Source organism: Chryseobacterium sp. JAH, from assembly GCF_001507335.1.
Taxonomy (GTDB): Bacteria; Bacteroidota; Bacteroidia; order Flavobacteriales; family Weeksellaceae; genus Chryseobacterium.
Window position 1 is genome coordinate 1 of record NZ_LMAH01000011.1, and the last position, 57,671, is coordinate 57,671.

Annotated in this window: 47 protein-coding genes and 1 pseudogene (1 of these 48 running past the window's edge); 18 read left to right on the plus strand and 30 right to left on the minus strand. The window is 35.4% G+C overall.

The genetic code is table 11. The annotated features are described in order from the left end of the window. Positions 1-146 precede the first annotated feature (146 nt). Positions 147-344, plus strand: coding sequence for a hypothetical protein (locus AR685_RS18035; RefSeq protein ID WP_131777649.1), 198 nt, complete (start codon positions 147-149; stop codon positions 342-344). Here the strand turns inward: AR685_RS18035 and AR685_RS16990 are convergent. The 5 genes from AR685_RS16990 to AR685_RS18185 form a co-directional block, all read right to left on the minus strand. After that, positions 332-532 carry an RHS repeat-associated core domain-containing protein gene (locus AR685_RS16990; RefSeq protein WP_059125326.1) on the minus strand — a complete coding sequence of 67 codons (201 nt, stop codon included), beginning with the start codon at positions 530-532 and terminating at the stop codon, positions 332-334. The two genes, AR685_RS18035 and AR685_RS16990, sit on opposite strands and share 13 nt — an antisense overlap. A 792-nt stretch (positions 533-1,324) precedes the next feature. Next, positions 1,325-1,612: a hypothetical protein gene (locus AR685_RS16995; RefSeq protein WP_059125327.1), complete on the minus strand. Its 288-nt coding sequence runs from the start codon at positions 1,610-1,612 to the stop codon at positions 1,325-1,327. Positions 1,613-2,010: 398 nt separating this feature from the next. After that, positions 2,011-2,964, minus strand: a complete 954-nt coding sequence (locus AR685_RS17000) for a DUF6624 domain-containing protein (RefSeq protein ID WP_059125328.1) — start codon at positions 2,962-2,964, stop codon at positions 2,011-2,013. Positions 2,965-3,257: 293 nt separating this feature from the next. Next, on the minus strand, positions 3,258-3,827 hold the full coding sequence (locus tag AR685_RS17005) for a hypothetical protein (protein ID WP_131777650.1): 570 nt from the start codon (positions 3,825-3,827) through the stop codon (positions 3,258-3,260). A gap of 8 nt (positions 3,828-3,835) precedes the next feature. Next, positions 3,836-3,973 (minus strand): hypothetical protein, encoded by a 138-nt coding sequence (locus AR685_RS18185; protein WP_165592834.1) that lies wholly within the window; start codon positions 3,971-3,973, stop codon positions 3,836-3,838. A gap of 656 nt (positions 3,974-4,629) precedes the next feature. On the opposite strand from AR685_RS18185, the pseudogene AR685_RS18305 reads away from it, so the two are divergent. Then, positions 4,630-4,865 (plus strand): annotated as a pseudogene (locus AR685_RS18305) (XRE family transcriptional regulator); the annotation flags it as partial. Between the two features lie 366 nt (positions 4,866-5,231). Here AR685_RS18305 and AR685_RS17025 read toward each other — a convergent pair. The 3 genes from AR685_RS17025 to dnaK form a co-directional block, all read right to left on the minus strand. After that, on the minus strand, positions 5,232-5,708 hold the full coding sequence (locus AR685_RS17025) for a hypothetical protein (RefSeq protein ID WP_059125333.1): 477 nt from the start codon (positions 5,706-5,708) through the stop codon (positions 5,232-5,234). Continuing rightward, positions 5,668-6,021: a hypothetical protein gene (locus AR685_RS17030; RefSeq protein ID WP_059125334.1), complete on the minus strand. Its 354-nt coding sequence runs from the start codon at positions 6,019-6,021 to the stop codon at positions 5,668-5,670. Before AR685_RS17030 ends, AR685_RS17025 begins: the two co-directional genes overlap by 41 nt. A gap of 535 nt (positions 6,022-6,556) precedes the next feature. Beyond that, positions 6,557-8,446, minus strand: a complete 1,890-nt coding sequence (gene dnaK / locus AR685_RS17035; RefSeq protein WP_047445430.1) for a molecular chaperone DnaK — start codon at positions 8,444-8,446, stop codon at positions 6,557-6,559. A 482-nt stretch (positions 8,447-8,928) separates the two neighbouring features. Between dnaK and ppk1 the strand changes: the two genes are divergently transcribed. The 4 genes from ppk1 (at position 8,929) to AR685_RS17055 (ending at position 16,087) form a co-directional block, all read left to right on the plus strand. Next, positions 8,929-11,001 carry a polyphosphate kinase 1 gene (ppk1, locus tag AR685_RS17040; RefSeq protein WP_059125335.1) on the plus strand — a complete coding sequence of 691 codons (2,073 nt, stop codon included), beginning with the start codon at positions 8,929-8,931 and terminating at the stop codon, positions 10,999-11,001. Between the two features lie 115 nt (positions 11,002-11,116). After that, entirely contained in the window at positions 11,117-12,001 is an 885-nt protein-coding gene (locus tag AR685_RS17045; RefSeq protein ID WP_059125336.1) for an exopolyphosphatase, read from the plus strand. Positions 12,002-12,100: 99 nt separating this feature from the next. Continuing rightward, entirely contained in the window at positions 12,101-12,919 is an 819-nt protein-coding gene (locus AR685_RS17050) for a hypothetical protein (protein WP_059125337.1), read from the plus strand. A gap of 114 nt (positions 12,920-13,033) precedes the next feature. Further along, entirely contained in the window at positions 13,034-16,087 is a 3,054-nt protein-coding gene (locus AR685_RS17055) for a choice-of-anchor I family protein (protein ID WP_059125338.1), read from the plus strand. 150 nt (positions 16,088-16,237) lie between these two features. Here AR685_RS17055 and AR685_RS17060 read toward each other — a convergent pair whose 3' ends face one another. Then, positions 16,238-16,486: a NifU family protein gene (locus tag AR685_RS17060; protein ID WP_052188000.1), complete on the minus strand. Its 249-nt coding sequence runs from the start codon at positions 16,484-16,486 to the stop codon at positions 16,238-16,240. A 41-nt stretch (positions 16,487-16,527) separates the two neighbouring features. Next, entirely contained in the window at positions 16,528-17,631 is a 1,104-nt protein-coding gene (locus tag AR685_RS17065; protein ID WP_047445419.1) for an Mrp/NBP35 family ATP-binding protein, read from the minus strand. Positions 17,632-17,757: 126 nt separating this feature from the next. On the opposite strand from AR685_RS17065, the gene AR685_RS17070 reads away from it, so the two are divergent. Next, entirely contained in the window at positions 17,758-20,571 is a 2,814-nt protein-coding gene (locus AR685_RS17070; protein WP_059125339.1) for a GH92 family glycosyl hydrolase, read from the plus strand. 70 nt (positions 20,572-20,641) lie between these two features. Here AR685_RS17070 and AR685_RS17075 read toward each other — a convergent pair whose 3' ends face one another. From AR685_RS17075 to AR685_RS17085, 3 genes are all read right to left on the minus strand, one after another. Next, positions 20,642-21,151, minus strand: coding sequence for a hypothetical protein (locus tag AR685_RS17075; RefSeq protein ID WP_131777651.1), 510 nt, complete (start codon positions 21,149-21,151; stop codon positions 20,642-20,644). Between the two features lie 100 nt (positions 21,152-21,251). Beyond that, complete coding sequence (locus AR685_RS17080) at positions 21,252-21,968, minus strand: phytanoyl-CoA dioxygenase family protein (RefSeq protein ID WP_059125341.1); 717 nt, start codon at positions 21,966-21,968, stop codon at positions 21,252-21,254. A 57-nt stretch (positions 21,969-22,025) separates the two neighbouring features. After that, positions 22,026-23,276, minus strand: coding sequence for a dicarboxylate/amino acid:cation symporter (locus AR685_RS17085; protein ID WP_059125342.1), 1,251 nt, complete (start codon positions 23,274-23,276; stop codon positions 22,026-22,028). A gap of 199 nt (positions 23,277-23,475) precedes the next feature. On the opposite strand from AR685_RS17085, the gene AR685_RS17090 reads away from it, so the two are divergent. The 4 genes from AR685_RS17090 (at position 23,476) to AR685_RS17105 (ending at position 29,243) form a co-directional block, all read left to right on the plus strand. Beyond that, complete coding sequence (locus AR685_RS17090) at positions 23,476-23,967, plus strand: BON domain-containing protein (protein WP_047445409.1); 492 nt, start codon at positions 23,476-23,478, stop codon at positions 23,965-23,967. 6 nt (positions 23,968-23,973) lie between these two features. Then, positions 23,974-24,393 (plus strand): SH3 domain-containing protein, encoded by a 420-nt coding sequence (locus tag AR685_RS17095; protein WP_047445408.1) that lies wholly within the window; start codon positions 23,974-23,976, stop codon positions 24,391-24,393. A gap of 97 nt (positions 24,394-24,490) precedes the next feature. Next, positions 24,491-27,265, plus strand: a complete 2,775-nt coding sequence (locus AR685_RS17100; RefSeq protein WP_059125343.1) for an outer membrane beta-barrel protein — start codon at positions 24,491-24,493, stop codon at positions 27,263-27,265. Between the two features lie 118 nt (positions 27,266-27,383). Next, positions 27,384-29,243 carry a CocE/NonD family hydrolase gene (locus AR685_RS17105; RefSeq protein WP_059125344.1) on the plus strand — a complete coding sequence of 620 codons (1,860 nt, stop codon included), beginning with the start codon at positions 27,384-27,386 and terminating at the stop codon, positions 29,241-29,243. A gap of 152 nt (positions 29,244-29,395) precedes the next feature. On the opposite strand, the gene AR685_RS17110 is transcribed toward AR685_RS17105, so the two are convergent. The 11 genes from AR685_RS17110 to AR685_RS17160 form a co-directional block, all read right to left on the minus strand. Continuing rightward, positions 29,396-30,004 (minus strand): alpha-ketoglutarate-dependent dioxygenase AlkB family protein, encoded by a 609-nt coding sequence (locus AR685_RS17110; protein ID WP_059125345.1) that lies wholly within the window; start codon positions 30,002-30,004, stop codon positions 29,396-29,398. Positions 30,005-30,053: 49 nt separating this feature from the next. Further along, positions 30,054-30,563, minus strand: coding sequence for a hypothetical protein (locus AR685_RS17115; RefSeq protein WP_059125346.1), 510 nt, complete (start codon positions 30,561-30,563; stop codon positions 30,054-30,056). 64 nt (positions 30,564-30,627) lie between these two features. Next, positions 30,628-31,035 (minus strand): hypothetical protein, encoded by a 408-nt coding sequence (locus AR685_RS17120; protein WP_059125347.1) that lies wholly within the window; start codon positions 31,033-31,035, stop codon positions 30,628-30,630. Between the two features lie 8 nt (positions 31,036-31,043). Next, the gene (locus AR685_RS17125; protein ID WP_047445396.1) at positions 31,044-31,880 is read right to left on the minus strand and encodes an SH3 domain-containing protein; all 837 of its coding nucleotides are present in this window, start codon (positions 31,878-31,880) and stop codon (positions 31,044-31,046) included. Then, positions 31,877-32,722 carry a 50S ribosomal protein L11 methyltransferase gene (gene prmA, locus AR685_RS17130; protein ID WP_059125348.1) on the minus strand — a complete coding sequence of 282 codons (846 nt, stop codon included), beginning with the start codon at positions 32,720-32,722 and terminating at the stop codon, positions 31,877-31,879. Before prmA ends, AR685_RS17125 begins: the two co-directional genes overlap by 4 nt. 382 nt (positions 32,723-33,104) lie before the next feature. Further along, positions 33,105-33,818, minus strand: a complete 714-nt coding sequence (locus AR685_RS17135; protein ID WP_047445392.1) for a 3-ketoacyl-ACP reductase — start codon at positions 33,816-33,818, stop codon at positions 33,105-33,107. Positions 33,819-33,965: 147 nt separating this feature from the next. Beyond that, entirely contained in the window at positions 33,966-35,549 is a 1,584-nt protein-coding gene (locus AR685_RS17140) for a calcineurin-like phosphoesterase C-terminal domain-containing protein (RefSeq protein ID WP_059125349.1), read from the minus strand. Between the two features lie 19 nt (positions 35,550-35,568). Beyond that, positions 35,569-37,020, minus strand: a complete 1,452-nt coding sequence (locus AR685_RS17145; RefSeq protein ID WP_059125350.1) for a SusD/RagB family nutrient-binding outer membrane lipoprotein — start codon at positions 37,018-37,020, stop codon at positions 35,569-35,571. A gap of 11 nt (positions 37,021-37,031) precedes the next feature. Next, positions 37,032-40,010 carry a SusC/RagA family TonB-linked outer membrane protein gene (locus tag AR685_RS17150; RefSeq protein WP_059125351.1) on the minus strand — a complete coding sequence of 993 codons (2,979 nt, stop codon included), beginning with the start codon at positions 40,008-40,010 and terminating at the stop codon, positions 37,032-37,034. Between the two features lie 277 nt (positions 40,011-40,287). Continuing rightward, a complete protein-coding gene (locus tag AR685_RS17155) occupies positions 40,288-41,037 on the minus strand; it encodes a glycerophosphodiester phosphodiesterase family protein (RefSeq protein WP_047445385.1) in 750 nt (249 codons plus the stop codon). 64 nt (positions 41,038-41,101) lie between these two features. Beyond that, positions 41,102-44,191, minus strand: coding sequence for a TonB-dependent receptor (locus tag AR685_RS17160; protein ID WP_047445383.1), 3,090 nt, complete (start codon positions 44,189-44,191; stop codon positions 41,102-41,104). A gap of 242 nt (positions 44,192-44,433) precedes the next feature. Between AR685_RS17160 and ligA the strand changes: the two genes are divergently transcribed. Beyond that, positions 44,434-46,434, plus strand: a complete 2,001-nt coding sequence (gene ligA, locus AR685_RS17165; RefSeq protein ID WP_047445381.1) for an NAD-dependent DNA ligase LigA — start codon at positions 44,434-44,436, stop codon at positions 46,432-46,434. 74 nt (positions 46,435-46,508) lie between these two features. Here the strand turns inward: ligA and AR685_RS17170 are convergent, their stop codons facing one another. Further along, positions 46,509-47,159: a DUF1349 domain-containing protein gene (locus AR685_RS17170; protein ID WP_047445856.1), complete on the minus strand. Its 651-nt coding sequence runs from the start codon at positions 47,157-47,159 to the stop codon at positions 46,509-46,511. A 13-nt stretch (positions 47,160-47,172) separates the two neighbouring features. Beyond that, entirely contained in the window at positions 47,173-47,733 is a 561-nt protein-coding gene (locus tag AR685_RS17175; protein ID WP_047445379.1) for a sugar O-acetyltransferase, read from the minus strand. Between the two features lie 405 nt (positions 47,734-48,138). Between AR685_RS17175 and AR685_RS17180 the strand changes: the two genes are divergently transcribed. The 6 genes from AR685_RS17180 (at position 48,139) to AR685_RS17205 (ending at position 54,915) form a co-directional block, all read left to right on the plus strand. Then, positions 48,139-48,897, plus strand: coding sequence for a response regulator transcription factor (locus tag AR685_RS17180; protein WP_047445853.1), 759 nt, complete (start codon positions 48,139-48,141; stop codon positions 48,895-48,897). A 115-nt stretch (positions 48,898-49,012) separates the two neighbouring features. Next, on the plus strand, positions 49,013-49,657 hold the full coding sequence (locus tag AR685_RS17185; RefSeq protein WP_059125352.1) for an MgtC/SapB family protein: 645 nt from the start codon (positions 49,013-49,015) through the stop codon (positions 49,655-49,657). A gap of 120 nt (positions 49,658-49,777) precedes the next feature. Continuing rightward, entirely contained in the window at positions 49,778-50,359 is a 582-nt protein-coding gene (locus tag AR685_RS17190; RefSeq protein ID WP_047445375.1) for a Crp/Fnr family transcriptional regulator, read from the plus strand. A 205-nt stretch (positions 50,360-50,564) separates the two neighbouring features. After that, complete coding sequence (locus AR685_RS17195) at positions 50,565-52,706, plus strand: S46 family peptidase (RefSeq protein WP_047445372.1); 2,142 nt, start codon at positions 50,565-50,567, stop codon at positions 52,704-52,706. Between the two features lie 173 nt (positions 52,707-52,879). Next, the gene (locus AR685_RS17200) at positions 52,880-53,839 is read left to right on the plus strand and encodes a polysaccharide deacetylase family protein (RefSeq protein WP_059125353.1); all 960 of its coding nucleotides are present in this window, start codon (positions 52,880-52,882) and stop codon (positions 53,837-53,839) included. Beyond that, positions 53,836-54,915: a GNAT family N-acetyltransferase gene (locus tag AR685_RS17205; RefSeq protein ID WP_047445368.1), complete on the plus strand. Its 1,080-nt coding sequence runs from the start codon at positions 53,836-53,838 to the stop codon at positions 54,913-54,915. Before AR685_RS17200 ends, AR685_RS17205 begins: the two co-directional genes overlap by 4 nt. Before the next feature lie 104 nt (positions 54,916-55,019). Here the strand turns inward: AR685_RS17205 and AR685_RS17210 are convergent, their stop codons facing one another. From AR685_RS17210 to lpxA, 4 genes are all read right to left on the minus strand, one after another. Next, positions 55,020-55,922 (minus strand): LpxD N-terminal domain-containing protein, encoded by a 903-nt coding sequence (locus AR685_RS17210; protein WP_059125354.1) that lies wholly within the window; start codon positions 55,920-55,922, stop codon positions 55,020-55,022. Between the two features lie 184 nt (positions 55,923-56,106). Beyond that, positions 56,107-56,670, minus strand: a complete 564-nt coding sequence (gene efp, locus AR685_RS17215) for an elongation factor P (RefSeq protein WP_047445364.1) — start codon at positions 56,668-56,670, stop codon at positions 56,107-56,109. Positions 56,671-56,691: 21 nt separating this feature from the next. Continuing rightward, positions 56,692-57,039 carry a hypothetical protein gene (locus AR685_RS17220; protein WP_059125355.1) on the minus strand — a complete coding sequence of 116 codons (348 nt, stop codon included), beginning with the start codon at positions 57,037-57,039 and terminating at the stop codon, positions 56,692-56,694. Positions 57,040-57,055: 16 nt separating this feature from the next. Next, positions 57,056-57,671 carry the 3' portion of an acyl-ACP--UDP-N-acetylglucosamine O-acyltransferase gene (gene lpxA / locus AR685_RS17225; protein ID WP_047445360.1) on the minus strand. Its footprint extends 173 nt past the window's final position, so the window shows 616 of its 789 coding nt (coding positions 174-789); its start codon lies off the right edge, out of view; the stop codon is at positions 57,056-57,058.

Genomic DNA, 57,671 nt, shown 5'->3' on the forward strand with positions numbered 1-57,671 from the left:
AAGTTGCGGCAAAAGGAAAAGCAAAATTAATTTATAAAATAATCAAAGTGGTTGTAAGAATTTTGGTAGCACTTTGCGATTGGTTCTGCTAAAATTAATAATCTAAAAGCACATGTGTAAAAGCATGTGCTTTAAACAAATATTTTATGAATATTTCTATAATTCTCCTTGCTATAATTACAATTGTTGCCTTAACATACTATTTTCTTAAAGATATTATCAGAGTTATTTTCAAAAGAAAAAATTCACACCTGCTGGATAAAATGTCTCTACTGAATCCATTAGAGCCATTGCTTTCCTTCCATCAGGATCTACAAACATCGCAGGATTATTATAAAGAATAATTAAAAGGGGTTATATCAGCTGTGGTTTCCACTAAAGGATCAATTACGCCCCATATTCCAATATCAGGCATATAGAAACGTGCTCCATAATCATACATTCCCGTCTCTTGTAGTTCCTTCCCAGTGTACTTGTAGTTTTGATATTTTCCCGCTCCAAAATAAGCAGTCCCTGTTTTCAAATGATTCATCCCGAAAGGATAATAATCATTAGCATCCGTTATTTCAAGAACTCCTGTGCTGTTTCTCCCGAAACTTACCCTCGCATTACCATGGTGATCTTTATACTGGAAAATATAATGATCTTTTTATTGTAAATTCAGCAAGTTGTTTATTTGAAAATGCTAATCACTAACTCTGGAACATTACCTGACTTTTTTATCAATTTAGTCATTTGAAAAATCTTGCACTTGAAAGGATTAGAAGAAAAAGAGCAATACTAGATAATAAAATTAAAATCGCAAAAATAAAAAATATTATTCTTTTCCACCGAGGAGTGTTTCTATATCGTAACTCTAATTCTTGTAGAGATATAATTGTCATAATATTTTTTTTTATTAAAGGTCTTGTAATTAAAAATTCAATCGGCACCCCTATTAGAAGAAAATAAAATAAGCTTCTAAAACCTAATAAACCATAAATAAGTACAATAATTCCATAAATAATAAATGAAATATTAGAAGTAGTTACATTAAGTAAGGTTTCCTTTAAGTTAGCACCTTTAAATTGCCCAATCTTCTGCCCGCAATAATTTATAAAAAGCCATTTCTTTATTATTGATTTAATTATAAATATGTGTTAAAGACTACCAAATTTTGATACTAATTATTACGAAAAAAAGAGCAACACTTGAAAATATTATTATAAGAGATAATGTGAAAAATAAAATTCTCTTTCATCTTGGGGTTACGCTGTATAGTTTATATTTTAAAAATTGACTTCTATGTCCATAAAATCCCATAGAACGAATTTATGACAAAAGGTTACAGATTTGTAGTTGATTCTTCAAAATCAAGAATAAATTTTTCTCCAGTAGGTTTTACTACTTTCATTTGCAATGAAGCCCTAGGTTTTATTAATGAATCTCCTTTGAAAACTCGTTCTCCCCAGTCCATACCAAATAATTTAATACTATCATTTTGATATATTTCATACGCAGCACCATGATTGTCCCTGTCAAAATAAATACGCTCACAAAAAACGCGCATCGGCACCTGTTCCAACTTCAATGTTATTTGTTCTGTATGGTCTTTGATTATTTCCGCATTCACTCGAATCAAAATTACACCAATTATATAAAATTTCTCTTTATCAATAGTTTCTTTATATCCACCTCCTACAGGTCGACTCCTACATTATAAGAATTACTCCAACCCTCCCAATCTTTTAGCTTAAAGCTATGATTTTTAGTAGGTTGCATATCAATTACATCAACAGGTTAGGCTTCTTTTTGTATTAAAAGCTTGATTAAAATAGAAAGAATGATTTTATATTGTGTAAAATTGCAAATTGATATATAAAATTGTAGATAACGACTTGTATCTTGCAGAACTTATCGGTTAGGGAATTCTAACTTAGTTTAAGCACTGAACTTTGCAGATACAAAACCATCTTTAAATCAAACCCCAAACCTGCCATTTTTGCAAACTATTGTTAGCAGAAGTTTTTTCTATTTGTTTAGTTTTTCTAATTCGGGTAATTCACTTTTATATTTTTCAACGTCCCAAATTAAATTCCAATTTTTAACATAGTCAGAGATTGAACCTAAACCAACTTCTGTTCTTCTTTTATCAACATTATCAGGATCAATTAAAGGTAAAACATATTGAGTTTTATTATTTGGATTGGTTCCTATCTGACTTCCGTATATTTGTTTTCTACCTTCTCGAATTTCGATTCTGTCAATTAACAAAGCTAAAGAACCTGGATCTGCATTTCCTTTTGCTACCGCTTCTTTCATCATTGGTAAATATTTTTTTTGTGTTTCCAAATCTGAATGTTGAATTACGAGAAATAATGCACTATTGGCTTTTGCGCCTACTTTGTCTTTACCAACCCAACCTTTTTCATCTAATATTTTTTTTACTTTTAATAAGTTAATTGAGTCTTTCTGAAGTGTTATTTTCCAAAGATCCTGCATTTCTTTAGAATCATCACTGAAATTTTTTAGAGTTTCATGGATTTGCATTCTATATTTTTGGTCTTCTTCAAGAATTGTCAATAATTCAGCCTGTAATGGTTTGTCATAATTTGCTTCTACTAACTTTAATTTTTTTTCTAATTTCTCAACTGTTTTACCCCATTCTTTTTTTAAATGTAAATTTTCTAAATCAGTATCAGAATTTAAGTGCTTTAGATTTGTCCAGCCTTTTTCTATTGATAAGTTCAACCATTTAAATGCTTTTTTTGTATCTCCTGCTAAAGAAGATGCGCATGCGCCATTATATAAGTGACTTGGATTTTCGCTTTCAATTTTAAAAGCTTTATCATATAAATCAGTAGACATTTTATAATCTTTTACTTCATACAATCTATTAGCTTCACTTATTAATTTTGAATATTCTTGAGCATTAACACTCGTGAATAAAAATAATAATAACAAAATATAAATATTGTTTCTCATTTTTTTCCTGTATTAAATTCTAGATGTTTTTGTTCCGTTTTTTTTTACTGTGCTCTAACTTTCAAATTTATCCATTGCATCAATCTGGTAAAGTTATTTCTACTGCTAATATAAAATTTATTTTATTGATTTTATTATCAGATAATTCTATTTTAATTTTTATTAGGATGGGCGAATTTAATTTATAAAATCAAACAATCCATCAAAATTGCTTGCTTGACTGGCTGCTTTCCTGACATCTTGCTTTCTTGATTGCTGTCAATCAAAAAAGATTGCTCTGCAATACCTTGCGGTTATAAGAGTCTTCTTCTCTTTCTTTTATTTTGAATTGGAATATCCTCAGCCTCATAATTTGTACTGTTATTAGCGAATTGCAACAGAGAGAAAAGCTGATTTGTGGTCTCAGTATCTTTAAAGATCTCATTGAAGGCTGAAAATGGAACCGTATTTTCTTGTGAAATTTTCTGTGCTATTTTTTCCATTTCCGATATGAGCTTTTGCTTATCTGTTCTGTCTAGGTGTGGATTTCTAAATCTTGAAAATTTGATTTCCCTCTCAACAATGTTAATAACCGAATCCAGATATTTTTTCTTTTCAGAAGCAAAAACGGTCGGGTTAGTCAATAAAACAGCATTTTTGTTTTTGAATAGATGTACTTGCTTTTGTAAATCAATAATCTTCGTGTTGAGCTCAGTAATTTGTTTTAATTTGAATTCCAACTCCGTTTTATTTTTTAGAAGTGTGCTTTTGTACGTTCGAAATGCTTTTTCATAATTCTCAATGGTCTTGTCAGTCTTAATTTTTTTAAAACCTAAAAAATCATTTTCCTTTACGATCAGCTCCTCCGATTTCTTCGAACCCATTTCAGATTTCATTGTGTCATACCTTTCTTCCAAAACTTTGAGATATTCTTCTTTCTGTGAATCTTAAACTCAATCGCTTCCAATCTTCCTTTGGAACCGGAAATCCTTCTTTCCATATTCAGGCATTCAGCTGTGAGATCCTGCATTTTTGAATAATGAAAGGATTGGTGTTTAAGCGTTTTTCCTGTTTTCAGATCCTTCATCTCTGCGAAAACCCCTATAAACTGTCTGTTTATAGGGGTTTTATTTTTTAGGTGCTAAAATGGGTGCTAATAGATTTTTTAGTAAAAACTACATTAACATTACCGAAATTGTGATAGGTCAAAAGATTTAGAAAAATTTACTTTTGAGTCAAAAATACTTTTTTACTTAAAAGTAAATTGGGATAGAAGTTGTTACTTTACTAATACTTTTATACCCAAATTTTATTAAATTGATTCAAATAGTGATCATGAGCTGGTCCGGAATTAAATGAAGTATCAAAATACTTCTTTATACCTACTCGGTTGATAATGTCATTCTTAAGATTTGTCAATGAGTGTCTTTTTCTCAAATAATGCTGTATCAATTGGCAACAGTAGTCAGCAAGAAAATGTCCGAAACAAAACTTTAGAGCATCTATTTTATTTTTATTGCCACACAATAAAGCTTTCCGCTTTGTAATTCCCTTTTCCATATTTTTTTTTCTATCGCTTCTGAGTTAATTATTGGCAAATCGACTGGATTACTACAGTCTAATATTGGAAACTAAAAACTTTTTCCGGTGTATATAACGGCGTGGGTTTCTTTTTTTGTTTAAAGTATCGAGCAGAAAATACATGAGGGACGCAATGCAAAACGTTTCAGAGAGATGCTTGGAATCGAGCAAGAAGCTTTAGCCCTAGACTTGGGAATGGGATCAAAAGAAAATTTCTTTACTGGAACAAAAGGATGTGATTGGTTATTCGTTGTTACAAAAAATCTGAAGTATTAAAACTCCCTGTGGAAGCTTTCCAGAATTTTAATGATGAACAGATTATCAATATTATATCCAATACTTTATAAGATAGCTTTATAACACACTCTATTTCGTAAACATTCAGTTGTAGCTGCCACACGATACAATCGGGTGAGAGGTTGGATTCGTGATTCTTTTTTCTGAATAATATTGCCTCCTTTTTCAATTGGTACAATTTTAAAACTGAAAGTTTTTTAAGAATTTTTTTTAACTTTAGGATGTGCCATTTCTGTTTCAATAATTCAAATACTTTCTTCAACACTAATTTATCAAGAGTATTAATAGTGTTTATTAAGAAGTTGTTTTTGGGTATAGCAGTCCTGATCCGTCGACATATTTCTCTTTTTTTACCCTTATGCATATAGTAAATAATATTTCTCGTCCATCTGGAGACGTATATTTAGATATTAGTATCTGAAAAAATTATCAACTGTCATAAAGTTCTGAACAAAAAGCGTATCAACATTTTTCCGATTTTTATCATACTTATAGAAATTGCTCACTCCCTTTTTCTTAATAATCCACTGTGACAACTCACCATTTGCATATATTGTATCATTACAATTATTTACAAATGCATAATCGTACGAAAAATCATCAAGAGACTCAACTTTATTAAATGTACTGATGGAACTGTAGAATTTGTCAATTGGAGTTTTGATAATTCTAAAAGAAAATTCGTTATAAACATGTCCCAGTCCCCAAAAAGATTTTTCGTTAAGTAAGGAATCATTACCATTTTGAAGAAATTTGTAACATACAAATCTATCACATCCTATAACAATATTGTCTATTTTTGTAATATCATTCTTTTTTACCTTTTTAGAGGAAATATTACAGGAGTTAAATATAATTAATGGGATTAAAAAAAGTACTTTTTTCATAATTATTTGTCTTTTTTATTAATTTTTGGATCTGACATTTTGCATTTTTACCACCACGACTAGATTTTGTTTCTTCATCTAAAATACTATTTATAATATTTGTATCGTCAACAGCAGCTTTTTCTTCAAGAGCTTTTTTTAGAAGGAGGAACAGGAAGACCTGAATTGTAAACATATTTTTGTTCTCACCGTTTCGCATATAATATATAATGATTTCTCTCTCATCTGGATCTTTGTATATAATTGGATTATTTGCAGCATATGCATAAGGTGATACCGAAGATAATTTTGTAGTAGCTGGATCCACCGACATTCAAAAACTTCTATTCCAATCATAATAACTCGCAACATCATAATAAAGTCCCGTTTGTAAATCCGTTTCTTTACCCTCGTGACCATTAGCAATTTCTATAATATAACATCCTTAGAAATACCAAAAAGAATGGTGGCTTCAGTAACAGTAATATAAGGGCGTATTTGTATATCTGTAATTTTTAATGCAAACTGCTTTAATACTTCATTTTGCTTATCAATTTTTGTTTTGCTTTAGAAAATTTGTCATTACAGAATTTCGTGCAAAATCTAATTAGAATCGTTTTAACTTCAAAAGGCCTTTAACAGTGTTCGCAAATTTGCGGAATTTTCAGTTTACTAAATCAATAATTATAATAATTTAGAAGCCAAATTTTCACATAATACTTTTAAGATATACCTTCTCACCAAATAAAAAGCAGTACAATTAGGTTACAAAAACATGCTAAAACACCAGCTGTACAGAAACAAAAAAGCCGCCTTAGAATGAAATCTAAGGCGGCTTTATGATATTTAGCTATTTTTGCTAATCAAATTTACTTCACTTCTTCAAAGTCAGCATCCTGAACATCTTCTGCTCCGCTTGCATTTCCTTGACCTTGTTGAGCGCCTGCATCAGCACCTTGACCCTGAGCATACATTTCTTCTGAAGCTGCCATCCAAGCTGCATCTAGAGCTTCGGTTTTAGCTTTCACCTCTTCTCCGTTTTTAGCTTCGAAAGCTGCTTTCAATTCTGTATGAGCGGTTTCGATGGCTGCTTTTTTGTCAGCAGACAATTTTTCACCAAATTCTTTCAATTGCTTTTCAGTTTGGAAGATCAATCCGTCAGCTTTGTTGAACACTTCAACTTCTTCTTTTCTCTTAGCGTCATCTGCAGAGTTTTCCTGAGCTTCTCTCTTCATTCTTTCGATTTCCTCGTCAGAAAGACCAGAAGATGCCTGAATTTTGATAGACTGCTCTTTTCCTGTTCCTTTATCTTTTGCGGAAACGCTCAAGATACCATTCGCATCAATATCGAAAGTTACTTCGATCTGAGGAACTCCTCTTTGTGCCGGTGGAATATCTGTTAAGTCGAATCTACCGATCTCTTTGTTATCGTTGAACATTGGTCTTTCACCCTGTCCTACTCTGATGCTTACAGCCGGCTGGTTGTCAGAAGCTGTAGAGAATACTTCAGATTTCTTTGTAGGGATTGTAGTGTTCGATTCGATCAATTTAGTGAAAACAGAACCCATTGTTTCAATACCTAAAGAAAGTGGTGTAACGTCTAATAAAAGTACGTCTGTCACATCTCCTGTAAGAACTCCACCCTGAATAGCTGCACCAATTGCTACAACCTCATCCGGATTAACACCTTTTGAAGGTTTTTTACCGAAGAATTTCTCAACTTCCTCCTGAATGATTGGGATTCTTGTAGAACCTCCTACCAAAATTACTTCGTCGATATCTGAGATAGAAAGACCTGCATCAGAAAGCGCTTTTTTACAAGGCTCCATAGATCTTCTTACTAAGTCTGCAGATAACTGCTCAAATTTAGCTTTAGTTAAAGTCTTCACTAAGTGTTTAGGACCTGTAGCTGTAGCTGTAATATATGGAAGGTTAATTTCAGTTTGAGGAGAAGAAGACAATTCGATTTTTGCTTTTTCAGCTGCTTCTTTCAATCTTTGTAATGCAATGGCATCAGATTTTAAGTCAACACCTTCTTCAGCTTTAAATTCGTCTGCCATCCAGTTGATAATAACATCATCAAAGTCATCACCTCCTAAGTGTGTATCACCATTTGTAGACAATACTTCGAAAACTCCGTCTCCTAAATCAAGGATAGAAACGTCAAAAGTACCACCACCAAGGTCATAAACAGCAATTTTCTGATCTTTGTGAGCTTTATCCATACCATAAGCCAAAGCTGCTGCTGTAGGCTCATTGATAATTCTTTCTACCGTAAGACCAGCGATTTCACCAGCTTCTTTAGTAGCTTGTCTCTGAGCATCATTGAAATAAGCAGGAACAGTGATTACTGCTCTTGTAACTTCTTGCCCAAGGTAATCTTCAGCAGTTTTCTTCATTTTCTGAAGAATCATTGCTGAAATCTCTTGTGGAGTATATTCTCTGTCGTCGATTTTTACTTTTACAGTATCGTTTGGTCCGCTTACTACTGCGTAAGGTACTCTTGAAACTTCAGAAGCATCATCTTTGAAATGTGTTCCTATGAATCTTTTGATAGAGTATACTGTCTTTGTAGGGTTTGTTACAGCCTGTCTTTTTGCAGGGTCACCTACTTTTCTTTCTCCATCTTCTGTAAATGCTACGATAGATGGCGTTGTTCTTTTACCTTCTGCATTAGGGATAACTACAGCATCTTTACCTTCCATTACTGCAACGCAAGAGTTGGTAGTACCTAAGTCAATTCCAATTATTTTACTCATAATATGTATATATTTTTAATTTTAAAATTTAATTACACTCTCACTTTCTCAATATCTGTACCATTAGAATATTTATGACAAATTGACAGTTTCGGTTATTTTTAAATAAAATTAAGACAAGTTTTAAACAAAAAACGTTCTAAGATGACAGTACTAATCTTGTTTTTTCACTACAAAAGAAACAGAAATTTTCAATATTTTTATTAGATATTCTATAGCTTACAAAATCCTGCGATATGCTCGGGATAACATTATTAGAAAAAAATTTAATTATCGACCGTCTCAGGCTGAGCCTCTTTCACGACTAATGAATCCTGTTGCTTTCAAACAATTTTCTGTAAATCTGCTGTGACTGATGTCTTTACAAGATGATGACTCTTTTTCGGACATTTCCTTCAACTAAAAATTTAATTAAGAATTAACTTTAGAATCAAATAAAAGAGGAGTTTTATTATTATTTTTGATAAATTTTACTAATATCTATGTCCGTACATTTTAATCCCAGAGATATTACCTGGTTGGCGTTTAATGAGAGAGTTTTACAGGAAGCAATGGACGAAAATGTGCCTCTTCATCTTAGAATTCGCTTTTTAGGTATTTTCTCCAATAACTTAGATGAGTTTTTCAGAGTACGTGTTGCGGGACTCAAACGTGCCATGGACTTTAAAGAAAAAGTGATTGCAGAATCATTTTATCAGCCACCTTCAAAAATTCTTCAGAGAATCAACGAAATTGTCATCACGCAACAGTCAGATTTTGATAAAACCTGGAAAAAAATTCAGGTTGAAATGGCAGAACAGAAAGTGTTCATTAAAACAGCAAAAAATCTTACGGCGAGACAAAAGGAATTTGTACGACAATATTTTGATGAAGTGGTAGAATCTAATGTAATCCCTATTCTTCTTCATGAAAATACGCCAATGCCTTATTACAGAGACAAAAGTTTGTATTTGGGTGTGGCCATGAGAAAAAAAGACTGGCAATACCATAGTAATTATGCAATTATTGAGATTCCTTCACGTTTTGTAGGAAGATTTGTGCTTTTACCTACGGAAGATCTGGAAGAGAAAAATGTTATGCTTTTAGAAGATGTTATTACATTCAATCTGCCACATATTTTTTCTTATTTCGGATATGATGAATTTTCTGCCAACTCTTTTAAAGTGACAAAAGATGCAGAAATGGATATCGACAATGACATCAAAACCAATTTTGCGGAGAAGATAGAAAAAGGTCTTAAAAACAGACGAAAAGGAAAACCTACTCGTTTTGTTTTTGATAAAGATATGGACAAAGCAATGCTGGAATTGCTGATCCGAAAATTGAACTTAAGCAAAAAAGACAGCATCATTCCTGGTGGAAAGATTCATAATTTCAAACATTTTATGGATTTTCCTGATGTTTTTGAATATTACAAAAAGCCTGTTGAACGTACTTCATTTACCCATCAGGCATTTGAACATGGTGAAAGAGTGACCGATGTCATTATGAAACAAGATGTTTTATTGAGCTTCCCATACCATACATATACTCCAGTAATCGATCTTCTGCGGGAAGCAGCAATGGATCCTGACGTAAAATCTATTCAGATTACTGCATACCGTTTAGCGAGCAGTTCAAAAATCATTAACGCATTAATTTATGCTGCCAGAAATGGAAAAGATGTGACGGTAATGCTTGAACTTCAGGCGAGATTTGATGAAGAATCAAACTTGATGTGGAAAGAAATGCTGGAACCGGAAGGAATCACCGTTCTCATAGGAATTCCTGACAAAAAAGTTCATGCTAAATTATGTGTTATCAAAAAACGTGTTCATAATAAAACTCTTCAATACGGATTTATCAGCACCGGAAATTTCAATGAAAAAACGGCCAGAATCTATGGTGACCATCTGATTATGACTTCAGACAGAGGTATAATGGCAGATATTAATAAAGTATTTACCGTACTTAAGAAACCGAAGGAAGACTATGTGTCAGTTTTAAAGACGTGTAAAAATCTCCTGGTTTGCCCACAGTTTATGCGAGAAAAAATTGTTCAGCATATTGATAAGGAAATTGACGAAGCAAAGGCAGGCAGAAAAGCAGAAATGATCATTAAGGCCAATTCTGTAAGCGACCGTGGTCTTATCCTGAAAATGTATGAAGCAGCCGAAGCAGGAGTTGTAATAAGAGTTATTGTGAGAGGAATTTACTGCGCCATTAATCAAAAAGATTTTAAACAGAAAATAAAGGCAATCAGTATTGTGGATGAATATCTGGAACATGCAAGAGTAATGTACTTCTACAATAAAGGTTCTGAAGACATGTATATTTCATCTGCCGACTGGATGAACAGAAACCTTGATTACAGAATTGAGGCCGCTGCAAAAATTACTGACAAAAATTTAAAAAAGGAACTCAAAGATATCCTTGATATTCAGTTGAGAGATAACGTGAAAGCGAGAATTTTGGATAAAAAACTGAGCAACGAATACATCAGCAATGGTGAAAAAGAATGCCGTTCGCAAATAGAAACGTATAAATATCTGAAAGCAAAAACGACTGGCAAATAGTTTCTATAAAGGTTTTTAACCTGATTAAGACAAAATATTTTTGTACATTCGATTTTTATAAATGCCACATTTTTAATTAAATTATTAAAATTCAACAAAATACACAATCAAAGAAATGATCATTGCAGCGATAGACATAGGAAGTAATGCAGCCCGACTTTTAATCAACGAGGTAAAAATTCAAAACGGAAAACCCGAATTCATTAAACTGAATCTTCTGCGAATCCCATTGCGATTAGGGATGGATGTTTTTACCCTTGGAAAAATCGGTGAAGAGCGTGAAAAAATGGTCTTAGCTTCGATGAAAATTTTCAGTGATCTGATGCAAGTCTATAAAGTTGAACATTACAGAGCTTGCGCCACAAGCGCAATGCGTGACGCTGAAAATGGAAAGCAAATTATTGAAAAAGTAAAAAATTCCTCAGACATCAATATTGAAATTATTTCCGGAGACGAAGAAGCGACTTTAGTTTACGAAAATCATGTGGCAGAAGGTCTTGACAAAGATTTCGCCTATCTATATGTAGACGTTGGCGGTGGTTCTACCGAGCTTACTTTTTACGAAAATGACGAAATGGTCTACGAAAAATCTTTCAACATCGGAACTATTAGACTTCTTAACAATCTTGTGACAGAAGACAACTGGAAGGAAATGAAAGAGGAAATAAAAGCCAACATCAACAGCAAGAAACAAATTGTTGCCATCGGTTCCGGCGGAAACATCAATAAAGTGTTCTCGATGAGCAAAACCAAAGACGGCAAACCGATGTCCATCACTTATCTGAAGAAGGCTTACAAAGAATTCAACGACCTAACGGTTGAGGAAAGAATGACCAAATATGGTTTCCGACAGGACAGAGCGGATGTTTTGGTTCACGCTTTGAAAATCTACAATTTTGTGATGCACTGGGCAGATATCAACAAAATTTTTGTACCAAAAATTTCTGTCGCGGATGGGTTGATTCATAATATTTATGAGAGGGTTTCGGGGGAGGAATAAGGTTCTCGAAATTAATAATAAAATTTTTATTGTTATTGTTATCTGAAAAAGTTCATAAACAATATAATTCGGAAAGCGTATTTGTGCAACAAAATATTTTTGTTTGCTCAACACGTAATTTTTGATTTAGCAAAAAAAACTATGAAACAAATCGCACTGATTTTAGCTATATTTTATTCAGCAATAAATCTAAACGCTCAAAATATAAAATTTAGAGAAAATATTGACAAAGATTCTTTGTTTAATGTCGCAGTTCAAAAATTACCCATCGAAATGCGTGGAGATTTCACTAAAACATACAAGAGTGGAAATGAACAGGAAAAGGAATTTTTACTGTTTATGACTTTAATGCCAGAAAGCAACAAACAGGAACTTATAGCAAATTTTGAAAACAAAAAAACGGAAATTCAAAGATTAAAAACTGAATTTCAAAAACTTGTTCCTAAAAATTACGTTGTGGATATTGAGTTTAAGCCTGAGAGTAAAATTTTGACTGTAAGTGAAGAAATTACTATTAAAATCTATAAGGTTAAAAAGAAGGAAGAAAAAGAATATGCGGATGAGATTGAGAGATCTGATGATTTAAAAGTTATATCCCAAAATTGGAATTTGAAACCCAATTCGAATGAATTGGGCAAAATTATTAAGTCGATTGGCTGGACAAATCAAACTCTTGATAAAATTAAAAAACTTTTAAACGATGCAAATTGCATTTCAATAGAAAATGGCAAAATTACTACAATAGGTTTTGCAAGAAGCGGAATGGGAAAATATTATTACAAAATTTTCGAAAAACCGCTTAGTGAGAAAAGTAAAACAGAATACAATAACAATTGTCAATACATTTTTTATAAAGATAATATTGTTCTTGAATATGGTGGTGGTGCAATCGGTTCACAATGTTTTGAAAAGCATTAACAATAATTTAAAACTACCTACTTTTTGACCAAAACATTTAACCATTTCATAACCTTCCCGTAAAACCCTCACAACCTGTAAGGTTCATTTTTGCACAAATAATAAATTGTAAAAATGAAGAACAAATACCTTTTGAGAGGTTTACTGCCTGTTGCCGCATTATTTCACGGTGCGCTGACTGCACAGACCACATTGGTTCACTACTGGAACTTTAACAACAGTACGTCGGAAGCAGCAATGCTGGCTCCCACTTCTACCCTTTTAGCAGGATCAATTACTGCGTCAACAAGTTTACCCAACACTTATGTAGATTTTGCAAACGGGACAGGCCAGAACTTCACCGCAGAAAATGCAAGAAACAGCGATCCAATCGGTACGCATTTGAGATACAACTATCCGACTTTTGGAAATTTACAGTTCAATATTCCTACTACAGGGTATAATAATGTGGTTGTAAAATTCATCACCAGAAGATCAGGATCCGGAGCGGGAACTCAAACATGGTCGTATTCTACCAACGGAACGACTTATCAGACTTTCCAGACTGTTTCTCCGCCGGATGGAGCTCCTACGTTAACAACTTTAGATTTTTCTGCAATTGCCGGAGCTTCAAATAATCCTAATTTTAAACTGAAAGTTGAATTTGCAGCTGGCTCAGGAGGCGCCGTAGGAAACAACAGATTTGACAATTTCACAGTAGATGCCACACCAGCAGGCGGCGTTGATACCACTCCACCTTCCGTTGCATATTTGCCGGCAAATAACGTGAACAATGCGTCGACAACAGTAAATCCCACGATAACATTTAATGAAAACGTAAGATTGATCGACAATTCTGCAATCACTTCTGCCAATGCTCAGAGCTTGGTTGAATTAAGATTAAACAGTGCTACCGGAGCAGTGGTTCCTTTCACTACAACTTTCTCGAACAATGCAATCACTGTAATTCCAACCGCAGGTTTGGTTCCGAATCAGGCTTATTATTTGGCTTTAAAACCGAATTTAGTTGAAGATACTAGCGACAATGCGGTAACAGCAGCAACTTCAAGTACTTTTACTACAGCAGGAACGAGTATTTCTTTAGAGAAAAACTTAATTAAAGTAAATGAAAATGCGGGAACGTTAGCTTTTAAAATCAACATTAACAATCCTTCAAACTCTACCGTGAGTTTAGTGGTAAAACCTGCTTCATTCAACACTGCCAGCAGCAGTGATTATACATTGGCTAATCAGACCATCAACATTACACCTTCAACGACAAGCATTACTGTTAATATTCCGATCACCGACGATACTTTGCAAGAGCAGCAGGCTGAGTATTTTGTGGTTGGACTCGAAAATCCGGTTGGTACGACGATCACAGGCGATGCCAATGCTACCATTTATATTATTGATAACGATAAAGCAGCACCGGTTCCATCAAACCAAATCCAATTAAACTATATCGGAAGCTTTGATCCTTCCGGAAACAGCACAAGCTCAACAGAAATTGTAGTTCATGATGCTGCAACGCAAAGACTTTTCACGATCAGCTCATTGACAGATGTTTTCGACATCATTAATTTCTCAAATCCAACTACACCGGCAGTTATCCAAACTGTTAATATGGCTCCTTACGGAGGGATTACGAGCATCGCAGTAAAGAACGGAATTATCGCAGTTGCTTCTCCGAACGGAACAAATCCTCAGGGGAACGGTAAGGTGGTGTTTTTCGATATCAACGGTGTTTTCCTGAAGCAATTGGAAGTGGGTGTTCTTCCGGACATGATCACTTTCACACCAGACGGAACTAAAGTAATGACCGCTAACGAAGGCGAACCGAATGATGCCTACACGGTAGATCCGGAAGGTTCTATTAGTATTATCGATGTACCGGTTTTGACAGTTGCTGGAATTCAGGCTTTAACGCAGACGAATGTAACAACACTTGGATTCACTCAGTTTAACGGACAGGAAGCTACTTTAGCAGCAACCGGAGGAAGAAAAGTAAAATCGACCAGCACTTTGGCTCAGGATCTAGAGCCTGAATACATCGCGATCAGTCCGGACAGCCAGAAAGCATGGGTTTCATGTCAGGAAAACAATGCGGTTATTGAAGTTAATTTAACAACAAAAGCGTTAACCGGAATTTGGGGATTAGGTAAAAAAGATATGAGTCTTCCAGGAAACGGTTTCGATGCTTCTGACAATAATGGCGAAGTTTTGATTGCCAACTGGCCTGTGAAAGCGTATTACAATCCGGATGCAATGGCTTCATACAAAATCGGAAACACCAATTATCTGGTTACCGCCAACGAAGGTGACGAAAAAGATTTAGGAGGATTCAGCGAAAGAACAACCGTTGGAGCAAATGGATATACTTTAGATTCAACATTATTTCCAAATGCTTCAATTCTAAAAGCTTCTCATAATTTAGGCAGGTTCAGAGTAACGAATGTGAATGGAAACACCGATGGAGACACAGATTTTGAAGAAATCCATGCTTTGGGAGCGAGATCATTCTCGATTTTCAATGCAGATACGAAACAGATTGTTTTCGACAGTGGAGATCAGTTTGAAAGACACACTGCAGCCTACCATCAACTGATTTTCAATGCCGATAACGAAGCCAACGGAGCCAAAACCCGAAGCCGAGCAAAAGGTCCTGAACCGGAAGGCGTAACGTTGGGAACCATCAACGGACAGACTTTCGCATTCATCACTCTGGAAAGAACCGGAGGTGTGATGGTCTATAACGTGACAGACCCGAACAACGTAACATTTGTTGATTACAAACATTCAAGATCCACGTCTGCATTTGGTGGTGACAACGGTCCGGAAGGAATCACTTTCATTCCTGCCGCAAATATGACCAACGGAAAAGCATACGTCATCGTTGCCAACGAGATCAGCGGAACGTTATCGATGTATGAAGTTACCCTTTCACCAACATTATCTACAGGTGAAGTAAAAACTAAAAAAGCAACTTTCAATATCTTCCCAAATCCTGTGAACAAAGGAAATACTCTGTATTTCAACAGAGCTCAGGGTTATGAACTCTACGATACGAGCGGCAAACTTCTTGGCAAAGAAAAATCTGCCTTAACCATCGACACCTCAAAACTCAACACCGGAGTTTATTTAATTAAAACTTCAGAAGGCGAAGTAAAAAGAGTAATTGTGAAATAAAATTTTCATATTTGATTTTGTTGCAGCCCTGAGATTTTCTCGGGGCTTTTTTGTTTGATTAAAATTTGTTGCGAATTAAACATTTTAAACAAAAAAAAGACAGACCTTCAAAAGTCTGTCTTTAAAAAATATATCGTTGTATTTTTTATTCTACTCTACATTCACTACCTTTTCAATTTCGGGAGCGTGTTGCTTGATGGTATTTTCTACCCCTAATTTCAAAGTTGAGAAATTAAGAGAGCAACCTGAACAGTTTCCCAGAAGTTTTACAAAAACGGTATTATCTTTCACATCCAAAAGCTCGATATCGCCACCGTCTTTGTTCAAAAACGGACGAATGCTTTCAAGAGCTTCCATTACCTTGGTTACAGTTTGTTCGTGTGCTATATTTGTCTCCATATTTGAATTTGGTTTTTCAAAATTTAATTTGAAATCATTATTTATTTTTTTGGTGAGCAACCTGCCATTGTCGTGATTTTCACGGCTTCTGTAGGCGGTAGAAATTTGTTTCTTTCTACTAAGCTCTCTACCATTTTTCTTGCAGTTTCTGTATAAATTTCTGCAATTTTTGAATTTTCCTGAAGCGCTGCAGGTCTTCCTACATCTCCAGCCTCTCTGATGCTCTGAATCAACGGAATTTCTCCCAACACAGGAATATTTAAATCATCTGCCAGATATTGCGCTCCCTGATTTCCAAAGATATAATATTTATTGTCAGGTAATTCTTCCGGCGTAAAATAAGCCATATTTTCTATCAGTCCAAGAACCGGAATGTTGATACTTTCCATATTGAACATCGCAATACCCTTTCTAACATCCGCTAAAGCAACGTGTTGAGGCGTACTTACAATCACCGCTCCCGTCACAGGAACTTCCTGAATAATGGATAAATGAATATCACCCGTTCCCGGAGGAAGATCGATCAACAAGAAATCTAATTCTCCCCAAGCTGCATCTCTGATCATTTGGTTCAAAGCTTTTGAAGCCATAGGACCTCTCCAAACCACTGCCTGGTTGGCTCCTGAGAAATATCCGATGGAGAGCATTTTCACACCGTAATTTTCGATTGGTTTCATTAAGCTTTTTCCATTGACGTCAACAGAAATCGGCTTCTGCCCTTCTGTATCAAACATTGTAGGAACAGACGGTCCGTAAATATCGGCATCTAAAATCCCAACTTTAAAACCCATTTTTGCTAAAGTTACCGCAAGGTTTGCAGCGACTGTAGACTTACCAACTCCGCCTTTTCCGGATGCGATGGCAATAATATTTTGAATTCCAGGGATCTGTTTTCCTTTGATCTGACTTAGCTGAACTTCACTTGGCTCAGGAGAAACTATTTTAAGTTTTAAATTAATTTCTTCTCCAAATTCACTTGCGAAAGCCTGTTTCATTGCTGCCTCAAGCTTCTTTTTTTCGTGCATTGCAGGTGAATGAGCGGTCATGTCGATATACACATCGCTGCCCATTACCTGAAAGTTTGTTACCAAGTCATCTACTTCTATTTCTTTAAGGAAATCCTGAACTTTTTCTTTAGTCAACATAAAAATATAAATTGAGCACAAATTTACGGAAATTTTAGCTATTTAGAATCAATAAACGTGGTGATAGATAAATTCTTTTGTGAAGCCAAAATTTGTGTATTTTAGGGCGATTTAAATTTAATATCAATGAAGAAAATATTATTCGTTCTTTTAGGATTAATTGCCCATAATTCATTTTCACAAAATTATTCGCAATACGTCAATCCCTTCATCGGAACGGGCGGTCATGGTCACACTTTTCCAGGCGCGATCGTACCTTTTGGGATGGTTCAGCTTTCTCCCGACACCCGAATCGACGGAAGCTGGGATGGCTGCAGCGGCTATCATTATTCCGATTCTGTGATTTATGGTTTCTCGCATACCCATTTAAACGGAACGGGAGTTTCAGATTACGGTGATATTATGCTGATGCCGACAATGGGAACGCCAGGACTGACTCCAAAAGAATATTCATCCAAATTTTCTCATAAAAATGAAAAAGCAACAGCCGGATTTTATTCTGTTAAATTAGACAAACATAACATCGATGTCCGTTTAACCACAACAAAAAGAGTGGGTTATCATGAGTACACATTCAACAAAGCCGGAAACGCCAATATTATTTTAGATTTAAATCACAGAGATAAATTGTTGGAAGGTGAAGTAAAAATCATTGATAGCAAAACAATAGAAGTTTTCCGAAGAAGTGAAGCTTGGGCAACCAATCAATATATTTACGCAAGAATTGAGTTTTCAAAACCGATGTTGGAAACCAAGGGATATGAAGAAAGTGAACCAAAAATTGGAGGAACTCACACAGGATATGTAGGAACAAAAATTCAAATTGCATTTTCTAATAAGGTCAAAAAAGGTGAAAAAATTCTGGTAAAAGTTTCGATTTCTCCAACTGGTTACGAAGGTGCGGGAAAAAATATGCTGGCAGAGGGAAAATCAAATGATTTTAATGAAATCCAAACTCAGGCGGTTGCAGACTGGAACAAAGAACTTTCAAAAATTGAAGTGAAGTCTGACGATAAAGATAAACTCACCGTTTTTTACACGGCGATGTATCACGTTTTCACGCAGCCAAACATCAACATGGATGCTGACGGAAAATACCGTGGCAGAGACAATAAGTTCTACATGGCAAAAGACTTCGGGTACCATTCTGTTTTCTCGCTTTGGGATACGTTCAGAGGAGCGCATCCTCTGATGGCTTTAATCGATAAAAAAAGAACGGCAGATTTTATCAATACTTTCATTAAACAGCGTGAACAGGGTGGCAGAATTCCGGTTTGGGAACTCGCTTCGAATGAAACGGAATGTATGATCGGTTATCACGGCGTTTCCGTCATTGCAGATGCGATGGCAAAAGGAGTCACCGGTTTCGATTACGAAAAAGCCTACGAAGCATCCAAAAATTCAGCGATGCAGGATATTTTTGGTTTAAGTGCTTACAAGCAGAACAACTATATCAGCATTGATGATGAACATGAAAGTGTTTCAAAAACTTTAGAATACGCCTACGATGACTGGTGTATTGCTCAGATGGCGAAAATTTTAAATAAAAAAGAAGATTACGAATATTTCATGAAGCGTTCTCAGAACTGGAAAAACCTTTACAATCCAAGCAACGGTTTTATGCAGGCGAGAAAGAACGGAAACTGGTATGAGCCGTTTGATCCGAGAGAAGTGAATAACAACTACACTGAAGGAAATTCGTGGCATTATTCTTACTTCGTTCCGCAGGATATTCCGGGATTGATTCAGGCACATGGAGGAAAAGAAAAATTTGAACAGTTTATTGATGCCATTTTCTCCGCTCCCGACAAAACGACAGGAAGAGAACAGGTGGACATCACGGGTTTGATGGGACAATACGCTCAGGGAAATGAGCCAAGTCATCACATCGCTTACCTTTATAATTTGGTTGATAAACCCCAAAAAACAGAAGAAAAAATCAAATACATCCTCGATAATTTCTATAAAAATGCTCCGGATGGACTGATTGGAAACGAAGATTGCGGACAGATGAGTGCGTGGTATATTCTGAGCACCATGGGAATTTATTCGGTAACTCCCGGAAAACCTGAATGGGAAACCGTAACGCCCTATTTTGATGAAATTAAATTACATTTGGAAGATGGAACTACGAGAATCATTACTAAAAGTACGCCGAAAAGCGAACTGAAAAAATTAGGTTTTGAAAATGTAAAAGTTGCCAAAGATTTAAAATATACCGAACAAACTGCTTCGCCTGTAATCGCTGCAGACCGACTTTTTGACTTTAACACTAGGGTAACAATTACCCCTTTGAATGAGAAAGATAAAGTCTACTACATGACAATGGATGAAAATGATGCCAACGTGAGAAAGACTTTTAAAGTGTATAAAGAACCGTTCACCATCAACAAGACGACGCAGGTTTCTACGTATGCGGAAAGAAGTGGTGAAAAAAGTGCGATCACAACAGCACATTTCAACAAACGCCCGAATCATTGGGATGTGACAATCAATGCAACGGCCAATCCTCAGTACACAGCAGGCGGACAATTAGCAATCATCGACGGAATCAACGGTGACGTGAACTGGCGAAAAGGCGAATGGCAAGGCTATCAGGGACAAACCGTGGAAGCAATCATCGATTTTAAATCTCCTCAGCAGATGAATCATATTTCCTCAACCTACCTACAGGACAGCCGTGCATGGATTTTAATGCCGAAAAAAGTGGAATATTACGCTTCAATGGATGGAAAAACTTTTATTCTTCTGAAAACTCTGGAAAATAACATTGATGCGAAGGATGAAACCGTTCAGGTAAAAGAATTTGCAACAGACATTCTTCCGACCGAAGCCCGTTATCTGAAAGTAAAAGCATATCACTTCGGAAAACTTCCTGCATGGCATCAAGGTGCAGGTGGCGATGCGTATGTTTTTGTGGATGAGATTTCTGTGAAGTAGAAATTTTTAATTTTAAATAATAACCTCTTTCGATTCGGAAGAGGTTTTTTTATTATGCTTTCATATAGTTTCAATCTTGTAAATCATCGTTAATTAAAAATTTAATATTGGGATTTATAATGATATGATTTTTATTAATCTGATATAAAACTTTAAATTTAGAATCTCCATAATTCTCTTCTCGAAACAGCAAAGTATTTGAAACAATTATATTTCCAATTTCATTTTTATAGAGAGTAATGATTGAGTCTTTTATCTGATAATTTCCTCTTATAATATCCGCTCCTACGCCAGCATGGTCTACAAATTTATAAGTGCCATCTTCCCTAAATTTGAAATAAGCTCCATTAAAACCTCCATCATATTCTGCATGAATTAGAACACGGGAATTATCTCTCAAGCTTAGAACAAAAGCATTCACTGCAAAAGAGATTAAGATCAAAAAAACTATGACTGAAGGAATAAAACTCGTCAATGATCTTGAAATATGATATTTTTTTAAATCGTTATTAACAGCAAAACCAAGAAAAATTAAAAATAATAAAAGCAGAAATGCATATACAAACTCCTGAAATACCATTTCAGTATCTGCATTTTGAATCCTCCAAAGATTGTAATAAAATCCAATAATCAGCATTGGAATCAAAAGCCAGTTTCTTTTTATCATTTCTTATTCTCTATCAATTCATCCTCTCCGACCACTGCAACTCTTCCGGTAATTCTTTATTTGAAAATTCAATGTGAATGACTCTTCTTTTCTTTCCGTTTGTTGTTCGGTTTGAACCATGAAGAAGCAAAGGTTTCATAATCATTACACCACCTTTTTCAACATTGCAGATATTTTCTGTTTCCACATCCCAATCAATGGTTTCGGGTCTGTAAATTCCTTTTGCGTGAGATTTTGGAACGACTTTTAAGGCTCCATTTTTTTCATCAGTATCGTCTAAATGAATTCTTATGGTGAAAATATTTTCAAGAATAGGTAAAGGCGGCTGTACCGCAAACTGATTTTGTTTCGTTGTCCACGGTCCGAAGTTTTCCAGTTCGACTTTTTTATCGACAGAGATAGTCAAATCCTGATGATAAGCGACATACCAGTTTGATTTTTCGGGTTTATCGAAGTAAATACTTTTGACTGCAAAATATTTTTCGCCAAAAATTTCTTTAATGATTGTCTTTAAATTTTCATTAAAAATAAAATCTCTTACTTCAGGAATTTCCTTTAAAAACTGGCGGATGGCAAAAAGATCTTCCGATTTTCTGAACGTTTCTTTTGAAGTGTCGATTTCCTGGAGCACCAGACTGATTTTTTCAATTTCTTCTGTAGAAAAAACATTGTCAATGAGGGAAAATCCTTTATCAGCAATTTGATTTTTATGATGTTGTAAATTCAACATTTTTATTTAATATTTTGAATTTAAAAGGTTTGGATATTATACTCCATTACTCATATTCTACATATCTCCGCCATGATTATCAAGCTGCCCTTCCCATTTTGAAACGGCGGACGTTGCCAAAGCATTTCCTAAAACATTCGTCATACTTCTCGCCATATCGCAGAAGTGGTCGATTGGTAAAATTAAAGCAATTCCTTCCGGTGGAATTCCAAACATAGAACAGGTTGCTACAATGATTACCAAAGAAGCTCTCGGAACTCCGGCAATTCCTTTTGAAGTCAGCATTAAGACCAAAAGCATGGTGATCTGTTGTCCCACAGACATTTCAATTCCGTAGATCTGAGCGATGAAAATTGAGGCGAACGTCATGTACATCATACTTCCATCCAGATTAAATGAATATCCTAAAGGTAAGATGAACGATACGACTCTATTGTTACATCCAAATCTTTCTAATTCCTCTACCAATTTTGGGAAAACCGCTTCCGAGCTTGTGGTAGAAAAAGCAATTAATAATGGTGACTTTATTCTTCTTAATAATTCAAAAAGACGTTTTCCTAAAATCAGATATCCAACCAATAAAAGCACTGCCCACAAAACAGCTATGGCAAAGAAGAAATCTCTAAGATAAATAGCGTAGACTTTAAATATTTCAAAACCATTGGTGGCAACTACCGCTGCAATAGCACCAAGAACTCCCAACGGTGCAAACCACATAATGTAGCCAACCATTTTTAGGATTGCATGGGCAATAACGTCGAATAACTTGATAACAGGTTGGGCATATTCGTCCCCTAAATTAGCTAAAGCCACCCCGAACATAATCGAAAAGACCACAATCTGAAGTACTTCATTCGTAGCAAAAGCTTCAAATATACTTTTAGGAATAATATGTTTCACAAAGTCTTCCATAGAAAAACCTTTGCTCGATTTTAAAAGTTCATCTGCAGATGCAACATCCTGAATGGGAAGTTTTGTTACATGACCCGGCTCAAGCCAGTTTACCAAAATTAAACCAATGAAAAGAGAGATAAGAGAAGCAGAAATAAACCAAAGCATTGCTTTCGATCCTACTCTACCGATCATTTTGATATCACTCATTTTGGCAATCCCCACAACCAACGTTGTGAAAACCAATGGCGCGATGATCATCTGTACCAGCCTGATAAATACAGTTCCTAAAAGTTTGATATTATCTGAGAATGGTTTTGCACTTTCAGGATACTGAATATGTACAAATCCGCCGATGATCACACCAACGATCAATGCTACAATGATTGCAATAAATAATTTATTCTGTCCTTTCATATCTATAGTTCAATTGGCACAAATATAATGGTTTTCAATTGAACCTTAAATTTTTGTTAAAACCTGAATAACGTATCATCAATAGACAGATAGTGAAAGAATTAAACTTAAATTTTTACATATTTAATAATTTTTTAGGTTGATGGCATGGAATTTATTATTACATTTGAGAATAGCTAAACATTAAATCAAATCAATTATGAAAAAAACAATCGCAATGTCGGCATTAGCCTTGGCAGTATCGTTTGGATCTATTTCGTGTAAAAAGAAAGTTTCTGACGCTGAACTACAGACTTCAGCTACTACTATTGTTGCTGCTAATCCTGCTGCAACAGTAGAAATAAAAGAAGGTGTTGCACACTTAGGTGGAACATTTGCTACACAGGCTGAAAAAGACGCAGCTATCAAATCTCTGAAAGAAATCAAAGGTGTAAAAGATGTACACGATATGGCAACTGTAGCTCCCGCAGTAACAGCTCCTGAACCCGTAACTACTACATCTGCTGTAGATCCTATGGTTCAGCAAAAAGTGAAAGATGCGTTAAAAGATTTCCCATCAGTGAATGTGGAAGTTGTGAACGGAGAATTAACTCTTACCGGAACTGTATCTACTGTACAAGCTAGAAAAATCAAAGAATCCGTGGATGCTTTGAAAGTTGGAAAAGTAAATTATAACTATACTGTAAAATAATTAGAGATGAGCACATTACAAGATAAATATTCAAGTGTTGTTTCTGCCGCTCAGTCTGCAGGAGTTTCTAATCTTCAGGTACAAGAGCAGGACGGCATTCTTTATGTTTCCGGAAATGCTTCCAACACTGCAGCAAAAGATGCCGTTTGGAATGCTTTAGGAGCGATCGATTCTACATATTCTGCTTCAGATATCAATATCGATGTACAGGTAGCCGGTTTAGCTGCCGGGGCAACTTTAACTATTGCCACAGAAGACTCTAACCTCAACATCAGACAAGAGCCTTCTACGGAAGCGGCTGTCGTCGGTAAAGCTGCGAAAGGATCTTCAGTAACATTGATAGAGCAGACTTCAGACGATTGGTGGAAAGTGAAAACTACTGACGGACAGGAAGGATATGCCTACTCAAGATATTTAAGAGCATAAGTTCGCAATAAACTCACCGCTTTTAGAAATATTTAACATTTAACATCCCCAATCGGGGATGTTTTTTTTATACTTTTGCGCCATCCAAAATAAACAGATGAAAAAAATTTTATTATTGCTGTTCGTTGTTATCAACACGATAATTTTAAATGCACAAACGGTAAGCATCGACGGTAAGGTATCAAATTTTGAAAAGAAGCCGGTAGAAAACGCAACTATTTATCTTCTCAAGCAGAAAGATTCGTCTATTATCAACTATACTGCAACCAATCGTGAAGGAAAATTCTCTCTGAAAACAAACGAAATTAAAGAACCAACCGTTCTGAAAATTGATGCAGATAAACTACTTTCTTTCTCAAAAAACTATGAGACTATCGACAAATCTATTTCTCTGGGAGATATTGAATTGGAGAAGAATACTGTTTTCAACATTGAAGAAGTGAAAATTTCTGTATCTCCTGTCAAAATTAAAAAGGATACGATTGAATTTAATGCCTCTGCGATCAAAGTTCGCCCTGACAGTAAAATAGAGGAACTCTTAAAGCAAATTCCGGGTGTCGAAATCAGTAATGAGGGCAAAATCACTGTTAACGGAAAAGAAGTTGACCAAATCATGATCAACGGGAAACCTTTTTTCGATAAAGACGGAAAAATAGCTTTGCAGAATCTTCCGGCTGATATTATTAAAAATATTCAGTTTACAACAACCAAAACAAAAGAGGAAGAGCTGAGTGGCAAAACTGCCAAATCAAATAATACCACGATCAATTTTAATATTGATGAGAAAAAAAACAAAGGTTTAATCTCAAGACTTACCATTGGCTACGGTTCAGATAAAAGATACGAAGGAAGCGGACTTTTAAGTTACTTTAAAAAAGACACCAAAATAAGTTTACTCGCATCATCCAACAACATCAATTCTCAGGGTTTTTCTAATGACGAGGTTTTCGACAGCATGGGTCACGGTAGAAATTCTTGGCTGATGCAGGGCGGAAGTGTGATAACTTCAGGCGGAACAACATATTACACTCAAGGTGGAAGTGGAAGTACCAAAGGAATTCAAAGATCTACAACAGTAGGTTTTAGTTACAGTGATAAATTGGCTGCAGATGCAGATTTAGACACTTTCAGTCTGATGCATTCTGACAGCAATCTTGAAACAAGATCTAAAGTTTCCAGAACGACCCTCCTTCCTGATTATACTCTGAAAACCAATTCTGAAAACAATGGTGAAAATGAAAACAGACAGTATAGCTTCGATACTTCAGTAAAAATAAAAATAGATTCTCTGACCAGTATTTATTTTTCACCTACTTTTTCCAGAACAGAGGGTTTTAATTTTAATGATTCAAAGTCGAGTACATTTAGAGATGACCTTCTTCTGAATGAAAGTAATTCGTACACCAGCACAGACTCTGAAAGTAATTCATTTGCTCCAAACATTTATTTCTCGAAAAAATTTAAGAAAAAAGGAAGGAGTGCATATGCAAATATGAACACGACAATTTCTGAATCGAAAAGAGACCAAATCAATAAATCTGAAACTTTATTTTATCAAACCAGCGAGCCTAATGACATCCGGAATCAGCTTTCTAAAAACAAAACTCAGACAAACAATTACAGATTCAGCGCAGGATATTCTGAACCACTTTCTGATTCAACGTCCATCAGTTTAAATCTAAATTATGAAAATAACATTGACAGAAATCTCAGAGAAGTGAATGATTTTGATCAAAATATAGGAGAGTATTCTGTTTACAACATAGGATTATCTAACAGGATGGATCAAAAAATAGACAAAATAAGTCCGGAATTAGTCTATGAAATCAATAAGAACAAATTGAATTTGTGGGCTACTGTAGATCTTGACCTATCAAAAATGAGAGTAAATTCTTTATTTGACGGAAGCCGATATGATCTGGAGAAAAATTTCGCACTTCCCAATTACAGCATGAATCTGCAGTATCAGTTTTCACAAAACAAAAGGCTGAGTTTCTACAACAGCGCGCAATACACCATACCTACAGCAACACAGCTCACACCTTATGTAGATTTTGCAAATCCATTGATTGCGTATCAGGGAAATCCTAACCTGAAAAACTCTTGGAACAACCGTTCTTACCTGTACTTCAATAATTTTAATATGGTGAAAAATATTAGTTATTATGTGAATCTAAATTTCATCTACGGAAACAACGATGTGGTAAACTATTCTTATTTTGATGATTCCGGAAAGCAGTTTGTGACTTATACCAATGTAAGTGGAAACAAAAATATTAACTTGGGAGGTGGTTTTTCTAAAACATTTAAATGGAAAGAAAATAAACTGACGCTCAACCCAAGATTCAACATGAGCTATAACTACAGCCGTGGGTTTATCAATGCTGTTCAATATACCAGCGATTCATACTCTTTGAATCCAGGATTTAATGTAACGTATGAAATTAAAGATAAAATCACCGTAAAACCCTCTTACAGCTTAGGTTACAATTTCTCAGATTACACCAATTATGATATTGGAAGAGTACATACTGCCAATCAAATTTTAAAACTTGAATTAACTAACTATATTTTTAAAACAAAACTCGTTATTGGCAATGATTTTGAATACAACACGACGTCGAACATTGCACCCGGTTTCAAGAGAGATTTTTACTTCTGGAACACGAGCTTAGGGTATTCTTTTTTCAACAAACAGCTGACTGCAAAAGTGAAAGTATATGATATTCTTAATCAAAACCAAAGTGTGAGAAGAACCATTATGCCTGCGTACTTTGAAGACCGCGAAGACCTTATTTTAAAACGTTATGTGATGTTTTCTTTATCGATGAAGCTGAATAAGTTTGCCGGCAAAAAGACAGGTACAAAGTAAGACCAAACCAACCTTTATATATTTGAAATGATCAGGAGAAATTCTGGTCATTTTCTTTTTTATTTAATTAAACTGAAGCATTTCTTTTTTATTAATAAATTAGCGGCAAATTTCAATTATGAAGATACCTTTTTCTATTGTACTGATTTTCTTTTTTATTTTAGGAAAATCTCAAAACCAACTTCAGCCCGACAGCTTTGTGAAAGATAATTTCACCAAAAAAGAATTTTACATCACGATGCGTGACGGCATCAAACTGTTTACCATTGCCTATATCCCTAAAGATATTTCAAACAAGCAAAAATATCCTTTTTTGATGCAGAGAACCTGCTACAGCATTGCGCCGTATGGTGAAAATGAATACAGAACCAAACTCGGTCCGAATCAATATTTAATGAAAGACAAATACATTTTTGTATTTCAGGATGTGCGAGGAAGATATATGAGTGAGGGAACATTCACTAATATGACGCCACAGGTTGAGCGCAAAACCAAAAAAGATATCGATGAAAGCACCGATACTTATGACACGATTGACTGGCTGATCAAAAATATCAAAGACAATAACGGAAAAGTAGGACAATACGGAACCTCATATCCCGGATTCTATACGGCTGTAGGAACTTTGGCGCAACATCCGGCATTAGTGGCTTCTTCACCACAAGCTCCGATTTCAGATTTCTGGAATGATGATTTCCTTCACAACGGAAAATTTATGTTGGGTTATTTTAGGACGTTTCCTGTATTTGGAGTTCAGAAAACCAAACCCGAACAAAAAGCTTGGTACTCTGATTCGATGATTAAATCTACCTCAGAAGACGGTTTAAAATTTTACAGAGAATTAGGAACTTTGAAAGATGCTTATGAAAAATATTACAAAGATAATTTCTTCATGACCGAAATTATGAACCATCCGAATTATGATGATTACTGGCAGAAAAGAAATCTTTTACCTCATCTTAAAAACATCAATCATGCAGTAATGACCGTTGGCGGTTGGTACGATGCCGAAGATCTTTCAGGACCATTAAATATTTATAAAACCATAGAAAAAACAAGTCCGAAAGCTAAAAACACAATTGTAATGGGTCCTTTCTCACATGGAGCTTGGGCTTACGAGCAGGGAAAACATTTCCACAATGAAATTTATTTTGGAGACAGTATTGCAACTTACTATCAGAAAAATATAGAGACCAAATTTTTTAATCATTATTTAAAAGGAAATACAAAACAGGACGCAGGTTTACCCGAAGCAGTACTGTATGACACTGGAGCGAAAGAATGGAAAGAATTTGCACAGTATCCTCCAAAAAATGCACAGAAAGTCAATTTCTATTTAGCTGAAGGAACTTTAAAAAGCACTGCAGGACAAGGCTCTTCAGAATATTACAGCGACCCGAACAATCCTGTATTAAGTTCAGATAATCTAAAAGACTTTAATGGATTTACTCCAAGAAATTACATGTCAGAAGATCAGCGATTTGCTGTGGGAAGACCAGATGTGTTGACGTTCACGACCGATGTTTTGACAGAAGATATGGCATTCGCTGGTGAAATTTTAGCGAAACTAAATATTGCTTCCACTTCAACCGATGCAGATTTTGCTGTTAAATTAGTCGATGTGTATCCTGAAGATTTCAAGCCGACAGAAAAGAAAGAAGGTGTGCTTTACGGAAATTACCATCAAATGGTAAGAAGCGAAATAATGCCTGCACGATTCAGAAATTCGAGAGAAAGACCTGAAGCTTTGGTTGCAAATCAAAAGACTGCAGTGAATTTCAGATTGCAGGATGTTGTTCATACATTTAAAAAAGGTCACAAAATTCAAATTCAGATTTCTTCGACATGGTTTCCTCTTTTCTCGGTAAATCCTCAGAAGTTCTTAGCTAATCCAAATATGGCTACGAAAGAAGACTACACGAAAGCTTTTATTAAAGTTTTTGAGGATTCTGCGATCGAAGTTGAGATTTTGAAATAATTTAGATTTTAGATTGAAATTAAATAATGAGTCCGTTTCACCAATGGTGACAACGGACTTTTTTTATGACTTTTCTCAAATCTGCTGCCGCGAAGATAGATTTTCAAATAAAATAACCATTAATAAAGTGCTTAGTTTGAGAAAAACTCTTTTTATTCCTCAATCGTTCTGAAAGTCAAATTGACTCTTGGGCTTTTTACTTTTGTGGTTGGTGGAAGTCTGTGTAGCCAGTTTTCCTGAGTGGTACCTTTCATCACCAATAAACTTCCATTTTCGAGCATAACATCGATTCTTTCTTTGGATAATTTATGCTTAAAAGAAAATTTGCGCTCTGCTCCGAAAGTCAATGATGCGATGGCTCCATTTTTTTTCAAATCCTTTTCGCCATCACTATGGTACGCCATTCCTTCGCTTCCGTCGTGGTATAAATTGAGCAGGCAAGAATTGTAGGTTTCGCCTGAAACTTGTTCGCATTTTTGTTTTAAAGCGATTAATTCCGAAGTCCAAATTCTAGCATATTTTGTCCTGTTCGAATAAGTATATTCAAATTCTTTCTCACCAAACCAAGCAACTTTACGCTTAGTAATAATCAGCTGACCAAAAATAACCGCTTCATCATTTTCCCATGGAGTTTCATTAAATAAATACTGATAATATTTCTCACATTCTTCATCGGAAAAAATCTTACCGTAGTAATCAGCATTTCCGCCTTTAGGAAGTATATTGATAGGAAAATCTTGTATTTCGTCGAAAAGAGTCATATTTTAATCAGGATAAAAATTAGTACTTTATTATTATAGGGATAATCATTTATTTTAAAACGATAATGGGTGAGTAGTTCCTCTCAAAATTATTTAAAATTTTAGAAAATTGTTTGTCCTTCTCAGGTTGAATCCATCCAAAATCAGAACTCTGTAACCCTTCACTTTCACCGTCAGAAATAATTAAAGTTTTAAAAACGCATTGATTATTTCTGTAGAAATATATCTCATTTTGAACTGTTGCTACATCAGCTCCTGTGTATGTGTATTCCGTTGTGAGAAATTCATTTATTAGAGAATGATTCGTTGTGGTAAAGACTTTTCCAAATTTATAATCATCAGCTACATCATTTCTGTCATTAACTATGAAAACTAATTTGCAGTTTTCATCAATTTTTATATTTAATTTTTCGCTAAAATTAAATTTCTCACCTTTTCTTAGCTTTTGAAGACGCGCCTCTCCTTTGTACGTATTTTGATCAATAATGATCGGAAATTCAGTCAAATACAAGAATACCAGAGTGAAAATGAACGCTGAAAGTATTATTAATTTTCTCATAAGAATATACTAAAAACCAAAATAAATATATTGTGATTTCAAATTTAATGACAAAATATCGTGTTCAACTTATACAATCCTTTACCCAACATCTTTTTGAGATATGCATTAACTTTAAAATTTTTCTTGTTAATTCTTCATTCCGTACATATTTACCTACTCCCACTCTGTATACAATGCCATTTGAGTACGTGAAAATCATATCAATCTTTTTCCCATTCAAAAATATGGCTATATCTCCATAATGATGGCTGATCATTATATCTTCTCCTTCCTGAAAATTATTGATTGTTTCACAAATAAATATTCGATCTCTACTGTTAACGTCCAAGTAGTCTACTCCTCCGTTTTCTGCATACCATCTGTTTTCGAGATGAATATCTGATTTATCACAATCAACAATAGTTTTTCCGCATCCAGCCAGAAAACAGAGAGGAAATATAAATAGTAGAAAAATAAGTTTCAGTTTCATCTTTAAGTTTATTTCAACTTAAATGAATTTCCGTTCCAATGATAAATTTTAGACAACCTTTTGGTTTTCTCCTTATCGTTTTCATCTTTCTCCATTTCTTCCATTTTAAAAATAAAAGCATTCGAAATTCCTCCATTATCGTTTGGAAAAATAAATTCTTCGCTGTGATGATAGATATCGGCATCTCCAACGTTCATTAATTGTGGGAGTGCAATCAGTTTTTTATTGGTAAAGAGAATATATTGATCATACCCTGCAATTCCGCAGGCTTCACCCGACACCGTAGCTTTTAGGGTAAAATCTACATTGCGAAGTTTGTGATTGCTTTCAATAGTGAAAGTTCCATAACTTAAACTTTCGCCTAAGCCTGTTTCAAAGAAAACCTCATCGACTAAGGCATTTCCTTCAAATGCCTTTACACTTGCTATATTCTGTTTGTAGTTTTGATTAAACTTTTTATCCTTTTTCTCCACCGTTTTTGAAATTCCAAAAAGAAAATCATGCCCATTTTTATTTCTGTAGCCGATACAAAGATTGGCGCCCCAGATATACCCTTCTACACTTTGATTGTTTTTCTGGTATGATATTTTATACCAATTTGAACTTCTTTCACCCAATTGTAAAACAGTTTCATCTTTTTTGATGATTGATACCTGATGATTTGACGGTAAAGAATCTACTATTTTGGAAGTTACCTTGGGCTCTTGTCGTACTCTGGTGAAATCTGTGAAAATCTTCTGCGTTTTGTTTTCCTCAAAATTAAAAACACCATTGGCATACACTGCTTCCTGTGCAGAAGACAGTTGAAGAACAAACAGAAAAACAGTGATTAAAAGAGATTTCATGATTTGTAATTTAAATTTTTTTCCAAGAGTAAACTCACCCATTCTTCACGCTGCAATTTCTTTTTCAGTTCTAACTTATTTTCTTTGCAAACTTCCAGAATATCATCCACATCAAAGAAACATAAACCTGAAAGCAGTAATTTTCCGCCATCATTCAACACAGAAACATACGTTGGAATATCTGAAATCAAAATATTTCTGTTGATATTGGCTAAAATAATATCGTAGTTGTCATTTCCTAAATTATTTGCTGTTCCCAGTTCGATATCCAATTCGACATGGTTTCTCACGGCATTTTCCTTAGAATTTTCTACTGACCATTCATCGATATCTATCGCTTTGGTTTCGCCTGCACCGATTTGTTTTGCATAAATTGCCAACACTGAAGTTCCGCAACCCATATCTAAAACTTTTTTTCCGTTGAAATCAATATCCATCATCTGCTGAATCATTAGATGTGTCGTCGGGTGATGTCCGGTTCCGAAAGACATTTTTGGCTGAATAACAATTTCGTGCATACCGGGAACTGAATCGTGAAATTCTGCTCTGATCAAAACTTTATCGTCGATATTGATCGGTTCAAAATTCTTTTCCCATTCTTCGTTCCAATTGATATTAGGCATTTCGGTGAACGTATATTCAATTTTCACCTCTTCATTTTGTAAAAGTGGTAAAGCTTTCAAGTCTTCTTCTTTGAAAAGATCTTTCTGAATATATCCTAAAATACCGTGAATTTCTTCTGTAAAACTGTCGAAACCTATCTCTATAAGTTCGGCCATTAATATATCACTCCAAGGCTGAAGCGGAGAAATTTTGAAATCGAATTCTAAATAATTTTGCATGTGAATAATTTATTGCAAAAATAAAGAATTAACATCATATTTCTGCCTGTTCGTATGAACGATATACCATTACGCGAAGTCGAAATGTGTAATTTTTAAAACGAAGCACGAGGTTTTTTTAAACTGCACTATATATTTCTTTCGCAAAAACTTTTCACTCAGTTAAGATCGCATAATTACAATCAAGTTGGTTACCTTGTTATAATCTATGTGATTCTTATTTAATGTACGTTTTGGCTAAAGCTCATTTAATAGCACAAAGAAAAAGCGGGCTAAAGCCCGCTTCCCTTTATTTTATAATTTGCGTGAAAGTTATCATTGTTTTGTAACTGCCACATCTTTTTCTTTCACAAAACTTCACTTGTTAAGAGACAAGGAATTCTTATGGATTTGTTGAGAAAATAGAACCGTTTGCAATTAACGCACGTCTGTTCATTTTCAAAATATCTCTTACCCATTCTGCGAAATCTTCCGGCTGAAGAACCTTATCGGGATTCCCATCTGTTAAACCACCTTCGATTGACATATCGGAAGCAATTGTACTGGGTGTCAAAGTTACAACGCGGATGTTTTGTTTTCTCCATTCTGCCATCATCGATTGTGATAATGAAACAACCGCTGCTTTTGATGCTGCATAAGCCGACATATTTGGGCCGCCCTTCAACCCAGCAGTCGAAGCGACGTTGATGATATCACCTTCTCCTCTTTCTTTCAGGAAAGGATAAACAGTTTTTGCTGCATAATATACTCCGAAAAGATTGGTCTTAATAACTTGTTCCCAAACTTCAGAAGACATTTCTTCGATTGAACCGAAATCTCCAATCCCTGCATTATTGATAAGAATATCGATTCCACCTAGTTGTGTTGCCAATGATTCTATTCCTGCTTTTACGTGAATTTCATTATCTATACTGAAAACGGCGTAAGATGAATTCACGCCCAATTTTTTAATTTCTTCAACGGTCATTTTAAGGTTTTCCTCATTTCTACCAGTGATCCCAACGTTTACTCCTTCCTGAGCAAGAATTAAAGCAACTGCTTTTCCAAGACCTCTTCCCCCTCCTGTAATGACGGCATTTTTTCCTTGTAAGTTCATTCAATTAATTTTGATGCTGCAAATTTACGAAACCTTTTTTTTAAACAACCGTTTATGATTTTGATTTAACTTAATATAATCATTAGGAAATTCTATATAACAAAACCAGCCTACAAGTAAGCTGGTTTCTGAAAGTAAAAATTAAAATTAAGGAATAAGGATACGATCCTTCACCTCAAAATCTTCCGAAACGGTAAACTGATTTCCGTACATATCATAAGCTCTCACCTCAACTTTATGTTTGCCGAGCGATAATTTATTTCCGAATCCTCCCATCCAGATATGTTTTGAAAACTCGGGATTTGAAGGTCTTCTTCCAGGGAAAAGCTCCTGTGTGGTATCCCATTTAAATACTGACTGCGCAAAATTAGGATCAATGGTTTCATTATATTCCATCATTTCCCATTCACCGTTATCGATTCTGTATTCCACTTTGTCTTTTTTGCTTCCTATGAAGAAATTAGCAAAAACTTTTGCAGATGTCTTTGATGGGAAAGGGATGACTTTTGGAACATACAATTTGATCTGATAATCTTCAGGTTTTCCGGCAGTCTTATATTTAACTTTATACTGATTATCATTAAAACTGATAAAAGAATATCCTTTTGCAGTGCCGTCTCTCATGGTAGAAGTAGGTAAACCGATATCATCTGACGTTCCTGACCACCAGTCGCCACAAGTAGTTCCTACATTATATTCGTGTAGATCTTTTGTTCCATTCCAACCTTGTGGTTTTCCATAAAAAATCTGCTGTTGAATATGCGTGTGAGCAGATAACATCAAAGCATTTTGAAATGGAGCAAGCGCATCAAACAGTTTTTGACGGTCTGCATTCCTGAAATTATCTTCATTGTTGTGATCCAAAGGAATGTGAAAAGAAACCACGATCAGTTTATTTTTATCGACAAGCTTCAAATCATTCTGAATAAACTGAACCTGATCATCACGGAATCCTCCCCAATACCCTTTTCCGTCTCTTGGATCCGGATACAAAATATCATCTAAAACCATGAAATGAACATTTCCATAGTTGAAAGAGTAATTGGCAGGACCGAAATTGGATTCAAAAGTTTCGTCTGAAAGCAAATCTTCTTTGGCATCATAATTCATATCATGATTTCCCATTACGTTGTACCAAGGTAGTCCGATCTCTTTCATGACATCAGCATAAGGTTTCTGGAGGCTCAGATTATCACCTACCAAATCTCCCAAGCTGATCCCAAAAACCGCATTTTTCTTTGTCCCTTTTACTTCATTAACGATCGCTCTTCTGAAATAATCCAGCTCTTTTTCTGTGTAAGGTTGTGGATCACCGAAAACAAGGATGTCAAAATTTTTGCTTTCATCCTGTTTCTGCAAAGCGAAATTTACTTCTTTAGGAAGTGCCCCGGTTGGCCCAACTCCTTTATATTTAAAATCTGCAGGTGAACCTTTCGGTTTGTAGTGATAAAAATATTGCGGAAGATTGTTTGAATTTAAAGCTAATTTATATCCAGAAGGTTTAATAACAAAAATCGTCTGATCTTCCTGAATCGGTAGGCTGTACTTTCCGTTTTTGTCGGTCAAAACAACCTGCGTTCCATTGGAAACAGCCACATTTTCTACTCCTTTTTCTTTATTTTCTTTCTTCTGGTTTTTGTTGCTGTCTTCAAAAACATATCCTGAAACCGAAGTCTGCGAGAATGCCATTGTTGAAATAAGCAGACACGGCAATATTATTTTTATATTCATTCTATTAAACTTAAATTAATTATTGATTCCACCACATTTTTGTGTTGATATTATCTCCTCCCATATTTTGTGAAGCTGTCACATAATTATCGTAATTCTGAACTTTGGTAACCGTTGGGTAAGGCATTCTCTGTGGCATCTTCCCTTCGTTGAACAAACCGCCGTTATTTGGTAAAACCGGGAATCCTGTTCTTCTCTGCTCATACCATTGCTGATGATCTACAAAGAATAATCCTACATATTTCTGCAGCATAATTCTTTCTAATGTATTATTGTAAGCCACTTTAGGATTGGTGAAATAATTCGCTGGCATTGTGCTTCCCCACTGTTCGATGGCTGCTTTCACTCCGTTTTCGTAAAAAGTCTGAGCGCTGCCGGGAATAATTCCTTTGAAGGCCAATTCAGATAGTATAAACTGTACTTCTGCATAAGGCATCACCAAAATTTTCAATGGAGCTTTTGCCAAATTCTGATTAAGATTGGAAGGCTGATAATTGAACGTTGTGCCCAAAGCATATCCTGAAGGAGCTCCTTTGTAACCAATATTCGCACCCGGAGGAGCTAAATTTTTTGCTTGTGTAAAAAACAAGCTCAATCTCGGATCATTATTATCTACTAACGTCTGAGTGAAAAAACCACCCGATGCGCGGTAAGCAGTAAAATCCTGAGGTCTAGCGATAGGAGGCATCAGTGGTGCAACTCCCGAAATATCTAAAACAGCTCCATCTGCATTATTTTGAAAAATTGGATATACCGTAGGATTGTTGACAATCTCGGTGATTCTCTGATTGATATCCAACTCACCATTTCGCTTTAATGCTCTCGTTAACAATCTTAACGAAAGAGAATTACAGAACTTCTTCCACTTTACGATTCCAGCAACATTTGAGTTAGCCTGGAAGAAAAGATCTCCTTCACTCAAAGTTTTTGTGGTATCAAAAAGTAAGTTGGCTTCCTTTAAATCATTTAAAAGAAATGTATAGATATCCTTCTGTTTATCATACTTAGGTCTCATGATATCCTCTTCTAAGCTTAATGCTTCTGTCATGGGAACATCACCGAAAGCATCCGTAAGATTTGCCATAATCCATGCATTCAGAACTTTTGAGATTGCCAGATAATTGCTGTTATTTTCTTTTTTGGCAGCTTCGTTCAGTTCTTTGACTTGCTTTAGCCATTTGTAGCTTGTATTCCAATATCCATTTCCTGTACTTTCGGTAAGATAATAACGGCTAACCGTAGTTCCTTCATTCGGAAAAGCCAACGCAACCTGCATGATATCAAATGTAAAATCATCGGCTCTGTTGTATCCATAAGATCCCATAGAGTACTGAATCGGAATAAGAAAACTTCCTACCGATGGATTTTTTATTCGGCTAGTGTCTGTATTGATCTCTTCAAAGCTCCTGTCACAAGAATTAAGACTTAAAACTGACAAAGCAATTGCGGTAGATAAAAATATTTTTTTCATGAGGCTGATCTTTAGAATTTTAAATTAACTTGAAAACCGACAGTTCTTGCTGTTGGAAGCTGGCCAATTTCAGCACCCGGAGTAATTGTAGAATCATTAAGTGATGCTACTTCCGGATCAAACATTGGGAATTTTGTCCACATCCAAAGGTTTTTGCCGAAAAAGGCTAATGTGAGCTCAGTAAGCTTAAGAGGTGCAATCACATCTTTCGAGAAGGAATATGCTATTCTGGCATCTCTCAATTTGATGAAAGAAGTGTCAAAAGTATTGGTTTCTATATTCGCTCTTCTGTAATAATCACCATAATAAGCTGCTAAACCAACTGCTTTTGTATTCGGGCTGTAAGATCCGTCTGGGTTGAGAACAACACCTTGTCCAACGATTGTTCCGTTTGGATTTTCTCTTCCCATTAACGTATTTTCCAGTTTACCTTGTTCAGACATTTTATGGTGTGTCTGCGAGTATGCCATTCCGCCATATTGACCGTCAAACGAGAAGCTGATCTGCCAGTTTTTGATTTTAAAATCATTCTGAAGTCCTGCTCTCCATTTCGGGAAAGCGTTTCCAACTTTTTCCACCCGGTCTGGTCTTGCAGGAAGCCCGGTCTGAGGATCATAAACTACCTCTCCGTTTGCATTTCTTACCAATTTGAAACCGTAAAGATCCCCTAAAGAACCTCCTACAACCGCATTATAATAAAGAACTCCTGCGACAGTAGAAATTGTATAATAATTATCACCTTTATATTCATCCGGAAGTGTTATAATTTTATTGGTGTTCAAAGACCAGTTTGCAGAAACATTCCAACTGAAGTTTTTTGATTTAATCGGAACACCAGAAAGTCCCATTTCTACTCCTCTATTTCTAATTTCACCTGCATTAATGATGCGATTAGAATATCCTGATTCTATGGGAGTTGTTACCGCTAAAATCTCATCTTTCGTTGTGTTTTGATATAAAGTGAAATTGTAATTCAACCTATTTTTAAGTGCTGAAAAGTCCATTCCAACTTCAACATTTGTATTTTCCTGTGGTCTGAGGTTGGGTGCGACATAAACATTTGGAGTGATTACCGATCCTACAAAGTCACTTGGAGTATAGTATTTATCTTTATTGTATGGTAATGTTCCAATTCCAACTTTAGCCCAAGACGCTCTTAATTTCCAATAATTAAATCTTTGACTTGTCAATTTAAAAATATCGGAAAGAATAAAACTTGAACTTACAGAAGGATAAAAAAATGAGCGATTATCCTTTGAGAGGGTACTGCTCCAATCGTTTCTTCCGGTGATATCTAAAAATATCAAATTATTATAGTTGGCACTAATTAATCCATACACACTATCCATTTGCTGATCATTCGGCTTTGGTACTTTTGTGATGAGCGAAATTGCATTATTTAAACTATAATCTCCTGCTACTTTAAGACCTTCCGCACGATAATCTGTCATTACGTATTGATTGTACCGAATACTTGCTCCAGCATTTGCACTTACATTGAACTTATTAAAATCTTTTTTGAAAGTGAAGAGCAAATCATTATTAAATTCATTATTCTTGATATACTGCTCTCTGTAGAAACCTTTGAGATAATTCGCAGAGCTGTAAGGTCTTTTCGTTGTTCTTTCCTCATCCAGCATTTCAATACCTGATCGCAGCATTAAGCTGAAATTCTTATTAAAATCGTAAGTTGCAGACAAGTTTCCGGTGATCATTTTTTTATCAAGACCATTCAGCATTTTATAAGCAATTAGATAAGGGTTATCTATAAAGCTGCTGAAAGGGTGAATCTGATCAACCTCCTCCTGTCCAGGTTTCCAGATAGGTTTGTACCAAGCAAGATCTACGTTTGGATTCTGAAAGATCATAAAGTATGAAATCGACTGGTTATTATAACCGGTCGCCGGAAGATTATCACTTTTTGTATTAGCGTAGTTGAATTTTGTTGAAATTCTAAATCTATCCGTCAATTTATGATCAATGGAGAAAGCCCCATTAAAACGGTCAAAACCAGTATTCGGCATCATCCATTTGTTATCAAGATACGTTAGTGATGCCCTGAAATTTGTTTTTTCGGTACTGCTTTCTACAGATAAATTATTTGATGAGGTAACACCTGTTTCCCAAAAACTTTTTATGTTATCTTTATAAGGTCTCCACAATTGTCTTTCTGCGCTTTGTCCAAGAAGATTAGGATCATATTGAAAATAATACTGTCCATCGAATTTTGGTCCGAAAGCACTGCTTGTTCCTCCTGTACTGACACCGTCTGCAGAAGCTCCGTAAGAATAGAAAAATTGTCCTGCAGTATTTTTAGCCAAAGTTCCTTGCCCGTATTCATACTGATAATCTGGCCATTTTAAAACAGAATCATAGCTCAATGATGAATTGAAAGAAACACGAAGTGCTCCATTCTTGCTTTTCCCTGATTTTGTGGTGATCATTAAAGCTCCATTCGCAGCTCTAGAACCGTACAAAGCTGCTGCGGATGCACCTTTAAGAACAGTAACAGATTCTATATCATCCGGATTTATGCTGTTTAAACCATTTCCTAAATCAACAGGAAGGTCACCTCCAGTTCCAGCTCCGTAAGCTGCGGTTCCTGTTCCTGTTGTAGAATTACTCAGAGGAACGCCATCTACAACGATCAATGCATTATTGCCTTCCAGAGAGAAAGTTTTTTCTCCTCTCAATGTAATTCTGGATGAGCCTAAAGGTCCGGCTCCAGCTGTCTGAATTTTCAAACCTGCAACACGACCTTCCAAACCTTGAGCCCAGTTGTTATTCTGAATGTTTTCAAAAACTTCAGAATTTACCTTTTCAGCCACATAACCTAATGATTTATCCTGTCTTTTAATTCCGAGCGCTGTAACAACAACCTCTTCAATATTCTTCACGGTATCTTTCTTTACCTGTTGCTGGGCCGCCATATTGACGCTTACCAACCCTAAAGCGGATAGTAGAAGTAATTTTTGAGTCTCCTTACGCATATCAAATTTTTGTTTGCGCAAAATTAGAACGACTTTATGACGATGCTTTTAACATGAGTTTAACATATTTTTAACAATTATTGAACGTCATGTGAATCATGTGTGAACGAAAATTTTAAAACCCTATCAAACACTTATTTAGAGACATTATCAAAGCTTAATGCAATACATAGTAACTGAAATATGTATTTTTAATCCCTTTTTACTCTCACTCATAATTAGAGACAAAATATGCCTTACAGAATCTGTAAGGCATAGTAATTTAAAAATTCGGAATCTATTTTAAGTCTTTAAAATCTGCAGGTGTATTTGTGGTGACAAATCCGATTCCCTGATCTTTCAGTTTGTTAAAAATTGTAACATCATTAACCGTCCAGGAATTTGTAATTAATCCCAGTGCATTCGCTTCAGCAATCCATGTTGGATTTTTTTCAAAAATGCTGTAGTGGTAATCGATTCCGTCTAACCCTTCGTCTTTGATTTGTTGCGGAGATAGTTCTCCTCTCAGATACTGAACTTTAAATAAAGGCTCCAGTTTTTTGATTTCCTTGCATATATTTAAGCTGAAAGAAATAAACTCAATTTGAGATTCAAGCTTCAGATCTTTGATCATTTTAATGGTTTTTACCGTTAACTCGTCTTCTTTTTCTTTTGTTTTGTCAGGTTTGATCTCTACAATCAGTTTTAGAGATTGATCTTTTTTTCCTTTCTTCAAATAATCTTTCAGAGTAGGAAACTGTTCTCCGTTTGAAAGTTTCACCTTTTTAAGTTCTTTAAAATCTGTTTCTGAGATTTCCATCTTTGCGTGATGCTCGTCATGATTAACCACCAGAACTCCGTCTTTCGTCATTCTTACATCAAACTCAGCTCCGTAAATTTTCAGATTCTGAGCATTTTCTAATGATTTCAGTGAATTCTCTGTTGTTGGAGGATTGGTCTGAAAATATCCTCTGTGAGCGATTATTTGGGTTTGTGCATTCATAACTCCTGCGCTTAAAACAGCTAACCCTAAGATAAAATTTTTCATAATATAAGTAGAAATTAAATGTAAAAGCCCCGGGGGACTTTTACATAAAGATAATATTAAATTTTTAGAATGTATATTTGGCTCCTAACTGGATCTGGTAAGGATTTCCTGATAATGGCTCCAGACCGCTTGTATTCAGGTTATATTTAAATTCTTTGGTAACAGGATCAAAACCTGTAATTCTGTACAATGCGGTGTTTCCGTAAGATTTATTGACACCCCATTCCTTATTCAACATATTGGCAACGTTGAAGATATCTACAGAAAGTTCGAAACCACCAATTTTTTCAAATTTAATTTTTTTCGCAAGACGAAGATCCCAAACACCAAAGAAGCCATTTTTACCGCCATTCCTTTCTGCAACCTGATTGTTGTAGTCTGTAATGTAGTTTTTCAGCGCATCACCCACCTCGGGATTATCAATTAAAGTTTGGGTAAGATTCGGGAAAACATAAGCTAAATCGTTGGTATCCACAAAATCTCCATTGATATTTCCTCCGGAAGTCAAAGAAAAGCGTGTCCCTCCAATTCCTGAATACCTGATCCCTAAAGTGAAGCCTGCAATAGTAGGAGAGTTTCCGTATACTACCACTTTATTTCTAAACTGATTATCAGAGTAAGACATTCTTAAATTTCTGGGATCGCTTTCTACCAAAGTAGATAAAGTTGCCGTGTTGGCTACATTTCCGTTGTACGAAGTATTGTCTTTAATATCTGACCATGTGTAACTTACTGTAATTTCACCATCCTTCCAGTAACGGTAGCTGGTGTCCGCTACAAACGAAAACTGGTTCACTTTACCGTCACTTACCAATTCTAATACACGACCGAAGTTTTTGTTGATTCTTCCATCTTTCCAATTCATGGTTCCATTTGCTGCATTGATAGTGCCCAGAGGAACATACACTCCTCTTCCACCTTCATTACCCAAAGTAAAATAAGGATTATCAACCATGTTTCTGTCATAATAGAAATAATTGTTTCTACCTAAAGCCACGTATCCTGCAAGTCCTGCTCTGAATCTTTCATTAAAGAAATGCGTATAAGAAATATTTGCTTTATAAACGATCGGGATTTTCGCATCATTTCCGGTATAGTTAATCGTTGGCAGCTGATATTGCTGCAGCGAAGGAACAGTAGAATAATCTGCTCTATACCCAGGGAAATTCGGTGTAAGACCAATCTGAGTAGGATTTACATCTACCGTAGCAAAATGATTTCCGTCGAACACCAAATTATTAATTATCATGTAATTATTGATATCCGAGGAGAAAATTCCCGCTCCGAATTTCAAGAAATCTTTATTTCCTTCATTAATATTCCAATCAAACTGGAATCTCGGCTGAATAATAAAAGATTTAATTTTATTATCGGTTCTTATTCCCATTTGATCAAACAGTTTTTGGTTGAATTCTGCTTTTGGATAACCTCCGTAATCAAACCTGATCCCTGCCATTAAATCTAAACCTTTCGCAATTTTGGTCTGCATCTGACCGTACAAACCCAGATTATAAATACTCGATTTCACCGATGTATCTTCTACCAAAGGCACTTCTCTGTAATATCTGTAAGGCGTAAGATTATTAAAATTATCAATTCCCAAGAACTGGAATCTACCGTTAACTTCACTTCCGTAGATCGATTTTGATCTGGTATACATCAGGTCTGCACCAAAAGTATATTTTATTTTATCGGTATTGTAATATAAGTTATCTACCAATTGGAAGACATTATTTTTGAATCCTTCCTGAGCAAAACGATGCCCGCCCATCTGTATATTTGTGGTTAAATTAGTTCCGTCAATCGTAGAAGCTACACGCTCTACAATAGCTCTTGGAACCGTTTTTCCCAACTCATCATTTTGATAACTATCTTGGAAAGTATAAAGATACTGCGCTTTTAACTCATTGGTTAAATTAGGCTTCAGATTTGATCTCAAAGTCAACAGGAGACTGTTATCTAAGTTTTTATCATTGGCATACGATTCAAAAAAATTGATTGCGGTATTATCTACCAAACCATTTTTATACAAATCGTAGGTGAAATTATTTCTAAGAGTCAGCAAGTTTTTTTCATTGATCTGCCAATCTAACCTTAAAAATCCGGCATCAGAATTTCTTACTCTGTCAAAAGCTCCGAATTGCTGTGTATTTCCAACTCCATATTTCGCTCGTCCAATATTCAGTACCTGATTCAGCGATTCGTTGGTTACCCCAAGTCTCAAAGCATCGGCATTGCTTTGAATATCAGCGATAAGCAAAGGTTTTGAATCAATCTGATGATCCCAAGCTGCGAAAAAGTGAAGTTTATTTTTAATAATAGGACCGCCCAAAGAAACACCGAACTGGGATGTTGAGAAATCATTTACACGTTCATTTCCTCTTATATCATATTTGCTCGACAGCCATCCTGTTCTTAAATATTCCCAGGCACTTCCTGTAAATGTATTGGTTCCCGATTTTGTTACCGCACTTACTGTTCCTCCGCCACTTCTTCCTAAGGTGACATCATACTGGTTGGTTGTAATTTTAAATTCACGTACCGCCTCAATGGAAATTGAGTAAGGAGCACCACTTCGGCTTGTCGTGGAACCTGCAGAAGTAGGGTTTTTCGCCGTCATTCCATCAATGGTAAAATTGGTTGAAGACCCCAACTGACCTGATAAGTTTCCACCCTTACCACTTAAAGGTGATAATTCGGTAAGATTGGTGAAATTTCTTCCGTTTACAGGTAAGATTCCGATATTTTTTGCGGTAATTGCTGTGGCTGCACCCAAATTTCCAATCTTGTTTTTTAAATTTCCGACAAGCACAACCTCTTCAATTGCTTTTTCGCCAGAATTCTCCAAACTCATATTTACTGTAACCTGATCACCAAAATTGACGTTATAACCTTCTTTTTTCTCATCATTTACAATCACTGAATAAGGTCCGCCCAAAGGAATCTCTTTAAAAATATACTCTCCTTGAGAATTAGTCTCCGTTTCTGTTCTAAAACCGGTAGATTCATTTACAATTATTACTTTAATTTTATTTTGCCCTACGTTTCCTGCGCCATTTACTTTCCCGACAATAGAAGCCTGAGTGGTCTGAGCGTAAGCCATCGTACCCATTCCTAAAAATAATAATCCTAAGACAATCTTTACTCTTTTCATTTTGTTAAAATTAGATGCGCAAAGGTATTCTGACTTTGTCGTCCCTTTGTTTAAGGGAGTTTTAACATTTTCTTAATTAAATTGCAACATAATATTAACGCATCATCAACACCGATTTTATTTGATGAAATATCAGACAGTTGAGATATATTAAGCTATTTTAATATTCTCATATTATTTAATTATTTTATTTTTTTAAATTGAAATTACTTTGGTTATTTTTGCGTTTAAATAAATTTCCGATGTCCGAAAACATTCACCAAAAGATAGATCAGCTCCGTAAAGAACTCAATCAGCATAACGAAAACTATTATCTGATGGATGAGCCGAGCATCTCTGACCTTGAATTTGATTTATTACTAAAAGAACTTCAGGATCTGGAAGCCAAACACCCGGAATTTCACGATGACAATTCTCCGACTGTGCGTGTTGGTGGCGGTGTAACCAAGATTTTCCCGACCGTTCAGCATCAGTTCAGAATGTATTCTCTGGATAATTCTTACGATTATGATGATTTGGCAGACTGGGAAAAGCGCATCATTAAAACCATCGATGAGCCTGTGGAATTTGTAGCTGAATTAAAATACGACGGTGCTTCGATTTCTATTTTGTATGAAAACGGAAAGCTGGTTCAGGCAGTGACGCGTGGTGACGGTTTTCAGGGTGACGAAATTACTTCCAATGTGAAAACCATTTCAGATATTCCGGTAAAACTGACCGGAGATTTCCCTCAACGCTTTTTTATGCGTGGAGAAATTTATTTAACAAGAAAAAACTTCGATAAAATCAATAAACAGCGTGAGGAGGAAGGTCTTGACCTCTTTATGAACCCACGAAATACAGCAAGCGGAAGTCTGAAAATGCAGGACAGCGGTGAAGTGAGAAAACGCAGACTGTCTTCCGTTTTGTACCAGTTTGTTTCGCAGGAAGTTCCGGCAGAAAGTCATTGGGAACTGCTTCATCAAGCTCACGACTGGGGATTTACAATTTCAGAACAGGCAAAACTCTGCAAAAATTTAGATGAAATAAAAGAGTTCATTAACTTCTGGGATACGGAAAGACATAATCTGCCTTTTGAAATTGACGGAATTGTTCTGAAAGTCAACTCATTAAAACAGCAGAGACAGCTTGGTTACACAGCAAAATCTCCACGTTGGGCAATGGCTTATAAATTTAAAGCTGAAAAAGTAGAAACCGAGCTTGAAAAAGTGACTTATCAGGTCGGAAGAACCGGAGCGATTACGCCTGTTGCAAATCTGAAACCCGTTTTACTGGCAGGAACAACTGTAAAGCGAGCTTCCCTTCACAACGAAGATATCATTAAAAAACTCGGTCTGCATGAGCACGATTTTGTGTATGTGGAAAAAGGCGGAGAGATTATTCCAAAAATCGTCGGCGTTAACGAAGAGAAAAGAACTTCTGATAGCACAGAAATTGAGTACATCAAGAACTGTCCGGAGTGCGGAACTGAACTGATAAAACTTGAAGATCAGGCGATTCATTTTTGCCCTAACGATTTGCACTGTCCGCCTCAGGTGGTTGGAAGAATGATTCACTATGTTTCCCGAAAAGCTCTAAATATTGATAATCTGGGAAGTGAAACCATCGAACAGCTTTATAATGCTCGATTAATTGAAAATCCTGCAGATTTTTATGCGTTGACAAAAGAGCAAATTCTTCCATTAGAAAGAATGGCGGAAAAATCGGCTCAGAATATCATTGATGGAATAGAAAAATCTAAAGAAATTCCATTTGAGAAAGTTTTGTTTGGAATCGGTATCAAACACGTTGGAGAAACAGTTGCCAAGAAATTGGTAAAGAACTTCAACACGATTGACGATTTGAAAAAAGCTACTGCCGAAGAATTGTGTCAGGTGGAAGATATCGGGATGAAAATTGCAGTGAGCATCGTTGATTTCTTTAATAATCCTGAAAATATTCTGATGCTTGAAAGATTAAAATCTTACGGCGTTCAACTTGAAAAAGGAGAAAATACCAATGAAGTTTTATCGAATACTTTGGAAGGAAAAACGTTTTTGTTTACCGGAAAATTATCGCTGTTCACCAGAGAATCTGCGGAAGAGATGGTAGAAAAACACGGTGGAAAAAATATTTCTGCAGTTTCTAAAAATTTGAATTATTTAGTGGTTGGCGAAAAAGCAGGAAGTAAGCTAAAAAAGGCTCAGGATATCGGGACGATTACTATTCTTGATGAGCAGGAGTTTTTGGATTTGATTGGATAAAATTAAACCACAAAAGTCATAAAAGAATTAAGTCATTTTCCAAATTCCTTTTGGAACTTTTGTGATTTAGATAATTACTGATTTTTCTTCAGCCATTCCAACCGGCGTTGGTCAGGAAGATGCTTGACCGAGAAGTTTTCGAAAGTAGCCTTGAAGCCATTTCCATCCGGACTTGCTGCCATAAATCCGACTTGAACAGGCGTGTTGTCCTGCAGAAAAGCATTTCTCATCATCACATATTCTTTGTCGTCAAAAGAATAAAAAATCTCGACCGCATCGAGTCTTCGTACTGCTTTTATCCAGACAAAAGGCGGTGTTTTTTCCAAAACGATGACACTCCAGTCGCTGGTTTTGTGCGTCACAACGGTACTGAGATTAAATTTCCCGTCCACGAATTCTACACCGGCTTTGATGTAATTTTGTTCGTCGATTCTCAGCATCAATCCCATTTGGTCGAAGCGGGCTTTGTAATCTCCGGTGATTTTCACTTTGGTTTCAAATTCTCCGCCGTAGGTTGAGTAATAAAATGGCGCATCATCAACGGTAAAACCATAATGCGAAATCCGCCAATAGTCACTTTGTGGCGTAACGTTCATGACCAGTTTTTTGTCTTTGATTTCCCATTGCTGAGGTTCGTTGAACCATGTCATTTTTTCGAGAGATTGTGCTTTTAGTCCTGAAAACAAATTCAGAAATATGACTGAGAACAGTATTATTTTTTTCATTTTAATCTTGATTTTATAGTTCGCGTATGACTTTGCAAGGATTTCCAACTGCCAAAACATTCGACGGAATATCTTTTGTCACCACAGATCCCGCTCCTATCACTGTATTATCACCAATCGTAACGCCGGGAAGAATGCTGCAGCCTGCGCCAATCCAGACATTATTTCCGACCGTGATTGGATAAGCATATTCCAAAGCTTTGTTGCGCTGCTCGACGTCGAAAGGATGACCGGCTGTGTAGAATCCGCAGTTGGGTGCGATGAAAACATTATCTCCGAAACTTACTTTTGCACAGTCGAGAATAACAACATTCACGTTAGTGTAGAAGTTCTCGCCAATCTCAATATTGTGACCGTAGTCGCAATAAAACGGCTGTTCGATATGAAAGTTGTCTGTGGTCTTACCAAAGAGTTTTTTAATTAAAGCTTTTCTTTGCTCGATTTTTGAAGGCTGCAGATGATTGTATTCAAAACAGAGGTCTTTGGCGATATTTCGTTCTTTGATGAGATCTTTGTTGGAAGCATCATAGATTTCTCCGCTCAGCATTTTTTCTTTTTCGTTCAGATTATTCATGTATTTTTACTTTGATAATGGACAAATGTATGACGTTTTGGAGGTTTAGTCAATACTGATTAATAACCATTTGTAATCTACAATCTAATGAAATTTACAGTTCAAATTTTCATCTTGTTTTTAATTATAAGTTGTACTCCAATTCAACCAAAGGGAAATCTTGAATATACTACAGTCAATAATAAAAGCATATTTGAGTATAAAACTGAATTGGAAACATATACTACCATCAATGAACTCAGAAAAAAAAATCGATTTTGTTGCTTATAAAGATTATTTTGTTGGTTCAATAAGATTACATAATAGTAAAGACCTAAAATTAATCAGATTAAACAGCATGATTGAAGATGAAATCAAAATTCAGAATGAATTAAATAATTTTAAACGAGACTTGACAAAATGCAGATGAAAGCCATCCAATCCGACCTCAACGAAAAACTTTTGCAACAAGAATTTTCAATTTCTGATAGCGAAAACCTACAGCTTAAAAAATGTCAGGAGATTGCACAGAATTTTGTAGCTTTAGAAAACGGCATTGCAGTTCTCAGCGACCTTCAAAATAATAAAAGTTATGTTTATTCGGGAAAGTTGGCGGATTCGCTTGATATTTTTCAGGAAGAAAGTAAGCAGGAAATTGAAAGCATCTGGGAGGAAGAATTATTTGCAAAATTAGATACAGAAGATGTTTTGCAGAAGCATTTGCTGGAACTTCAGTTTTTTCACTTCATCAAGACCATCCCGTTTGAGGAGCACAAAGATTATTGTGTGGTGAGCAGATTGAGAATTGCTGACAACCCCAATCAGAAAGCGCTTTTGCATAAGATGTTTTATTTTACCAACCCTGATGATAAAAACGTAGAACTGGCGCTTTGCCTTTATCATTTTGATTTTCTCAACTCTTCAATTCACCACGGAATGATCATTAATACTGCGAACAGCTCGGTCATTCATCAGACCGAGGCTGGCAATTCTACATTTTTATCTGGTAGGGAAAAGGAGATTTTGAAGATGATTCAGGATGGAAAACGTAGTAAAGAAATTGCGGAACTGCTTTTCATCAGTATCAATACCGTGAATCGACATCGGCAGAATATTCTGGAGAAACTTCGGGTCAGAAATACAACGGAAGCCTGTAGCGTAGCTGCAAAGCTGAATTGGATATGATTTAAAACCAACTGCGAATCATTTAAAAATACACCTTTTTTTTAGAGGCAGACTGATGAATTTTAAATTTATCTAACGAATAATTATCGTAATTTTATGTAAACAAATCAAAAAAATGGATTTTCTAAAAGACCATTCGGTACAGAACGAGCTATTGCTCATTTTCATCTCTGTTGTTCTAGGACTTTTCATCGGAGCTGAGAGAGAATACAGAAATAAATCGGCAGGTTTAAGAACATTCATTCTGGTGTGTTTCGGATCTTGCTTGTTTACCATTCTCTCCATCAAAATCGGAGTAAAAGACCCAGACCGTCTGGCTGCGAACATTATTACAGGAATTGGTTTTCTGGGTGCAGGTGTTATTTTTAAGGGTGATAATAAAATTGACGGAATCACCACGGCGACCACTATTTGGGCTACTGCATCCATCGGAATGGCAGTGGGATCTGGTTATGTTTATTTATCATTACTGGGAACCGTTTTAGTTCTATTGATTTTGAGTTCGCTCACTTATTTACAGAATCTTATCGACAACAATCATAAAATCAGGGAATACAAAATTGTACTCAATACCTTTGAAGATGTAAAAAACTTTGAAAACCTGTTTAAAGATTATCATCTTAAATTTTTTCTGGTCAGACAAAAATTCAGTCCGGAAAATATTGCAACAACATGGATACTGACGGGAAAACATAGCAATCATGATCAATTCATAGAAAAGCTGAGAAGTGACAAAACAGTAAATGCTTATGAGTTTTGACCTTAAAAATTGACATGTAAACATGAAATAAAAATACTCTAATTCAATAATTTTGGATTTATTTTTCGCTAAAATCATTTAAAATCAGATGTAATTATTTAATTTTGTCTTTCATAATTTATGGAGAACTTATTACATTTTTATATGACCCGTTTGGGACTTTCTAGGGAAGAGGCCATGCTTCACACCGTTAAATTTGAAAGGATAGAAATTCCAAAAAAAACAATTATTCTTAAGTCCGGAGAAACAGAAAATCACCTATACTTCATTACCGAAGGGATTATAAGGTTTTTCATGCACAAAACATATCCTACAGAACCGCCAAAAGAAGTTACATTTTCTTTTATTACCAAAAACATGTTTTATAGCGCTTATGATTCTTTTATCACAAGAAGTCCGTGCCAATACAACGTTGAAACTTTGCAAAAAACCGTTGTTTATAGAATTCACCATAGTGATGTACATGATTTGTACGAAAATACAAAAGCGGGAAATTATGTAGGTAGAATTTCTGCAGAGCAGCTTTATTTAAGAAAAGCACAGCGAGAGATTTCACTCCTTACAGAAAATGCCGAGGAAAGATATCTTAAACTCATGAAGTCATATCCCGAGTACATTCTTCAAATTCCGCTAAAGTATATAGCCTCTTATTTGGGAATTACTCCACAGGCTTTAAGCCGTATTAGAAAACTAATTTCTTAACATAGGTTCATTTCACCTTATTGAGTAATACCTTATTTTTGCTATCAGTTAAGAGCACAAATGATGAGAACTTATTTACAAATTTAAGTTACATTATCAATCTAAAAACGATATAAATTCCCAAACCCTTTCAGAATGAAAATTTCGGAAGGGTTTTCTTTTTTCTAAGAAAATTAAATCCGTATTTTAGTCAAAATTTTTTCTAATGATAAAACGTACTATTTTAATTGCCTCAGCATTCTTCAGTTTTTCATGGGGAACGGCTCAGCAATATGGCGGAATGTGGATTCCCACTGAATTGAATGAAAAGGAAATGAAAGATTTGGGAATGAAAATATCAGCCAAAGATATCTTCAACACACAAAAACCAAGTATAAAAGATGCCGTGGTACAATTTAACGGAGGTTGTACTGCTGAAATAATCTCCCCGAAAGGATTACTTTTAACCAATCACCACTGCGGATATGGGCAGATTCAGGCACATTCTACTGTTCAAAACGATCTTTTATCCAACGGATTCTGGGCCAAAAATATGGAAACTGAACTTCCTAACCCAGGAGTAACAGTTGATTTTATCGTAGACATCAAAGAAGTGACTACGCAGATTTTGGAAAATACAGACAATCTTCAGGAGCCCGAACTTTCAAAGAAAATCGCAAATAATATTGAGATCTATAAAAACTCTCAGAAAACAGAGCCATATCAATCTATTTCTGTAAAATCAATGTATTACGGAAATAAGTTTTATGCTTATGTGATAGAAACCTACAAAGACGTTCGTCTGGTTGGGGCACCACCTCAAAGTATCGGAAAATTCGGAAGCGACACCGACAACTGGGTTTGGCCAAGACATACAGGAGATTTCTCAATGTTCAGAATTTATGCTGATAAAAACAACAAACCTGCAGAATACTCTAAAGATAATGTGCCTTATGTGCCAAAACATTATCTTCCGGTTTCTATAAAAGATAAAGCTGAAAATGATTTCACTTTTGTATTCGGTTTTCCGGGCAGAACCACAGAATATCTTCCTGCTATTGCTGTTGAAAAAATAATGACAGAGATTGATCCTGCGAGAATTGCAGTGCGTGACGTTGCTTTGAAAACTCTAGACGAAAAAATGCGTACTGACGACGCCACACGTATCAAATATGCATCTAAATTTGCATCTGTTGCCAACTACTGGAAAAAATGGATCGGTGAAGTTGAAGGTCTTAAAAAATCGAATGCTGTACAGAAAAAAGTAATGTACGAAGGTTCTTTGGTCGCCAAAAATCCTCAGGTCAAAATAACTTTAGACGAACTGAATCAATTGTACCAGGATCAGGCTCCTTATGCATTAAATAATGCTTACTATTCTGAAGTGGTAAGAAATGCTGAAACATTAATGCTTGCCAATCTTTATTCGAATTACATTACTTCTCTGGAAGCAGGAAGAATGGATGAAAAAGGAACCGCAGCATTCAAAAACAGACTTACATCTTTCTATAAAGATTATAGCGCAGAACTGGATGCTAAAGTGACAGCTAAACTTTTGGCTCTCTATGCTAACAAAACGGCTCCTCAATTTTTGCCTGCCGGTTTTGAGAAGTACAAAAATGAAGCCCAAAATATCACGACAATCGAAGACATCTCTAAAAACTCAGTGATTACCGGAAGATCTGCAGTCAATGGAGCTTCACTAAGCACGGATATAGACAAGGCTTTTTCTAATCAGGACAAATTAATAAAAACTATTAAGAAAGATCCTGTTTATCAGCTTTTCATGAACGTGAAAGATACGTATATGAAAACTGCAGATCCACAGTTTAATGCATTACAGACAAAAATCGATGGTTTGCAGAAAAAATACATGGCTCAGCAGATGTCAACGGATAAAGACAGAAAATTCTTCCCGGATGCCAATTCTACGCTTCGTGTAACCTACGGAAAAGTGAAAGGTTCTACACCAAAAGATGCAGTGACATATAATTATCAAACGCATCTAGCCGGAGTAATGGAAAAATATGTTCCGGGAGATTACGAATTTGATGTACCGAAGAAACTGATCGATCTGTATGATAGAAAAGATTTTGGAAACTACAAAGATAAAACCGGTGACGTTCCTGTAGGATTTACGGCAACCAACCATACAACTGGAGGTAACTCCGGAAGTCCGGCACTTGATGCGCAGGGGAATCTTGTTGGGTTAAACTTCGACAGACAGTGGGAAGGAACAATGAGTGACATCAATTACGATCCTCGTTTTAGCCGTAACATTATGGTTGATACTAAATATATTCTTTTCATCATTGATAAATTTGCCGATTCTAAATGGCTGATCAATGAGATGAAAGTTATAAAATAATAATATTTAAAATTTTATAAGAATCTATTTAAATCTCAAATTTTGAGTCATTTAGATAGATTCTTTTTTTATTTTAGTGAATCACCATAACCCAAATTACACTGTAAAGAGTGCTTTTTTGAATTACTTAAATATAGAAGATTCAAGCGAACAAGTATTCAAATTTATAAACCGTGAAACAGAGACTGATAGATCTTTTAGCCGTTTTTGAAAAGGAAAATATTGAAAAATCATTTCCTTTAGATTACTGTCTTCCCGTTTACCACTGCGTTTCTGATGAAAATCTCCCCCATCTTAATCATATTATTCAATATAAAAATGCACGACAGTTTGAGAATGATCTGGATTACTTTTCGAGATATTTTCAGTTTTTGAATTGGAATGAATTTAAAGATTTCCTTAACGGCAATTTTAAACCTCAGAAGAGAATTGCTCTGTTAACTTTTGATGATGGTTTCAGAGAATTTTATGATGTTGTGTTGCCGATTCTGGAAAGAAAAGGAATTTACGCCATCAACTTTATCAATCCGGCATTCATCGACAATAAAGATTTGATGTTCAGATGTAAGGCAAGCTTAATAGTTGATAGAATCAAAACTTCTGCATCAAGAAACGTTGAAATTAATATTGAACAAGTTCTCAAAATTAATTACAAAAATAAAGATCAGCTAGATCAGATCGCAGAAAAACTTGAAGTTGATTTTGATTCTTATCTAAAAGATCAAAGACCCTATATGAACATTGATCAGCTTAAGAATCTGAAGGAAAAAGGTTTTGGGATTTCGGCACACAGTTGGGATCATCCGCTGTATGGTGAACTATCACTTGAAGATCAGCTAAAAAACACTATAAAAAGTTTAAATTTCACTAAAGAAAACGATTTTTTGCATGATGGTTTTGCGTTTCCATTTACTGATTTTGGTGTGCGAAAAGATTTTTTTGAAAATTTATTTAAAAATGAGCAGCTTTCGTACAGTTTTGGATGCGCAGGAATAAAATTAGACAGCTTTGAGAAAAATCTTCAAAGAATTCCTATGGAGACGGGAGAAACGGCTTCAAACACGGTAAAAAAAGAAATTGCATATTTTACATTTAAAAAGCTTTGGAACAAAAATACAATCATCAGGAAATGATTCATCTACAAACTTTCAATAAAAAACAACTTGATGATTTTGTATCATCCGGAGCCTTTCAAGACTACGATTTTCTTCCTATTACTGGTCACCGTGCAAAATCACACATTGAAAATCCTAAGGCAAGTGAGAGTCAAACCTTGCTTGTTTTGGCATACGATGACGACAAGCTAGCCGGATATCTTGGTTGTCTTCCAGACGATTTTAAAATTGATGGCGAAATATTTAATTACGCATGGCTTAGTACACTTTTTATCAGTAATGAATTTCGTGGCAAGAAAATCGCCCAAACCTTGCTGAATAAGGCATTTGAAGAATATCAGGGAAACATAGCCATTACAGAATTCACAAAAGAGGCCGAAAGTCTGTATAATAAAATACATGCCTTTACATACATCAACCCGAAGTCAGGTACACGATACTATTTCAGAACAGATTTACAAACCATAATTCCAGCCAAAAAAAAGAAAGCAAAACCTTTCAAACCATTTTTTAGTCTGGCTGATTCTCTTCTCAATTTTTTTATCTCCATTAAAAACGGTTTTATAAAACATCCAAGTTTTCGTTTTGAAATCCTTAATAAAATCGATGAGGAAAGTACTGAATTCATTGCAGGATTTAAGAAGAACCGAGTTGCAGAAGAGATTAATTGGGCAATTGAAAATCCGTGGATTTTAGAGGGTAATAAAGCTGATCAGAAATATTTATTTTCAAGCTACTCCAAAAGCTTCCAGTACTTTTGGGTAAAAGTCTACAGCGATGACAACAATCTGATTACCTGTTCGCTCCTTATGTTGCGAGATGGTCATCTCAAAATCCCTTATCTATTTTCAATCGCTGACTTAACACAGTTTGTGGATTTCCTAAGTTATTTTGTTGCTGAAAATAAAATAAATATGCTGACAAGTTACCAAACTGAACTCAACAAAAACATCGATTCAAACTTATCTTTTCCTAATATCCACCAGCGAAAAATCGAAAGAAGATATCTATTTCATCAGAATCTTTTAGACCGTCTTCCGAAAAATTTCGATCCCAGTTTTCAGGATGGTGACGGAGATTGTTTGATGACTTAAAGTTTAAATATTTTTCGAGTACGAACATTATCATATTGCATAATACAACTAGACACCAACTTTGAAGTTTGAAAGAATTTAATCAATATCTACTACGAATCAGTCTATTCAAGATTTCTCAGTTTTACCTCTTTTTTCAGATATGTTTTGAAATCTTCTGCGAACATCCCGATGTATGTGCCTTGTTTCAGATCTCTGTTGACTCCTGTTTTACCTAAAAGCACTGATCCTGCTTCGATTGCATTTCCTGAAGCAATACCAACCTGTCCCCATAAAGTCACGCCATCACCAATGATACAACAGCCTGCAATACCAACCTGAGAAGCAATCAGGCATTTTTTTCCAATCACGGTATCGTGGCCGATCTGAATTTGATTGTCTAAAACTGAACCTTCTCCGATAATGGTAGAATCTGTAACTCCTCTGTCGATCGTACAACCGTTTCCGATTTCTACATTGTTTTCTATGACAACGTTCCCTACAGAAATTAAACGGTCGAAATTACCATCCAATTTTCTATAATAAAAAGCGTCACCCCCTAGAACTGTGTTGGATTGAATGATGACATTATCACCAATAACGGTACGGTCTCCTATGACAACGTTGGGGAAAATGATCGTATTTTTTCCAATCGTAATGTTGTTTCCAAGTACTGCGGATGGATGAATTTTTGTTCCCTCACCTATTTCAACATCATGAAGTGTTTCTGTGAAATTATAAATTTTGGTGAAGTGGGTATTGATTTTATTAAAATCTCTGAAGGGATCGTCAGAAATTAAAAGCGCTTTTCCGTCTGGACATTCCACTTCTTTATCAATCAGAATAATGGTAGCTGCAGAGTTTAATGCTTTATCGTAATATTTTGGGTGATTAACGAACATAATCTCACCAGATTTTACTCTGTGAATTTCGTTGGTACCAAAAACCTGGAAATCTTCGGAACCTACAAATTTTGCTCCGATAAGCTCTGCAATAGTTTTCAGTTTTTGTGGCTGATGAAACGTCATATTTTTAATGATGTTTTAGTTTAATCAACCTTGTCTGTATTTAAAATTAGACAAGATTTGTTTTTCAGTGTGAGTTGCAGCCCGACTTGATAGTCCTTCGACAAGCTCAGGATAAAGTACAATTGCTGCCATAAATAAAATAGAAGTCTAAAGATGAACTTCAGACTTCTATTTATATTTTTTTTTATTTTACTCTTTCTAAGTAAGAACCGTCTTCTGTGCTTACTTTGATTTTGTCACCCGGCTCAATAAATAAAGGAACCATTACTCTAGCTCCGGTTTCAACGATTGCGTTTTTCAGAGCATTGGTAGCAGTATTTCCTTTCACACCCGGATCAGCTTCTACAACTTCCAGATAAACTGACTGTGGTAATTCTGCAGAAAGCGGAGTTTCGTCAGCTTCTTTCAAAATGATAGTCACCTCTTCACCAGCTTTCATCAGGTTTGAATTTTCAATCATTTCTTTATCTAAATACAATTGAGAGAAATCTTCGTTATTCATAAAGTGGAAACCATTCTCATCATCATAAAGATACTGGAATTTTCTGGTGATTACTTTCACTTCGTCAATCTTGTGACCTGCAGAAAACGTATTATCAATTACTTTACCGTTGGTTACTGATTTTAGTTTTGTTCTTACGAAAGCAGGGCCTTTACCCGGTTTTACGTGAAGAAATTCGATTACTTTAAAAATATCATTGCTGTATTCTATGCAAAGACCTTTTTTGATATCGTTACTTGTTGCCATTATTTATAGTATGTTATTTTTTTATTTTAATTTATAGACCTGAAGACTGAAAATTTTTCTTCCAAGCATATCCATGCCGTCAATTCTAGGTTTATAATAAGTCCCCGCATCGACCGTAGTTACTGCACGGTTATTGATTACTGTATTAAAATTGATCGTATTAATGAGAAGTCGGTCTAAATTTTTGTTGACGTCTGATGAACTTGTTAAGTCAGAATTCAAATTTGAAAAAGAAATTTTAGAATAATCCAGAATTGAATTTACATTTCTTACTGCAGTGGAATCTTTAAGATTCAAAGACATCTTTTTATTCTGCTGCGCAAAAATAAAAGAAGAAAATACGGTAAAAACTAATACTAAATTTTTCAATCTGATTCAATTTAAGTTATTCTTTCCCTGTTCCGTATCCTTTTACAATACCTCTCGGAGAGTTTTGGATAAACTGTAGAATCTCATCTCTTTCAGCTGTAGGAAGCATTTCTTTTTCAATATGTGAAACTGCCTGGGAAACGTTCATTTTCATCTGAAAAATCGCTCTGTAAATTTTTTGAATTTCAAAAATTTTATCGTTGGTAAAACCTCTTCTTCTCAAACCTACCGAATTGATTCCTGCATACGACATGGGCTCACGAGCAACTTTTACGTAAGGCGGAATATCTTTTCTTACCAAGGTACCTCCGGAAATCATTACATGTTTTCCAATTTTTCCAAACTGATGAACAGCACTTAAACCACCCATAACGGTAAAATCACCAATTTCTACGTGACCTGCGATACCACACCCGTTCACAATGATAACATGATTACCCAATACACAATCGTGAGCGATGTGAGAAGTTGCCATAATCAGACAGTTGCTTCCAATTTTAGTATAACCTAAAGCTTTGGTTCCTCTGTTTACAGTAACACATTCTCTGATTGTAGTATCATCACCGATGATAGTATGAGTATCCTCACCATCAAATTTCAGATCCTGTGGGATTGCAGAAATTACAGTTCCG

Bases quoted from the DNA above. Each gene is read 5' to 3' on its own strand.
- AR685_RS17065 (WP_047445419.1), bottom strand. From the start codon at position 17,631: ATGTTGACTAAAGAAAAAGTTCAGGATTTCCTTAAAGAAATAGAAGTA.
- AR685_RS17075 (WP_131777651.1), bottom strand. From the start codon at position 21,151: ATGGTATTTCAGGAGTTTGTATATGCATTTCTGCTTTTATTATTTTTA.
- AR685_RS17070 (WP_059125339.1), top strand. From the start codon at position 17,758: ATGAAGAAAATATTATTCGTTCTTTTAGGATTAATTGCCCATAATTCA.
- AR685_RS17005 (WP_131777650.1), bottom strand. From the start codon at position 3,827: ATGGGTTCGAAGAAATCGGAGGAGCTGATCGTAAAGGAAAATGATTTT.
- AR685_RS17085 (WP_059125342.1), bottom strand. From the start codon at position 23,276: ATGAAAGGACAGAATAAATTATTTATTGCAATCATTGTAGCATTGATC.
- AR685_RS17100 (WP_059125343.1), top strand. From the start codon at position 24,491: ATGAAAAAAATTTTATTATTGCTGTTCGTTGTTATCAACACGATAATT.
- AR685_RS17095 (WP_047445408.1), top strand. From the start codon at position 23,974: ATGAGCACATTACAAGATAAATATTCAAGTGTTGTTTCTGCCGCTCAG.
- AR685_RS17090 (WP_047445409.1), top strand. From the start codon at position 23,476: ATGAAAAAAACAATCGCAATGTCGGCATTAGCCTTGGCAGTATCGTTT.
- AR685_RS17150 (WP_059125351.1), bottom strand. From the start codon at position 40,010: ATGCGTAAGGAGACTCAAAAATTACTTCTACTATCCGCTTTAGGGTTG.
- AR685_RS17155 (WP_047445385.1), bottom strand. From the start codon at position 41,037: ATGAAAAATTTTATCTTAGGGTTAGCTGTTTTAAGCGCAGGAGTTATG.
- dnaK (WP_047445430.1), bottom strand. From the start codon at position 8,446: ATGAGTAAAATAATTGGAATTGACTTAGGTACTACCAACTCTTGCGTT.
- AR685_RS17080 (WP_059125341.1), bottom strand. From the start codon at position 21,968: ATGTTGAATTTACAACATCATAAAAATCAAATTGCTGATAAAGGATTT.
- AR685_RS17175 (WP_047445379.1), bottom strand. From the start codon at position 47,733: ATGAATAATCTGAACGAAAAAGAAAAAATGCTGAGCGGAGAAATCTAT.
- AR685_RS16990 (WP_059125326.1), bottom strand. From the start codon at position 532: ATGAATCATTTGAAAACAGGGACTGCTTATTTTGGAGCGGGAAAATAT.
- AR685_RS17055 (WP_059125338.1), top strand. From the start codon at position 13,034: ATGAAGAACAAATACCTTTTGAGAGGTTTACTGCCTGTTGCCGCATTA.
- AR685_RS17135 (WP_047445392.1), bottom strand. From the start codon at position 33,818: ATGAACTTACAAGGAAAAAATGCCGTCATTACAGGAGGGGGAAGAGGT.
- AR685_RS17160 (WP_047445383.1), bottom strand. From the start codon at position 44,191: ATGAAAAGAGTAAAGATTGTCTTAGGATTATTATTTTTAGGAATGGGT.
- AR685_RS17045 (WP_059125336.1), top strand. From the start codon at position 11,117: ATGATCATTGCAGCGATAGACATAGGAAGTAATGCAGCCCGACTTTTA.
- AR685_RS17060 (WP_052188000.1), bottom strand. From the start codon at position 16,486: ATGGAGACAAATATAGCACACGAACAAACTGTAACCAAGGTAATGGAA.
- AR685_RS17170 (WP_047445856.1), bottom strand. From the start codon at position 47,159: ATGAAAAAAATAATACTGTTCTCAGTCATATTTCTGAATTTGTTTTCA.
- AR685_RS17125 (WP_047445396.1), bottom strand. From the start codon at position 31,880: ATGAAATCTCTTTTAATCACTGTTTTTCTGTTTGTTCTTCAACTGTCT.
- AR685_RS17110 (WP_059125345.1), bottom strand. From the start codon at position 30,004: ATGACTCTTTTCGACGAAATACAAGATTTTCCTATCAATATACTTCCT.
- AR685_RS17195 (WP_047445372.1), top strand. From the start codon at position 50,565: ATGATAAAACGTACTATTTTAATTGCCTCAGCATTCTTCAGTTTTTCA.
- AR685_RS18035 (WP_131777649.1), top strand. From the start codon at position 147: ATGAATATTTCTATAATTCTCCTTGCTATAATTACAATTGTTGCCTTA.
- AR685_RS17210 (WP_059125354.1), bottom strand. From the start codon at position 55,922: ATGACGTTTCATCAGCCACAAAAACTGAAAACTATTGCAGAGCTTATC.
- efp (WP_047445364.1), bottom strand. From the start codon at position 56,670: ATGGCAACAAGTAACGATATCAAAAAAGGTCTTTGCATAGAATACAGC.
- AR685_RS17190 (WP_047445375.1), top strand. From the start codon at position 49,778: ATGGAGAACTTATTACATTTTTATATGACCCGTTTGGGACTTTCTAGG.
- AR685_RS17120 (WP_059125347.1), bottom strand. From the start codon at position 31,035: ATGAAACTGAAACTTATTTTTCTACTATTTATATTTCCTCTCTGTTTT.
- ppk1 (WP_059125335.1), top strand. From the start codon at position 8,929: ATGTCCGTACATTTTAATCCCAGAGATATTACCTGGTTGGCGTTTAAT.
- AR685_RS17145 (WP_059125350.1), bottom strand. From the start codon at position 37,020: ATGAAAAAAATATTTTTATCTACCGCAATTGCTTTGTCAGTTTTAAGT.
- AR685_RS17030 (WP_059125334.1), bottom strand. From the start codon at position 6,021: ATGTCGGTGGATCCAGCTACTACAAAATTATCTTCGGTATCACCTTAT.
- AR685_RS17205 (WP_047445368.1), top strand. From the start codon at position 53,836: ATGATTCATCTACAAACTTTCAATAAAAAACAACTTGATGATTTTGTA.
- AR685_RS17115 (WP_059125346.1), bottom strand. From the start codon at position 30,563: ATGAGAAAATTAATAATACTTTCAGCGTTCATTTTCACTCTGGTATTC.
- AR685_RS17000 (WP_059125328.1), bottom strand. From the start codon at position 2,964: ATGAGAAACAATATTTATATTTTGTTATTATTATTTTTATTCACGAGT.
- prmA (WP_059125348.1), bottom strand. From the start codon at position 32,722: ATGCAAAATTATTTAGAATTCGATTTCAAAATTTCTCCGCTTCAGCCT.
- AR685_RS17140 (WP_059125349.1), bottom strand. From the start codon at position 35,549: ATGAATATAAAAATAATATTGCCGTGTCTGCTTATTTCAACAATGGCA.
- AR685_RS17180 (WP_047445853.1), top strand. From the start codon at position 48,139: ATGAAAGCCATCCAATCCGACCTCAACGAAAAACTTTTGCAACAAGAA.
- AR685_RS17025 (WP_059125333.1), bottom strand. From the start codon at position 5,708: ATGAAAAAAGTACTTTTTTTAATCCCATTAATTATATTTAACTCCTGT.
- AR685_RS17185 (WP_059125352.1), top strand. From the start codon at position 49,013: ATGGATTTTCTAAAAGACCATTCGGTACAGAACGAGCTATTGCTCATT.
- ligA (WP_047445381.1), top strand. From the start codon at position 44,434: ATGTCCGAAAACATTCACCAAAAGATAGATCAGCTCCGTAAAGAACTC.
- AR685_RS18185 (WP_165592834.1), bottom strand. From the start codon at position 3,973: ATGCAGGATCTCACAGCTGAATGCCTGAATATGGAAAGAAGGATTTCC.
- AR685_RS17105 (WP_059125344.1), top strand. From the start codon at position 27,384: ATGAAGATACCTTTTTCTATTGTACTGATTTTCTTTTTTATTTTAGGA.